General features: G+C 71.5%; 47 protein-coding genes and 1 tRNA gene. 17 read left to right on the top strand and 31 right to left on the bottom strand.

What is annotated here, in order from left to right:
- Window positions 1-355 precede the first annotated feature (355 nt).
- Together ACZ4LX_RS32945 and ACZ4LX_RS32940 are read left to right on the top strand one after the other, a co-directional pair.
- The gene (locus ACZ4LX_RS32945; RefSeq protein WP_467650541.1) at window positions 356-1,573 is read left to right on the top strand and encodes a helix-turn-helix domain-containing protein; all 1,218 of its coding nucleotides are present in this window, start codon (window positions 356-358) and stop codon (window positions 1,571-1,573) included.
- 561 nt (window positions 1,574-2,134) lie between these two features.
- A complete protein-coding gene (locus ACZ4LX_RS32940) occupies window positions 2,135-2,473 on the top strand; it encodes a hypothetical protein (protein ID WP_467650543.1) in 339 nt (112 codons plus the stop codon).
- A 907-nt stretch (window positions 2,474-3,380) separates the two neighbouring features.
- Here ACZ4LX_RS32940 and ACZ4LX_RS32935 read toward each other — a convergent pair.
- The 4 genes from ACZ4LX_RS32935 to ACZ4LX_RS32920 form a co-directional block, all read right to left on the bottom strand.
- Complete coding sequence (locus tag ACZ4LX_RS32935; protein WP_467650544.1) at window positions 3,381-4,616, bottom strand: NAD(P)/FAD-dependent oxidoreductase; 1,236 nt, start codon at window positions 4,614-4,616, stop codon at window positions 3,381-3,383.
- A gap of 93 nt (window positions 4,617-4,709) precedes the next feature.
- Complete coding sequence (locus ACZ4LX_RS32930) at window positions 4,710-5,654, bottom strand: RNA polymerase sigma-70 factor (protein WP_467650545.1); 945 nt, start codon at window positions 5,652-5,654, stop codon at window positions 4,710-4,712.
- A gap of 142 nt (window positions 5,655-5,796) precedes the next feature.
- A complete protein-coding gene (locus tag ACZ4LX_RS32925; RefSeq protein ID WP_467650546.1) occupies window positions 5,797-6,777 on the bottom strand; it encodes a tetratricopeptide repeat protein in 981 nt (326 codons plus the stop codon).
- A 50-nt stretch (window positions 6,778-6,827) separates the two neighbouring features.
- Window positions 6,828-8,225, bottom strand: a complete 1,398-nt coding sequence (locus ACZ4LX_RS32920) for an FAD-binding oxidoreductase (RefSeq protein WP_467650547.1) — start codon at window positions 8,223-8,225, stop codon at window positions 6,828-6,830.
- A 139-nt stretch (window positions 8,226-8,364) separates the two neighbouring features.
- On the opposite strand from ACZ4LX_RS32920, the gene ACZ4LX_RS32915 reads away from it, so the two are divergent.
- The 6 genes from ACZ4LX_RS32915 to ACZ4LX_RS32890 all read left to right on the top strand — a co-directional run bounded on the left by ACZ4LX_RS32915 (window position 8,365) and on the right by ACZ4LX_RS32890 (window position 16,384).
- Window positions 8,365-9,294 carry a DUF2797 domain-containing protein gene (locus tag ACZ4LX_RS32915; RefSeq protein ID WP_467650548.1) on the top strand — a complete coding sequence of 310 codons (930 nt, stop codon included), beginning with the start codon at window positions 8,365-8,367 and terminating at the stop codon, window positions 9,292-9,294.
- 33 nt (window positions 9,295-9,327) lie between these two features.
- Window positions 9,328-10,203 carry an amidohydrolase family protein gene (locus ACZ4LX_RS32910; protein WP_467650549.1) on the top strand — a complete coding sequence of 292 codons (876 nt, stop codon included), beginning with the start codon at window positions 9,328-9,330 and terminating at the stop codon, window positions 10,201-10,203.
- A 143-nt stretch (window positions 10,204-10,346) separates the two neighbouring features.
- On the top strand, window positions 10,347-11,087 hold the full coding sequence (locus ACZ4LX_RS32905) for a response regulator transcription factor (RefSeq protein ID WP_467650550.1): 741 nt from the start codon (window positions 10,347-10,349) through the stop codon (window positions 11,085-11,087).
- A 64-nt stretch (window positions 11,088-11,151) separates the two neighbouring features.
- A complete protein-coding gene (locus ACZ4LX_RS32900) occupies window positions 11,152-12,816 on the top strand; it encodes a HAMP domain-containing sensor histidine kinase (RefSeq protein ID WP_467650581.1) in 1,665 nt (554 codons plus the stop codon).
- Between the two features lie 26 nt (window positions 12,817-12,842).
- Window positions 12,843-14,189 carry a bifunctional glycosyltransferase family 2/GtrA family protein gene (locus tag ACZ4LX_RS32895; protein WP_467650551.1) on the top strand — a complete coding sequence of 449 codons (1,347 nt, stop codon included), beginning with the start codon at window positions 12,843-12,845 and terminating at the stop codon, window positions 14,187-14,189.
- Entirely contained in the window at window positions 14,186-16,384 is a 2,199-nt protein-coding gene (locus tag ACZ4LX_RS32890; RefSeq protein ID WP_467650552.1) for an ArnT family glycosyltransferase, read from the top strand. The genes ACZ4LX_RS32895 and ACZ4LX_RS32890 overlap by 4 nt, the downstream gene beginning before the upstream one ends.
- Before the next feature lie 113 nt (window positions 16,385-16,497).
- Here ACZ4LX_RS32890 and ACZ4LX_RS32885 read toward each other — a convergent pair whose 3' ends face one another.
- A complete protein-coding gene (locus tag ACZ4LX_RS32885; protein ID WP_467650553.1) occupies window positions 16,498-17,361 on the bottom strand; it encodes an endonuclease/exonuclease/phosphatase family protein in 864 nt (287 codons plus the stop codon).
- Between the two features lie 163 nt (window positions 17,362-17,524).
- Between ACZ4LX_RS32885 and ACZ4LX_RS32880 the strand changes: the two genes are divergently transcribed.
- A complete protein-coding gene (locus tag ACZ4LX_RS32880) occupies window positions 17,525-19,048 on the top strand; it encodes an MFS transporter (protein ID WP_467650554.1) in 1,524 nt (507 codons plus the stop codon).
- 98 nt (window positions 19,049-19,146) lie between these two features.
- Window positions 19,147-19,938: a TetR/AcrR family transcriptional regulator gene (locus ACZ4LX_RS32875; protein ID WP_467650555.1), complete on the top strand. Its 792-nt coding sequence runs from the start codon at window positions 19,147-19,149 to the stop codon at window positions 19,936-19,938.
- An 82-nt stretch (window positions 19,939-20,020) separates the two neighbouring features.
- Here the strand turns inward: ACZ4LX_RS32875 and ACZ4LX_RS32870 are convergent, their stop codons facing one another.
- The 5 genes from ACZ4LX_RS32870 to ACZ4LX_RS32850 form a co-directional block, all read right to left on the bottom strand.
- Complete coding sequence (locus ACZ4LX_RS32870; RefSeq protein ID WP_467650582.1) at window positions 20,021-20,941, bottom strand: NAD(P)-dependent oxidoreductase; 921 nt, start codon at window positions 20,939-20,941, stop codon at window positions 20,021-20,023.
- Between the two features lie 18 nt (window positions 20,942-20,959).
- Window positions 20,960-21,430 carry a PPOX class F420-dependent oxidoreductase gene (locus ACZ4LX_RS32865; protein WP_467650556.1) on the bottom strand — a complete coding sequence of 157 codons (471 nt, stop codon included), beginning with the start codon at window positions 21,428-21,430 and terminating at the stop codon, window positions 20,960-20,962.
- Between the two features lie 24 nt (window positions 21,431-21,454).
- On the bottom strand, window positions 21,455-22,273 hold the full coding sequence (locus ACZ4LX_RS32860; RefSeq protein WP_467650557.1) for a YceI family protein: 819 nt from the start codon (window positions 22,271-22,273) through the stop codon (window positions 21,455-21,457).
- Between the two features lie 213 nt (window positions 22,274-22,486).
- Entirely contained in the window at window positions 22,487-24,907 is a 2,421-nt protein-coding gene (locus ACZ4LX_RS32855) for an MFS transporter (RefSeq protein ID WP_467650583.1), read from the bottom strand.
- Between the two features lie 101 nt (window positions 24,908-25,008).
- A complete protein-coding gene (locus tag ACZ4LX_RS32850; protein WP_467650558.1) occupies window positions 25,009-25,530 on the bottom strand; it encodes a MarR family winged helix-turn-helix transcriptional regulator in 522 nt (173 codons plus the stop codon).
- Window positions 25,531-26,080: 550 nt separating this feature from the next.
- Between ACZ4LX_RS32850 and ACZ4LX_RS32845 the strand changes: the two genes are divergently transcribed.
- Window positions 26,081-26,293, top strand: coding sequence for a hypothetical protein (locus tag ACZ4LX_RS32845; protein WP_326737519.1), 213 nt, complete (start codon window positions 26,081-26,083; stop codon window positions 26,291-26,293).
- A 26-nt stretch (window positions 26,294-26,319) separates the two neighbouring features.
- On the opposite strand, the gene ACZ4LX_RS32840 is transcribed toward ACZ4LX_RS32845, so the two are convergent.
- From ACZ4LX_RS32840 to ACZ4LX_RS32820, 5 genes are all read right to left on the bottom strand, one after another.
- Window positions 26,320-27,204 (bottom strand): hypothetical protein, encoded by an 885-nt coding sequence (locus ACZ4LX_RS32840; protein WP_467650559.1) that lies wholly within the window; start codon window positions 27,202-27,204, stop codon window positions 26,320-26,322.
- Window positions 27,205-27,263: 59 nt separating this feature from the next.
- Window positions 27,264-28,130: an RNA polymerase sigma factor SigF gene (locus ACZ4LX_RS32835; protein WP_467650560.1), complete on the bottom strand. Its 867-nt coding sequence runs from the start codon at window positions 28,128-28,130 to the stop codon at window positions 27,264-27,266.
- A gap of 234 nt (window positions 28,131-28,364) precedes the next feature.
- The gene (locus ACZ4LX_RS32830; protein ID WP_467650561.1) at window positions 28,365-29,411 is read right to left on the bottom strand and encodes an RNA polymerase sigma factor SigF; all 1,047 of its coding nucleotides are present in this window, start codon (window positions 29,409-29,411) and stop codon (window positions 28,365-28,367) included.
- Between the two features lie 212 nt (window positions 29,412-29,623).
- Window positions 29,624-29,917: a Dabb family protein gene (locus ACZ4LX_RS32825; RefSeq protein WP_326737522.1), complete on the bottom strand. Its 294-nt coding sequence runs from the start codon at window positions 29,915-29,917 to the stop codon at window positions 29,624-29,626.
- Window positions 29,918-29,926: 9 nt separating this feature from the next.
- A complete protein-coding gene (locus tag ACZ4LX_RS32820; protein WP_467650562.1) occupies window positions 29,927-30,091 on the bottom strand; it encodes a hypothetical protein in 165 nt (54 codons plus the stop codon).
- Between the two features lie 567 nt (window positions 30,092-30,658).
- Here ACZ4LX_RS32820 and ACZ4LX_RS32815 point away from each other — a divergent pair.
- From ACZ4LX_RS32815 to ACZ4LX_RS32800, 4 genes are all read left to right on the top strand, one after another.
- Complete coding sequence (locus tag ACZ4LX_RS32815) at window positions 30,659-33,046, top strand: sensor histidine kinase (RefSeq protein ID WP_467650563.1); 2,388 nt, start codon at window positions 30,659-30,661, stop codon at window positions 33,044-33,046.
- The gene (locus ACZ4LX_RS32810) at window positions 33,043-33,699 is read left to right on the top strand and encodes a response regulator transcription factor (RefSeq protein WP_467650564.1); all 657 of its coding nucleotides are present in this window, start codon (window positions 33,043-33,045) and stop codon (window positions 33,697-33,699) included. The genes ACZ4LX_RS32815 and ACZ4LX_RS32810 overlap by 4 nt, the downstream gene beginning before the upstream one ends.
- Window positions 33,700-33,899: 200 nt before the next feature.
- A complete protein-coding gene (locus ACZ4LX_RS32805) occupies window positions 33,900-34,424 on the top strand; it encodes a hypothetical protein (protein ID WP_467650565.1) in 525 nt (174 codons plus the stop codon).
- 67 nt (window positions 34,425-34,491) lie between these two features.
- The gene (locus ACZ4LX_RS32800) at window positions 34,492-34,920 is read left to right on the top strand and encodes a hypothetical protein (protein WP_467650566.1); all 429 of its coding nucleotides are present in this window, start codon (window positions 34,492-34,494) and stop codon (window positions 34,918-34,920) included.
- A gap of 164 nt (window positions 34,921-35,084) precedes the next feature.
- Here the strand turns inward: ACZ4LX_RS32800 and ACZ4LX_RS32795 are convergent.
- The 4 genes from ACZ4LX_RS32795 to ACZ4LX_RS32780 form a co-directional block, all read right to left on the bottom strand.
- Window positions 35,085-35,169 (bottom strand) — tRNA-Ser (locus ACZ4LX_RS32795).
- A 78-nt stretch (window positions 35,170-35,247) separates the two neighbouring features.
- Complete coding sequence (gene tadA, locus ACZ4LX_RS32790) at window positions 35,248-35,760, bottom strand: tRNA adenosine(34) deaminase TadA (RefSeq protein ID WP_467650567.1); 513 nt, start codon at window positions 35,758-35,760, stop codon at window positions 35,248-35,250.
- Between the two features lie 9 nt (window positions 35,761-35,769).
- On the bottom strand, window positions 35,770-36,324 hold the full coding sequence (locus tag ACZ4LX_RS32785) for a tRNA adenosine deaminase-associated protein (RefSeq protein ID WP_467650568.1): 555 nt from the start codon (window positions 36,322-36,324) through the stop codon (window positions 35,770-35,772).
- Between the two features lie 247 nt (window positions 36,325-36,571).
- A complete protein-coding gene (locus ACZ4LX_RS32780) occupies window positions 36,572-36,787 on the bottom strand; it encodes a hypothetical protein (protein WP_467650569.1) in 216 nt (71 codons plus the stop codon).
- Window positions 36,788-36,890: 103 nt separating this feature from the next.
- Here ACZ4LX_RS32780 and upp point away from each other — a divergent pair, with 103 nt between their 5' ends.
- Window positions 36,891-37,526 (top strand): uracil phosphoribosyltransferase, encoded by a 636-nt coding sequence (upp, locus tag ACZ4LX_RS32775; protein ID WP_467650570.1) that lies wholly within the window; start codon window positions 36,891-36,893, stop codon window positions 37,524-37,526.
- A 188-nt stretch (window positions 37,527-37,714) separates the two neighbouring features.
- Here upp and ACZ4LX_RS32770 read toward each other — a convergent pair whose 3' ends face one another.
- The 7 genes from ACZ4LX_RS32770 to ACZ4LX_RS32740 all read right to left on the bottom strand — a co-directional run bounded on the left by ACZ4LX_RS32770 (window position 37,715) and on the right by ACZ4LX_RS32740 (window position 42,826).
- Window positions 37,715-38,311: a LytR C-terminal domain-containing protein gene (locus ACZ4LX_RS32770; RefSeq protein ID WP_467650584.1), complete on the bottom strand. Its 597-nt coding sequence runs from the start codon at window positions 38,309-38,311 to the stop codon at window positions 37,715-37,717.
- Between the two features lie 148 nt (window positions 38,312-38,459).
- Window positions 38,460-38,756, bottom strand: a complete 297-nt coding sequence (locus ACZ4LX_RS32765) for a type II toxin-antitoxin system VapB family antitoxin (RefSeq protein ID WP_073736427.1) — start codon at window positions 38,754-38,756, stop codon at window positions 38,460-38,462.
- A gap of 274 nt (window positions 38,757-39,030) precedes the next feature.
- Window positions 39,031-39,651 carry an HhH-GPD-type base excision DNA repair protein gene (locus ACZ4LX_RS32760; RefSeq protein WP_467650571.1) on the bottom strand — a complete coding sequence of 207 codons (621 nt, stop codon included), beginning with the start codon at window positions 39,649-39,651 and terminating at the stop codon, window positions 39,031-39,033.
- Window positions 39,652-39,851: 200 nt separating this feature from the next.
- Window positions 39,852-41,099 carry an RNA polymerase sigma factor gene (locus ACZ4LX_RS32755; RefSeq protein WP_467650572.1) on the bottom strand — a complete coding sequence of 416 codons (1,248 nt, stop codon included), beginning with the start codon at window positions 41,097-41,099 and terminating at the stop codon, window positions 39,852-39,854.
- On the bottom strand, window positions 41,096-41,509 hold the full coding sequence (locus ACZ4LX_RS32750) for a YciI family protein (protein ID WP_467650573.1): 414 nt from the start codon (window positions 41,507-41,509) through the stop codon (window positions 41,096-41,098). The genes ACZ4LX_RS32755 and ACZ4LX_RS32750 overlap by 4 nt, the downstream gene beginning before the upstream one ends.
- 157 nt (window positions 41,510-41,666) lie before the next feature.
- Window positions 41,667-41,963 (bottom strand): hypothetical protein, encoded by a 297-nt coding sequence (locus tag ACZ4LX_RS32745; RefSeq protein ID WP_467650574.1) that lies wholly within the window; start codon window positions 41,961-41,963, stop codon window positions 41,667-41,669.
- Between the two features lie 269 nt (window positions 41,964-42,232).
- Window positions 42,233-42,826, bottom strand: coding sequence for a TetR/AcrR family transcriptional regulator (locus ACZ4LX_RS32740; protein WP_467650575.1), 594 nt, complete (start codon window positions 42,824-42,826; stop codon window positions 42,233-42,235).
- Between the two features lie 276 nt (window positions 42,827-43,102).
- On the opposite strand from ACZ4LX_RS32740, the gene ACZ4LX_RS32735 reads away from it, so the two are divergent.
- A complete protein-coding gene (locus ACZ4LX_RS32735; RefSeq protein WP_467650585.1) occupies window positions 43,103-43,660 on the top strand; it encodes a hypothetical protein in 558 nt (185 codons plus the stop codon).
- Between the two features lie 106 nt (window positions 43,661-43,766).
- On the opposite strand, the gene ACZ4LX_RS32730 is transcribed toward ACZ4LX_RS32735, so the two are convergent.
- From ACZ4LX_RS32730 to ACZ4LX_RS32710, 5 genes are all read right to left on the bottom strand, one after another.
- Window positions 43,767-44,675 carry a hypothetical protein gene (locus ACZ4LX_RS32730; RefSeq protein ID WP_467650576.1) on the bottom strand — a complete coding sequence of 303 codons (909 nt, stop codon included), beginning with the start codon at window positions 44,673-44,675 and terminating at the stop codon, window positions 43,767-43,769.
- Window positions 44,672-46,732, bottom strand: coding sequence for a hypothetical protein (locus ACZ4LX_RS32725; RefSeq protein WP_467650577.1), 2,061 nt, complete (start codon window positions 46,730-46,732; stop codon window positions 44,672-44,674). Before ACZ4LX_RS32725 ends, ACZ4LX_RS32730 begins: the two co-directional genes overlap by 4 nt.
- Window positions 46,729-47,637 carry a hypothetical protein gene (locus ACZ4LX_RS32720; protein WP_467650578.1) on the bottom strand — a complete coding sequence of 303 codons (909 nt, stop codon included), beginning with the start codon at window positions 47,635-47,637 and terminating at the stop codon, window positions 46,729-46,731. Before ACZ4LX_RS32720 ends, ACZ4LX_RS32725 begins: the two co-directional genes overlap by 4 nt.
- A 135-nt stretch (window positions 47,638-47,772) precedes the next feature.
- The gene (locus ACZ4LX_RS32715; RefSeq protein WP_467650579.1) at window positions 47,773-48,459 is read right to left on the bottom strand and encodes a Crp/Fnr family transcriptional regulator; all 687 of its coding nucleotides are present in this window, start codon (window positions 48,457-48,459) and stop codon (window positions 47,773-47,775) included.
- Window positions 48,460-48,863: 404 nt separating this feature from the next.
- The gene (locus tag ACZ4LX_RS32710; protein ID WP_467650580.1) at window positions 48,864-49,274 is read right to left on the bottom strand and encodes a VOC family protein; all 411 of its coding nucleotides are present in this window, start codon (window positions 49,272-49,274) and stop codon (window positions 48,864-48,866) included.
- Between the last annotated feature and the right edge of the window lie 207 nt (window positions 49,275-49,481).

Genomic DNA, 49,481 nt, shown 5'->3' with positions numbered 1-49,481 from the left:
GCGGCTGGACAGTACAACCGGAAGACAGCCCAGCAGGGCGTCAGTCAGACCCAGAGCCACAGCCACCGGAACCTCAGTATCAGCATCAATGTCAGTCCCCATCCCTAGGATCACGGCATGCCTGACGCCTTCACTGTCCTGTGGACCCATGACACGTGCCGTGCACTGCGGAAGGCGGGCCGTGTCGGCGAGCGGCCGCCGGTCGCCTTCAGAACAAGGCCGGGCCCGGGTAGCGCCATCCGTCTGCCCGGTAACAAGTGATCACCTGCACCCCGTCATGGACGTCACCCGCTGTTGCGGGCGGTGCCGTCGGCGGGCCTGCCTCTCCTCGTTGTGCCGGGCGTACCGTGGCAGCGTGACAGACGAAGACCTGGGGCGAACCTTGCGCCGCTTGCGTCATCTGGCCTCTCTGACTCAGGAAGAGCTGGCTGAGCGGTCCGAGGTGTCCGTGGATGTGATCCGTCAGCTCGAACAGGGGCGGAAGCATTCGGCGCGCCTCCCCACGCTGCACGCGCTGGCGAAGGGGCTCGGTGTGGAGCTGACCACGCTTCTGGGAGACCCGCCCGCTGTGGCTTCCACGGGGGAGAACGACGGACCGCGCTTCGTAGCGGTGCGCCGTGCCATCATGCCTGCGCTCTGGGGACCGGAGCCGGAACTGCCGGGTCCCGACTTCTCGTTGGACCGCCTGCGGGAGCAGATCGCGGACGGCTGGACCCAGTACCACGCAGCCGAGTTCGACATGGTGATGAAGGCGCTGCCGGAGTTGATCTCGGATGCCCGCAGGGTCACAGCCTCGGACAACCACAAGGACGAAGATCGCCGGGCCGGGTTCGCGGCCCTTGGCAAGGCTCTTCAGCTCGCCGGGCACGTCGCCGTGCGGATGGGGAAGACGGACCTTGCTCTCATCAGCTTGGAGCGCGCGATGGACGCGGCGGGGCAGTCCTCCGATCCGCTGCTTCTTCCGATGATCGTCAACTCCACGGCGTGGACGTATCAGCGGCAAGGACGCCTGGAGGACGCGTTGGGCATCGCGCTCAGTACCGCCGATGACATGGCGAACGCAGGCCGTACGGGCACGGCCGACGGTCTGAAGGTGTGGGGTGCTCTGACCATGAGCGCCGCCACGTCCGCCGCACGGAGCGGCGACTACGAGCGAGCGGCGGCGATGATGGAGAGGGCGGAGAAAGAAGCCGCCCGCGTCGCGAAGTTGCCCGATGGCGGGGACAACCGCATGGTCAGCGTCTTCAGCCCGTCGTCGGTCCGCATCGAGCGCGTCCGGCTGGCCGTCCAGTACGGGCACCCGCAGGATGCCCTGACGCTGGCCGAAGGGATGCGGCTGAGCAGAGACACGCCGCCGTCCTGGCGGACATGGCTGCTGCTGGACGTGGCACGGGCCCACACGGACATCGGGGATGCGGCCGGCGCGGTGAAGACCCTGGAGTCCCTCCGCCGTGTGGGGCCGACGTGGATGCGGCACCACACGCTGGCCGTCGCCATCGTGCGTGACCTGTGGGCGCTACCCAACCACCCTCCCGGCCTGCGGTCGTTGGCGGAGTTCCTGGGGATCGATTGAGAGGACCGTGCCCCGTCGGCGGTACGACCGCCCCGGCGCGCGGTCGATCTGCCAGGTCGTGCGGGCGTACCGGGAGGGGTGCAGGTGAGCTCACTTGTCGCAGTTGATCGACATGGCCGCACGCCGCACGTCATCGGCACGCCTCCTCCTTCGGACAGGAGCGGCAGCTGCGCGGAAACCAGCGGACCACCGACCTGTGTGCCTCGGTCAGCTGCGGGCCGAGGTCGCGGACCGCTCCGGTGTGCAGGGCCGTGCCGCAGAAGACGCAGTGCACACACCTCGCTGTTGCTGGGCGGACAGCGTGACGACCGGAGGCAGCGCGACGAGCCGCCTGTCGGGTGGGGGTTCCGGGGTGGAAGGATGGTGCATGGTCGGTCTCCTGGTGATTTCAGGTTCTGACTGGCCCCGGCCGAGCGGAGGTGCGAACTCCGGTCCGGGGCCGTTCTGTTGCTACGGGACCGTTGGCCGGCCTCGCGAGGACGAAGTTAAACCCCGGGCTTGATTAACGTCAAGCCCGGGGTTTACAGTCGTGCCGGCCGCGCCGCAGGAGGGAGCGCGGGGATGGTGAACGACCCTGAGCAGATCCAGGAGGTGGAACGCCTGGTGGACGCCATCGCGGCATTCAGGGACATCGAGGACGACGAGGCTTGTGCTGTAGCCGTGTCGCGAGTGTTGGAGGACTGGCCCGGCTACCAGACGAAGCTCCGGCAACTGCGGCAGCAGCGTGTCAACGCCCTGAAGGAGCAAGGCAGGACATGGAAGGAAATCGGGCAGCTCCTCGGAGGCGTCTCCGCAGCCCGTGCCCAGCAGATCGGCAAGGGGCTGAGCGGAGCGCAGCGGCGCCGGGCGGACAAGGAAGCCCAAGGGCCTGCTGAAGAGAAGGATTCGCCCCGATCGTAGGTCCGGTACCCGCGTGGTGACCACTCCCACGCCCTGAGGTGTCCGGAAAAAGAAGCCCCTTCCGCGGCCCGCCCGGCCGCCCCTCACCCCACGGAATGTGATGCGCCATCCCACCGGCGCGGCTTCGTGCTGCGCTTCTCCGGCATGCCCGGATCCGGCCTGGATCCCTGTTCCCCGCCTCCTTCAGGAGCCCGGCACGACGGCTTCGCGGCGGGCCGGGCCGCGTGTGTGGCTGCGGGCGGTGGTGTGGCTCGTGGAGGCCGGGCCGCACCGGCGGGCGGGGCCGACGACGCTGGTCGTCGCGCGGGATCTGGCCGGGCGGATGGACTACCGGCTCGGCTACGTCCTGTACGACCTGGAGGGCACCGCCGCCCGGTGCGGGGTGTCGGTGGCGACCGTGAAACGGCATGTCCGGGTGTTACGGGAGCTGGGTGCGCTCGTGTGGCGGCGGCCCGGGACGAAACGGAATCTGCACCTGCCCGGCCGTCGGTACGCGGGTACGGCGACGGTCTACGCCGCGACGGTTCCGGCCGTGTACGACGCGGCGATGGGCCACCGCCTCGAAGGCGTCGGCTACGGGGCGCGGGTGTGCGGGGTGACGGACGCGGGGCGGGACCGCGCGGTGCGGGCGGCGCAGCCGAAGCCTCGGGGAAACCGCAGTTCAGGCGGGCGTGCGCCCCATTCTCCCGGGCCCCACCACGACGTACGCAAGCCGGTGCGGACAGCGAGAGGATCCGCACACCGTGACGACAGAGACGAGCAAGCGCCCGCTGTGTCCGACGGGCCCCGCACGGCCCAGTACACGCCCCCGCACGCCCCCGCACGCAGCCTCGCACCGCCCCCCGCACGGACCCGGCCGCGCCACCGTGGGTCCTTGGGTCAGGCCTCGGCGTGGGCAGTCGCGGCCTCAGGCCTCGGTGCGGGCGGTCGCGGCCTTCTGGGGCTGTTCCCCGGCTCCGACGATCGCTCGGCGCCGGGCCGGGACGCCCGGGATCGGGTGGGCGACGCCCCAGGCCGCGCCCTTGCAGACCAACTCCTTGTAGAACGCGGCGACGCGGCCGGTCAGGGCCGTGCTGACCGCGCGGTCGTCGGCGGTGACGTACTGGATGAGGCCATCCTTGCGGCCCAGCGAGATGCACTGGTTGAAGTAGCGGAGCGGGGTCTTCGGCAGCTTCGCGCCCGTCAGGCGCGCCGCGATCGCGTCGGCGGCCTGCCAGGCGGTGGGGACGCCCGAGGCGCACGACATCCGCAGCGGCTTGTCGCCGGGGCCCGCCGCCAGGGCCGCGTCGCCGATGGCGTAGACGTCCGGGTGCGAGAGCGAGCGCATGGTCGCGTCGACGACGATCCGGCCGGTGTCGGAGACCTCCAGGGTGGTGGCCGTCGCGATCGGGTGGACGGCGAATCCGGCGGTCCAGACGGTGACGGCGGCAGGGAGTGAGGTGCCGCCCGCCGTGATGACGTGGTCGGGGGCCACCTCGGTGACCTCCGTGTGCTCGTGCACCGTGATGCCGAGCCTGCCGAAGACCTTCCGCAGGTGTCCGCGGCCCTTGGGCGAGAGCGTGTCGCCGAGGCCGCCGTGCGCGGCGAGGGCGATGTCGAGGTCCGGGCGGGCCTCGGCGAACTCGGTCGCGGCCTCCAGGCCGGTGAGGCCGCCACCGATGACGAGTACCCGCGCGCCGGCTTCCAGGCGGGCGAGGCGTTCGCGCAGCCTGAGCGCGCCGGCGCGGCCGGAGATCTCGTGGGCGTGCTCGGCGGTACCGGGGACGCCCTGGCTGTTCCAGCCGCTGCCGAGGGCGTACACGAGGGTGTCGTACGGGAGTTCCTCCGCGCCGTCCACCTTCGCGTTCGTACCCGACTCCACGCTCGCGTTCACGACGGTGACGCGCTTGCGGTCGGCGTCGACGGCGGTGACCTTCGCGTACTTCAGTCCGACTCCGGTGCCCGCGAACATCTCGTCGAAGGGCCTGGGCGTCAGCTCCTGGCCGGCCGCGAGCTGATGCATCCGGACGCGCTCGACGAAGTCGGGTTCGGCGTTGACGAGAGTGATCGCGACGTCTTCGCGGCGCAGTCGCTTGGCAAGACGGCCGGCGGCGATGGCTCCCGAGTACCCGGCTCCGAGGACGATGACACGGTGCTGCTGCATATCCCTGCTCCTGTCTCGCGCGGTTTCCACCCCTGAACCGGGCAGCCCGCCGTTTCCTGACAGATGAGAGAAGTGATCCACGCCACAGTGGCGTCAGAACGCGTTGAACAGGGGTTCTCCGTGGTCGGACGCCGCCCAGCGCCGGGTGGCGCGTTCGAGTTTGTCGGGGTTGACCTGGTTACGGAACGCGGCGATGCCCTCGGCGGTGATCTCCGGGCACATGACGCCGATGATCCGGCCGTCGATGACGGCCAGGACGGCGGGGGCGCCGTTGGCCGTCGTGACGTGGACTTCCGGGGAGCCGCCCGTGAGGGCGCGCTTGGCCTTGCTGGGCTTGAACAGGCCGCGCATGAACTTCGCGACCGCGAGGGCGCCCTCGAACGCCGTGGCGCGGGCCGGGACCTTGCCGCCGCCGTCGCCGACCGCGACGGCGTCCTCGGTGAGCAGCCGCACGAGCGGCTCGGTCCGGCCGCTGGTGGCGGCCGCGAGGAACTCCTCGACGATCCGGCGCGCGGTCGCCCCGTCGATCTCGGTGCGGGTCCTGCCGTGCGCGATGTGCTTCCTGGCCCGGTGGAGGATCTGCTGGGCGGCGGCCTCGGTGAGATCGAGGATCGCGGCGATCTCACGGTGCGGGTAGCCGAACGCCTCGCGCAGTACGTACACCGCCCGTTCGTTCGGGGACAGACGCTCCATGAGGGTGAGGACGGCGTACGAGACCGAGTCGCGCTGTTCGGCGGTGTCGGCGGGGCCGAGCATCGGGTCCCCGGCGAGCAGCGGCTCGGGGAGCCACTGGCCCACGTAGGTCTCCCGCCGGGCGCGGGCCGAAGTGAGCTGGTTGAGGCACAGGTTGGTGAGGACCTTCGTCAGCCAGGCCTCGGGGACCTCGATCCGGTCCACATCGGTGGCCTGCCAGCGCAGGAACGTGTCCTGCACGGCGTCCTCGGCCTCGCTCGCCGAGCCGAGGAGACGGTAGGCGATGGCCTCCAGGCGGGGCCTGGAGGCCTCGAACCGTTCCACGTCCTGCACGGTCAGGGGCATGGCCCGGATCCTAGTGCGCGCGGGGTGCGTCCGGCCTCGCACCACTACGGTGCGGGCACGGCGCCCGAACCGTAGTGGTGTGGGCCCGCCGCGTCGCCGCGCGCGACCTCGGTGTGCACGCGCGGTCCTGTGCGGCGCGTGATCAGCCCCGGATGCGACGGACCTCGGCGACGAGGTCCGGGGGCAGCCCCGGTCCCGCGCACGCGTAGTCGATCAGCAGATTCCGGTAGGGGCTGTTCGTGAGTTCCGTTGCCAGGGCGGCCAGGGCGCGGAGGTCGTCGGACGAGCCGGACAGACGTGTGCGGTAGGCGGCGGCTGCCACGCGCAGGGAGATCTCCTGCGGTTCGTGTCGCAGGCCCTGTTCGGCCAGCGCCGCGGCGGCGGCGAAGTCGCCCTGTTCGGCACGTACGTCGCCGAGGTCCAGGTGGAGGGACCAGTTGCCGGGGTCCAGCATCAGGGCGTCCTCGAAGGCCGCGGCGGCCCGCTCCAGGTCGCCCGTGGCGCGCCAGGTGTTGGCTCGGGCCACCGCCGTCCACATGACCCGCTCGCGGTCGTCGGCGCGGTCGCACAGGGCGAGGGCGAGCCCGTAGCGGCCGCAGGCCCGCGGCAGCCGGGCCATCGCGGCCAGCGACTCGGGCACCGGACTGCGCCGGGAGACCCTGTCGATGGCGTGGAACCAGGGCACGAACCGCTCACGCATCTCGTCGCTGTCCAGGTCGTGGCCGTGGTCCAGGACCCGCAGACACGCCTCGGCCAGTGCCTCGGGGCTCACCGCGCCGAGAAGACCCGCATCGCCGAACCACGGAGCGGCGCCCCACGGCACGTCGGGCTTGGCGCCCGTGACCGAGCCCAGGGCCATCACCGCGTTGTCCATGTCCCCGTCGAGGAACAGGAAGTACGCCTGGGCCGGCACCGTGCCCAAGGAGCCGTCCTCTTCGAGGCCCGTCTTCAGCTCCGAGGCGCGGGTCCGCCGCAGACCGGCGAGGGCGGCGTACGGCTCCGGGGCGGAAGGCGCCGAGGCCATGGCGCCCACCAGCAACTTCACGGCGCCTACCGGATCTCCGCCGCAGTGGGCCATGACGCCGGCGAGGGTGACGCCCGTCGCCACTGACTGATTCGGCATGGCCCGAGAATATCCACGGCCGGCCGGACTGCCGGAGGCGCGTGGGTCCTTCAGGCCGCGGCAGGCGTGATGTTCTGGTTGGCGCGGAAGAAGTTGTCCGGGTCGTACGTGCGCTTGGCGGCGGCCAGGCGGTCGTACGTGCCTCGGTACGTGGCCCGGACGCGGTCCGGGGCCTCGGCCTCGCCGAGGAAGTTGACGTACGCGCCGCCCATCGAGTGGGGGTGCAGCTCCGTCCAGTAGTCGACGCACCACTGGCGGATCGTGTCGGCGTTCGCGGGGTCGGGGTCGATGCCGGCGACGATGCCGGACCACACGGCGTCCCGGTAGGCCCACGGGGTCTCGCCTGCGCCGACGCGGTGGGCCGCTCCGTCCACCGGGTACAGGTGCATGGTCGACAGGCCGGTCGGGAGAATGGCGCCGTACTTCGCGTGCACCTCGATCGCCGCGTCCGAGATCGCGTCGAAGAGGTCGCCGCGCCAGTACCACTGCAGTCCCTTGGGGATCAGGCCGTCGAACATGGTCTGGAGGGCGGGGTAGGGCATGGGGCTGGTGAAGTGGAAGGCCGGTGGCGCCGGGTCGTTGACCACCGAGAGGGTGTCCTCCAGCTTGCCGTCCGCCAGGTCGCCGGTGGAGCACCAGACCACGCCGCACATCTTCTGCCCGTGGATCTCCTCGGGGAACGGCGGTGCCGGCGGGACGGCCAGAAGGGCGAAGAAGCCGTACAGGTCGTCCGGCGCGGCGGGCAGGAAGTCGCGGTACCAGCGCAGCACCTCGGCCGTGCGTTCCACCGGCCAGACGGTCACCGCGACGCCGACCGTGTCCACCGGGTGCAGCCGGTACGTGAACGAGGTGACCACGCCGAAGTTGCCGCCGCCGCCCCGCAGCGCCCAGAACAGGCCGGGGTGCTCGGTGTCCGACGCGGTGACGAAGGTGCCGTCGGCCAGGACGACATCGGCCGAGACCAGGTTGTCGATGGTCAGGCCGTATGCCCGGGTCAGATAACCGTGCCCGCCGCCCAGCGTGAGGCCGCCCACGCCCGTCGTCGACATGATCCCGGCCGGTACGCCGAGGCCGAACGTGTGCGTCGCGTGGTCCAGGTCGCCCAGCTGGGCGCCCCCGCCCACCTGCGCCGTCCGTGCTCCGGGGTCGACGCGTACGCCGCGCATGGGGGACAGGTCGAGAGTCAGTCCGTCCTCGACCAGGCAGAGGCCCGGCCCGCTGTGACCGCCGCCGCGTACGGCCAGTTCGAGCCCCGCGTCCTGGGCGAAGGCGAGGGTGGTCCGTACGTCCGCCACGTCCGTGCACCGGGCGATGGCCGCGGGGCGCCGGTCGATCATGGCGTTGTAGAGGCTTCGGCTCTCGTCGTATTCCGCGTCCCCCGGCGCGACGACGGACCCCCGCAGGTTCGTGCGCAGGCCGTCGAGAGCGGTGCCGTCGATGCTGGTCATGGTGGAACACCTCTGAAGGATCCTTGGATCGAACCCGCCACCATCCAGTGTGACGCAGGTCACAACGTGGGGCCAGATATGGGAGCATGGCGGGTTCGTATCCGTCCGTATCCACGTCCAGGAGTCCGGGAGTTCACGCATGGGGTGGCAGTGCACCGGCCTCCGCTGGCCCGACGAGCGCGGCGGCCCCGTGCTCGGGTGGCGGAAGGGCCCGCAGGTGCGGGGGAGCGCTCCGGCGTACGGGACCGAGCTCGGATTCCGGGCCTCGGGGGAACGGACCTGCGTCGGGGCGCGCGGAAACGCCTGCCCGGTGGCGGCCCCGGTCTCCGGGCGGAGCACGGGTGCGCGCTGCCCGGAGTGCGGGCGGCTGGACCGGGCGCACTCGGTGGCCGCCGACACGATTCCCGACGACCCGCGCACGTACCGCGTGTATCTCGCCTGGTTCGGGGCCGGGATGGTGAAGGTCGGGATCACCGCCGAGGAGCGGGGGGCGGCCCGGCTGCGGGAGCAGGGGGCGGTGGTCTTCAGCTGGCTGGGGCGGGGACCGTTGATGGCGGCACGGCGGACCGAGGAGGTGCTGCGGGCCGCGCTCGGAGTGCCGGACCGGATTCCGTACGCGCGCAAGCGGGCGGTGCGCGGGGAGCTTCCGGGGCCGGCGGAGCGGGCCGGTGAGGTGGCGGATCTGTACGGGCGTGCGGTGGCACTCGACGGGGGCGGCGGGCCCGAGGCGCTGGAGCCGCTGCCGTTCGAGGCCGTCGACCACGCGGAGCTCTTCGGGATCGGCGGACCGGCCGTCGCGGTGGACGGGGGCACGGACGCGGACAGGGGAGTGAGGGGTGGCGGGGTGGTGCGTGCGGTGACCGGGCTCGTGGACGGGGGTGCGGTCGCCGGGCGGCTGGTCGCGGCGGCCGGACCCGATCTGCATCTGGACACCGGGGCCGGCGGGGTCGTCGTCGTGGACACCCGGCTGATGACCGGCTGGGCGCTGGCGGCGGCCGGGCCGGGGGACGGGGTGAGCGTGCCGACCGTCGTTTTGGGGGGTGGCCCCTCACAGGGCGGCCTGTTCTGACATTGTCGGAAGCTCCCGAAGAAGGAGCGCCGGATGAGTGACGATCGCGACGACGTGGTGCGGTTCTGGGAAGGGCTCGGGCTGCCCGGGCTCATCGACGTCCATACGCACTTCATGCCGGAGCGGGTGCTCCGCAAGGTCTGGGCGTTCTTCGACGCGGTCGGCCCGGCGACCGGGAAGGAGTGGCCGATCACCTACCGGCACGAGGAGGACGAGCGGCTGACGCTGCTCCGTTCGTTCGGCGTGCGCCGGTTCACCTCCATGCTCTACCCGCACAAGGCGGGCATGGGGGCCTGGCTGAACGGCTGGGCGGCCGAATTCGCCGGCCGGGTGCCCGACTGTCTGCACACCGCGACCTTCTTCCCGGAGGAGGGCGTCGAGAAGTACGTGGCGGAGGCCGTCGAGGGCGGCGCCCGGGTGTTCAAGTCGCACATCCAGGTCGGGGAGTACGACCCGAACGACCCGCTGCTCGAACCCGTCTGGGGGCTGCTCGCCGAGGCCGGCACACCGGTGGTCATGCACTGCGGCTCCGGGCCCGCGCCCGGCAGGTACACCGGTCCTGAACCCATCGGCCGGCTGCTCGCCCGGCACCCCCGGCTGAGGCTGATCGTGGCGCACATGGGAATGCCGGAGTACGCGGAGTTCCTGACGCTCGCCGAGACGTACCCGGAGGTGCGGCTCGACACGACGATGACGTTCACCGACTTCACGGAGGACGTCATCCCGTTCCCGGTGGCGGAGCGCGGGCGGCTCGCGGCGCTCGGGGACCGGATCCTGCTGGGAACGGACTTCCCGAACATCCCGTATCCGTACGCCCACCAGCTGCACGCCCTGGAACGGCTGGAGCTCGGGGACGACTGGCTGCGGGCGGTCTGCCACGACAACGCGCGGGCGCTGTTCGACTGCTGAGGCCGGGGCCGGGACGGGGCTGGGTCTGGGGCTGGGCCTGGGCTGAGGCCGGGGACGGGGCCGGCCGCCGCCTTCGGGTCTTTCTCAGGGAATTCACAGAATCGGGAAAGAACTCTCTCAGGGGCGTCTCAGAGGGTTGAGGCATGACGATGACGACCTCGCCCCAGGGGCGTACCGAAATGCTCAGGCCGGACCGGACCCCCGTCCGGGTCCTGGTGGTGGACGACGAGGCCCCGCTGGCCGAGCTGCTCTCCATGGCGCTTCGCTACGAGGGCTGGGAGGTCCGCAGCGCGGGCGACGGCGCCGGCGCCCTGCGTACGGCCCGGGACTTCCGGCCCGACGCGGTGGTCCTCGACGTGATGCTGCCCGACATGGACGGCCTCGCCGTGCTCGGCCGGCTGCGCCGGGAGCTCTCCGAGGTGCCCGTTCTCTTCCTGACCGCCCGGGACTCCGTGGAGGACCGGATCGCCGGGCTCACCGCGGGCGGCGACGACTACGTCACCAAGCCGTTCAGCCTGGAGGAGGTCGTCGCCCGGCTGCGCGGGCTGATCCGGCGGTCCGGCACGGCGGCGGTACGCAGCGAGTCGACGCTCGTCGTCGGCGACCTGATGCTGGACGAGGACAGCCACGAGGTGAGCAGGGGCGGCACCAACATCCACCTCACCGCGACCGAGTTCGAGCTGCTGCGGTTCCTGATGCGCAACCCGCGCCGGGTGCTGAGCAAGGCACAGATCCTGGACCGGGTCTGGAACTACGACTTCGGCGGACAGGCCAACGTCGTCGAGCTCTACATCTCGTACCTGCGCAAGAAGATCGACGCGGGCCGGACACCGATGATCCACACCCGGCGCGGGGCGGGATACCTCATCAAGCCCGGTGAGTAGCCGCGTGAAACGGCTGACGAAGAGGCCGTGGACGCTGCGGACCCGGCTGGCCGTCTCCTCGGTGATGCTGATCGCGGTCGTCGCCGCCGTGATCGGCACGGTCACCGCCATCGCCTTCCACACCTACATGTACGGAAAGCTGGACGGCCAGCTCCGGGACATCGCCGTACGGGCCGGCCGGATGCCGGGTACGCCCGCACCCGGCGGGCCCGGGGGCAAGGATCCGCTCGGCTTCATCGGCATGGGCGGCGGCCAGCCCCTCAAGACGTTCGGCGCGCTCACCACGGACGGGGACGTCACCGATTCCGCGGTCGCCAAGGGCGGCGGCTTCGAGGCCTCGGAGAACACCGAGCCGCTGACCGGTGCGCAGAGCGCCGCGCTGGAGGCCGCCCAGGTGCCGGCGGACGGCAAGGCGCACGACGTCCAGCTGCCCGGACTGGGCGGCTACCGGGTGCAGGCCGCGGCCCCCACGAGCGACGGCACGACGGTCCTGGTCGGCATCCCGACCTCGGAGGTGAGCGGCGCGCTCCGCACCCTGATCCTCGTCGAGGTCTGCGTCACCGGCGCCGGACTCATCGCCGCCGGGATCGCGGGCGCCGCCATGGTCACGGTCGCCCTGCGGCCGCTGCGGCGGGTCGCCGCCACCGCGACACGCGTCTCCGAACTCCCGCTGCACAGCGGCGAAGTCGCCCTCCTGGAGCGGGTCCCGGAGGCCGAGGCCGATCCGCGCACCGAGGTCGGCCAGGTCGGCGCGGCCCTCAACCGGATGCTGGGCCACGTCGGTTCGGCCCTGGACGCGCGGCAGAGGAGCGAGACACGGGTACGCCAGTTCGTCGCCGACGCCGGCCACGAACTGCGCACCCCGCTCGCCTCGATCTGCGGATACGCCGAACTCACCCGGCGCGGGCGGGAGAACACCGGCCCCGACACCCGCCACGCTCTGGGGCGGATCGAGTCCGAGGCGCAGCGCATGACGGGCATGGTGGAGGATCTGCTGCTGCTCGCCCGGCTGGACGCGGGACGGCCGCTCAGTTACGAGAGCACCGATCTCTCCCCGCTGGTCATCGACGCGGTCAGTGACGCACGCGTCGCGGGCCGGGCCGCCCCCACCACCGGGCCCGGTGGACTCGGTGAGCACGGTGAGTCCGGTGGTCCCGGCGGGTCCGGTGGTCCCGGGGCCGTCCATCACTGGCGGCTGGAGCTTCCCGAGGTCCCGGCGACCGTACGCGCCGACCCGACCAGGATCCAGCAGGTGCTGGTCAACCTGCTGGCCAACGCCCGTACGCACACCCCGCCCGGGACCACCGTCACGGCCAGGGTGCTCGCGGAGACGGGGAACCCGTGGGTGACCCTGGAGATCCGGGACAACGGGCCGGGCATCCCGCCCGAGCTGCTGCCGCACGTCTTCGAACGGTTCGCGCGCGGGGACGCGTCGCGTTCCCGGCACGCCGGGTCGACGGGGCTCGGGCTCGCCATCGTGCAGGCGGTCGTCGGCGCGCACGGCGGGGTCGTCGAGGTGCGTTCGGTGCCCGGGGACACGGTGTTCGCGGTCCACCTTCCGGCCGACACCCCGGCCTCCGCGCAGGCCTCCGCCACGGCCTCCGCGCAGGCCTCCGCCACGGCCTCCGCGCAGGCCTCCGCCACGGCCTCCGCGCAGGCCGACACCATGGCCGGTTCGCAGGCCGTGCCGCACTCACAGTCGGGCCACAGGCGCACCACACGGGTGTGACAGCGCGGTTGGCGAGTGTCGATGTCATGCGAACCGACACTCCTTGGAGCACCTTGCCGGCCCGGGACCACCTCCTGGCCGGCGCGGGCGATGCGGCAGGTGCCCCCGTACTCGATGTGGTGGTACCCGTCCACAACGAGGAGAAGGACCTCGAACCGTGCGTGCTGCGGCTGCACGACCATCTGGCGCGCACCTTCCCGTACGCCTTCCGGATCACCGTCGCGGACAACGCGAGCACCGACCGGACCCCCGAGGTGGCGCGGCGGCTGGCCCGCTCGCTGCCGGGGGTGCGCTCGTACCGGCTGGAGGAGAAGGGCCGGGGGCGGGCGCTGCGCACCGTCTGGTCGCACTCGGACGCCCCCGTCCTCGCCTACATGGACGTGGACCTGTCCACCGACCTCAACGCGCTGCTCCCGCTGGTCGCGCCGCTGATCTCCGGGCATTCGGACCTGGCCATCGGCTCGCGGCTGGCGCGCAGTTCACGGGTGGTGCGGGGCACGAAGCGGGAGTTCATCTCGCGGGCCTACAACATCATCCTGCGCTCGTCGCTGGCCGCCCGGTTCAGTGACGCGCAGTGCGGGTTCAAGGCGATCCGCGGCGATGTCGCCCAGCGGCTGCTGCCGATGGTCGAGGACACCGGCTGGTTCTTCGACACCGAGCTGCTGGTGCTCGCCGAGCGGGCCGGGCTGCGCATCCATGAGGTGCCGGTCGACTGGGTCGACGACCCGGACTCGACGGTCCACATCGTGCGGACCGCGACCGAGGACCTGAAGGGCGTGTGGCGGGTGGGGAGGGCCTTGGCCGTCGGCGCGCTGCCGCTGGACCGGCTGGCGCGGCCCTTCGGTGACGATCCGCGCGACCGGGGGATCGGCGGGGTGCCGGGCGGCCTGGCCCGGCAACTGGTCGGGTTCTGTGTCGTGGGCGCCCTGTCCACGCTCTTCTACCTGGTCCTGTACTCGCTCTTCCGGCTGGGCGTCGGCCCGCAGCTCGCCAACGGCGGCGCGCTGCTGGTGTCGGCCGTCGCCAACACGGCGGCGAACCGGAGGCTCACCTTCGGCGTACGCGGCCGGGGCGGAGCCGTACGCCACCAGGCACAGGGCCTGGTGGTCTTCGCGATCGGTCTGGCGCTGACCGCCGGTTCGCTGGCCGCGCTGGGCGCGGCCTCCGGGTCGCCCTCGCACGGCACCGAACTCGCCGTGCTGGTCGCGGCCAACCTCGCGGCGACGGTGCTGCGGTTCCTGCTCTTCCGCGCCTGGGTCTTCCCGGACCGCGACCGGGGCGGTGACGCGGCCCGCCGGCCCGACGCCCCGGAGCCCCGCCCGGCCGCCGTTACGGCCGACGACACCCACCACGAACTGAGGAACGTCCGATGACCACGCTCGACCATCTCCCGGCCCCGCCCCGGACGGCGGACTCGCCGGGCCACGGACGGAAGGCCGGATCGCTGCCGCACCGCGTGTGGCGCGGCAGGCCCGAGGACCCCAGCTGGGCACGCCCGGCCTTCCTCGCCCTGCTGCTCGTCATCACGCTGGCGTACCTGTGGAACCTCAGCGCCTCCGGCTACGCCAACTCCTTCTACTCCGCGGCCGTGCAGGCCGGCAGCCGGAGCTGGAAGGCGTTCTTCTTCGGCTCGCTGGACTCGGCGAACGCCATCACCGTCGACAAGCCCCCGGCCACCCTGTGGCCGATGGCGCTGTCGGTGCGGATCTTCGGTCTGCACTCATGGGCGATCCTGGCCCCGCAGGTGCTGATGGGTGCGGCGACGGCGGGGGTGCTCTACGCCTCCGTACGCCGCCGGTTCAGCGCCGCCGCCGGGCTGATCACCATGACGGTGTTCGCGCTCACGCCCGTCGCGGCCCTGATGTTCCGGTTCAACAACCCGGACGCGCTGCTCGCGCTGCTGATCACCGTCACCGTCTACTGCGTGCTGCGCGCGATGGAGCACGGCCGCACCAGGTGGCTGGTGTGGGCGGGCGTCGCGGTCGGTCTGGCGTTCCTGTCCAAGACCTTGCAGGCGTTTCTGATCCTGCCGCCGCTCGCGGTGCTGTACGCGGTGTTCGCGCCGGTCTCCGTACGCAGACGGTTCGGGCAGCTGGGCCTGGCCGCGCTGGCGATGGTGGTCGCGGGCGGCTGGTGGGTCGCGATCGTCGAACTGTGGCCCGCCTCCTCGCGTCCCTACATCGGAGGTTCGCAGAACAACTCGTTCCTGGAGCTGACCTTCGGCTACAACGGGCTCGGCCGGATCAACGGCGAGGAGACCGGCAGCGTCGGGGGCAGCGGGGGCGGCGGAGCCGGCGGGCAGTGGGGCGAGACCGGCATCGGCCGGATGTTCAACTCCGAGATCGGCGGCCAGATCTCCTGGCTGCTGCCTGCCGCGCTGATCGTGCTGGCCGCCGGTGTCTGGCTGACCTGGCGGGCGAAGCGGACGGACACGGCCCGCGCGGCCTTCCTGGCCTGGGGCGGCTCGCTGCTGATGACCGCGGTCGTGTTCAGCTTCATGGCCGGCATCTTCCACCAGTACTACACGGTGGCCCTGGCTCCCTACCTCGCGGCGCTGATCGGCATGGGCGCCACGGTCCTGTGGGAGGAGCGCTCCCGCTGGTGGGCGGGTGCCGCGCTCGGAGCCACGGTGGCTGTGACGGCCGTCTGGTCGTACGTGCTGCTGGGGCGGACCCCGGACTATCTGCCGTGGCTGCGCCAGGCGGTGCTCGTCGCCGGGATCACCGGCGCGCTGGGCCTGCTGCTCGTGTCCCGGCTGGGGCGTCAACTGGCGCTCGCCGCCGTGGGGCTGGGCTTCGCCGCGTCGCTGGCCGGGCCGGCCGCGTACACGGTGAGCACGCTGAACACCGGGCACCAGGGCTCGATCGTCACGGCCGGTCCGTCCTCCGGCGGGATGGGCGGACCCGGTGGCGGCGGTGGCGGCAGGGGCGGCCCCGGCGGCGGTGGCGGTATGCAGCCGCCCGGACAGGGCGGCCAGCAGGGAAATCAGCAAGGGAACCAGCAAGGGAATCAGCCGGGCGGTCAGCAGGGCGGCGGCATGGGGCAGCCCCCGACGGGCGGCCAGGGCGGGCAGCCCCCGACCGGCAGCGGGCAGGGGCAGGGGCAGGGCGGCACCGGCACGGCGCCGAACGGGCAGCAGCCCGGAGCCATGCCCGGCATGGGCGAGGGCACCCGGGGCGGCGGAGGCATGGGCGGACTGCTCAACGGCGCGTCCGTCGGCAGCGAGGCCAGGAAGCTCCTGGAGAAGGACGCCGACGACTACACCTGGGCCGCCGCGGCCATCGGCTCGCAGAACGCCGCCAGCTACCAACTGGCCACCGGTGACCCGGTGATGGCGATCGGCGGCTTCAACGGGAGCGACCCGTCCCCGACGCTCTCCCAGTTCAAGAAGTACGTCGAGGACGGCCGGATCCACTACTTCATCTCCAGCGGTACGGGAGGAGGCGGCGGTATGGGCGGCAGCAGCGGCACCTCGTCGCAGATCTCCGCCTGGGTGGAGAAGAACTTCACGAAGGTCACCGCAGGCAGTGCGACCTTCTACGACCTGAGCCGGCCGACGAGCGGCTGACGGCCGGACTCAGGAGGACAGTGCGCCGCAGCAACAGGCGCGGCACCCCGACAGGTTCAGCGCCACGGCATCAGGTGCGCCACCTCAGCAGGTTGAGCGGCACGGCGACAGGTTCAGCGCCGCAGCAACAGGTCGGTGACAACGGGGCGGTGGTCCGAGGCGAGTGTCTCGGCCACCGCCGCGTCGCGTACCCGCACGGTGTCCTTCGAGACCGCCACGTAGTCGATCCGCTGCACCGGGTTCAGCGCCGGGAAGGTGGGGCCACCGGGTTCCACATCGGTGAGCGTCTCCCACAGCGGGGCCAGCTCCGGCGCCGAGGGGGCCGCGTTGAAGTCGCCGAGCAGGATCTGGTGCACCGGCCGCCGCTCCGCCTCCTGGTCCTGCGCCATGATCCGGCGGGTGTCGGCCACCTGGGCGATCCGGACGGACGGGTCGCCCCGGTAGTCGAGATGCGTCGTGTACACGTGCACGGGCACCCCCTTCACGCGCAGCACCACTTCACCGAAGCCGGGCGCGGGCGCCGGGACCGGGTTCGGGTCCTGGGTGGAGAGCCGGGTGATCTCGTGGTTCTCCGCGCTCACGATCCGGTACCGGGACAGCACCGCGACGCCGAACTCGCGTCTGGGGGCGCCCTCCGTCACCGGATCGAAGCTGTAGATCGGGGCGAACGACACCTGCATGCCCAGCCGTTCGGCGAGCTCGGCGGCCAGGTCCCGGCCCTGGCTGCGGTCGCCCCAGTGGACGTCGACCTCCTGGAGCCCGATCACATCCGCGTCCAGTGCGCGGAGTTCGGCCACCTGCCGGTCGAGATCGAAGACATTGTCCATGCCGGCCCCCGCATGGATGTTGTACGTGGCGACGCGCAGGGGCACCAACTGCCCCGGACCGTGCCCCGCAGCCGCCGCGGGAGGCGCGAGCGCCGCTCCCAACAGGGCTGTGGCCAGCAGGACTTCCACCGTACGACGACGCAGTGACATACCACTCCAGTCCTTGTCGGATCAGCGACCGCACCGTATCGCGGGAAATCCGGTTGTAGGTGTCTCCTGCACGCCTATACGGTGTACAGCGATTTCCTGTACACCGTATAAGAGTCGTTTCCGAACCCCGCGCAAGTCCTGACCGAACGTCCCGGGAGTCCGTATGACGCCGACCGCCGCCGAGCAGCACCACCCCACTCCACCGAGCCATCCGCAGCGCTGGCTGATCCTCGGTGTCATCTGCCTCGCCCAGCTCACCGTGCTGCTCGACAACACCGTCCTCAACGTCGCGATCCCCTCCCTCACCCGGGAGCTGGACGCGTCCACCGCCGATGTGCAGTGGATGATCAACGCCTACTCGCTCGTCCAGTCGGGACTGCTGCTGACCGCCGGCAGCTCCGCCGACCGTTACGGCCGGAAGAAGATGCTGATCGCCGGGCTCGCCCTGTTCGGCATCGGTTCGCTGGTGGCCGGGCTCGCCCAGTCGTCCGCACAACTGATCGCCGCCCGTGCCGGCATGGGTGTCGGCGGGGCGCTGCTGATGACCACGACGCTGGCCGTGGTCGTCCAGATCTTCGACGACACCGAGCGGGTCAAGGCGATCGGCATCTGGTCGACCGTCAGCTCGCTCGGCTTCGCCGTCGGGCCGCTGATAGGCGGAGTCATGCTCGACCACTTCTGGTGGGGCGCGATCTTCCTGATCAACATTCCGGTCGCCCTGATCGGCCTGGTGGCCGTGGCGCGGCTGGTCCCGGAGTCGAAGAACCCGAGCGGGGAGCGCCCCGACCTGCTCGGCGCGCTGCTCTCCACCATCGGGATGGCCGCGGTCGTGTACGCGATCATCTCCGGCCCGGAACACGGCTGGACCTCCGGCAGGGTGCTGCTGACCGCCTTCACCGGGGTTGCCGTCCTCACCGGGTTCGCGCTGTGGGAGCTGCACATCCCGTACCCGATGCTGGACATGCGCTTCTTCCGCGACCAGCGGTTCACCGGCGCGGTGGCGGGCGCGATCCTGGTCGCGTTCGGGATGGGCGGCTCGCTGTTCCTGCTCACCCAGCAGCTCCAGTTCGTCCTCGGCTACGGTCCGCTGGAAGCGGGTCTGCGTACGGCCCCGCTGGCGCTGAGCGTCGTCGCGCTCAACCTCACCGGGCTGGGCGCACGGCTGGTGCCCAGGCTCGGCACGCCCCTCACCATCGCCTGCGGCATGGGGCTGCTGGCCGCGGGACTCGCGGCGATCGCCCTGCTGGGCGGGGACGGTTACGGCGGGACGCTGCTCGGTCTCCTCGTGATGGGCGCGGGCATCGCGCTCGCCATGCCCGCCATGGCCAACGCGATCATGAGCGCCATCCCGCCCGAGAAGGCGGGCGTCGGCGCCGGGGTCAACGGCACCCTCGCCGAGTGCGGCAACGGCCTCGGGGTCGCGGTGCTCGGCGCGGTGCTGAACTCCCGGTTCGCCGCCCTCGTTCCGTCGGCCGTGGGCGCGGCCTCACTGCCCGCCGCCCTGGCCGCCGCGAGCGGTGACGGGGAGCGGCAGCGGATCACGGACGCGTTCTCCTCGGGCCTGGAGGCCAGCATGCTGGTCGGGGCGGCGGCGGTGCTGGCCGGCGGACTGCTGGCCGCCGTCCTGCTGCGCCGGGCGGAGCGAGGAGAATCGGCTCGGGCGGACTCGGCCCCGGCAGCGGCATAGCATCGGTACGGAGCCTGCCGGACCGTACCGCTCCGCTTTCGGGGGCAGGCGGTGAACGCGTGTCCGGTGGCCCCGCCGGCAAGACGAGGGAGTGCGCCATGGTGTCCGCGGCCGATCGTGCGAAGGACCCTGCCCGGACCAGCGTCTGGCTGAACGGCCGGCTGCCCTCGCGCACCAGGAAACCGGACCAGCCCACCGGGCTCGACCGCGACCGGATCACTGCCGCGACGGTCAGGCTGCTGGACGCCGAGGGCCTCGCGAAGTTCTCCATGCGCCGGCTGGCCGCCGAGCTCGACGTCACGGCGATGTCCCTCTACTGGTACGTCGACACCAAGGACGACCTGCTGGAACTGGCCCTCGACTCGGTCTACGGCGAGATCGGCCCCCCGCGGGAGGACCCGTCCTGGAAGGTCCGGCTGCGCGCGCTGGCGACCGCGTACCGGGAGCTGCTGGTCCGGCACGTCTGGGTCTCGCCGCTCGTCGGGAAGTTCCTCAACATGGGCCCGTACGCGATGCTCATGGCGCACGCCATCCAGGACGTGGTCCGTGAGACCGGACTGCCGCGCGGGCAGCAGACCGGCGCGCTCTCCGCGGTCTTCCAGTTCGTCTACGGATTCGGCACCGTCGAGGGGCAGTTCGCCCAGCGCAGCGCCGAGGCGGGGCTCACCGAGGACGAGTACTACCAGCAGGCGATGTCGGCCATCCAGGACCAGCCGCAGTGGAGCCCGATCGTGGAGAACTCGCAGGAACTGATCGCCGCGCGGGGCGCCGACACCGTGCACGAGATGCACGAGCGGGACTTCGCGTTCGCGCTCGACCTGCTGATCGCGGGGATCGACGCGATGCGTGAGCGGTACGCGGACGCCGAGGAGACCCGGCCCCGTCCGTAACTCCGCGCCGGGCGACGGTCAGTGCGGGGGCGGCTCGTCCGTAACTCCGCGCCGGGCGACGGGCAGTGCGGGGGGCGGCCCGTCAGTAACCCCGAGCCGGGTCCACGGTCAGTGCGGGGGCCCGGCCCGCCAGGAGATCCCGCAGGACGGCCGTGAAGTCCGTGACGACGTCGTCGTCCGCCGTGACGCCCGCGGAGTGCGAAGTGATCACCGTACGCGGCAGCCGCCAGCAGGGATCCCCGGGCGCGGCCGGCTCGTCGGGCAGGACGTCGAGCACCGCGCGGCCCACGGTGCCCGCCTCCAGTGCCGCCTCCAGCGCCACCAGGTCCACGGTCGCGCCCCGGCCCACGTTGACGAAGGTGGCCCCGCCCATGGCCGCGAACCGGTCCGCCCCGAAGTACCCGGCCGTCGCCCCCGTCAGCGGAAGCGCGGAGATCACCCAGCGGGCGGCCACCGGCTCGTCCGGGCGGGCCGTCGCGTCGAAACCCGGCGGGACGGTGCGCGGGGTGCGGGCCACCCCCACCGTCCGGATGCCGCACGACCGCAGCAGCCCGGCGACGGCCGAGCCGATCCGGCCGGTGCCGTGCACCACAGCCGTCTGCCCGGCCACGAGCTCCGAGGGGAGACGGCGCCACTCGCCCCGGGCGTGCTGCGCGGCGAACTCCGGAACCGACTGGCATTCCGCCAGCACCCAGGCCAGCACGTACTGCGCGATCCGCTCGCCCATCCGGCCCACCGTCCGGGTGAGCAGCGCTCCGGCGGGCCACGTCCCGGCGTCCAGCAGCGCGTCCGTACCGGCGTTCACGCTGTGGAACCACACCAGGCCGTCCCCGCGCAGCGCGTCGGGCAGCGAGGCCCCCACGTACACCCAGGGGCCGTCACCGGACGGGAGACCGCGCCCGACGGGGCGGCCGGTGACGCGTTCCAGCGCCTCGACGACCGGGGAGCCGACCTCGGGCCCGGCCAGCAGCCGGGCTCGGGCCAGCAGTCCGGGGCCGGGCAGCGGCGGTACGGCCACCGGTCAGCTGCCCTCGGCCAGGTGCGCCGGGAAGCCGCCCGTGGCGACCGGGCTCCATCGCTCGGGGGTGATCCTGATGATCGACTTGCCCTGCTTCACCATGGCCGCCCGGTACTCGTCCCAGTCGGGGTGCTCCCCCGAGATGTTCCGGAAGTACTCGACGAGCGGCTCGACCGATTCCGGTGAGTCGATCACCTCGGCCGAGCCGTCGATCTGCACCCAGGGCCCGTTCCACTCGTCCGACAGGACGATCACGCTCACCCGCTCGTCCCGCTTCGCGTTGCGGGTCTTGGCCCGCTCGGGGTACGTCGAGACGACGATGCGGCCCGCGTCGTCGACTCCGCAGGTGAGCGGGGAGCCCTGGGGGCGGCCGTCGGACCGGGTGGTCAGCAGGATCGCCCGGTGCCGGGGCCGTACGAATGCCAGCAAGTCGTCGAGTTCCACAGCGGTGTTGGTCGCGATGTTCGATGCCATGGAACCGACCCTACGGCTCCTCGGTCAGGCAGTCGGCAGGGAATCGCCCTGTACGGCCTGGATGTCGAGCTCCACCCGCAGCGTCGTACCGATCGCCGAGATGCCCGCCTGGACCACCTGGTTGTAGTTCATGGCGAAGTCCTCGCGGCGCAGTTCGGCCGAGGCGCTGAACGCCGCGCGGACGCCGCCCCACGGGTCCGGGCCGGTGCCGAGGTAGCTCAGGTCCAGTTCGATGGGACGCTCCACGCCGTGCATCGACAGCTCGCCGTGCACGGTCCAGCGGTCCGGGCCGGCCGGGGTCAGCCCGCTGGAGCGGTAGGTGATCTCCGGGAACCGCTCGGTGTCGAGGAAGTCGGGCGAGCGCAGGTGCTTGTCCCGCATACCGTTGCCGGTGTCGATGCTCGCCGCGTCGATGACCGCCTCCACCCGGGAGAGCTGGAGGTCCTCGGCGATCTCGATCCGGCCGCCGAAATCGGTGAACCGGCCGTGCACGCTGGAGATCCCCAGGTGCTGTGCGACCGCGCCGACCGAGGAGTGCGCCGGATCCAGCGACCAGGCGCCCGGCGGCGGCAGCTCCACGCCGCCCTGGCGGGCCAGTACGACCGTGCCTGCCTCGACCCGGCCGCTCGCCGTGACGAGGGCGGTGGAGGCCGCGGGGGCGTATCCGACCGCCGTCACGATCACGGTGTACGCGCCGGCTGACAGCGGTGTGTCGGTGCGCACCGCACCGTCCTCGTCGGCGGCGGCCCGCAGCACCTGCGTACCGGTCATGTCGGTGACCGTCACGACCGCGTGCTGGAGAGCCCAGCCGTCCCGCGTGCGTACCTGTGCGCGAAGTCCCATCCCGTTTTCTCTCCTTGCCCGTTGCTCAATGGCTCGCCCGCTTCGACCGGGCGGGTCACTCAATGAGTCGGGCCCCGGGGCGGGGACGGCAGGCCGTCCCCTGCCTGCCGTCCCCACCGCCGGGGCCCATTTTTCCGCCGGCCGGGACAGACTCTCCGCTCGAAGTGCCGTCCCGCCAGGGGTCTTGCGTGTCCGGGACGATTCCCGGACGGGTTACTCGCCCGGGTGGGCGAGCTCGATGTCGTGGCCGTCGATCCCCTGACCGGTCACGGTCAGGCCGCCGGCCACCGGCGGGTAGCCGGTCGCGATGACCGAGTACTCGCCCGCGTCCAGGTCGGCGAAGGCGTACGCCCCGTCCTCCCCGGTCGTCGAGGTGGCGATCACGTTGCCGGCCGCGTCGACCAGCGTGACGCGGGCGTCGGACAGCGGCAGCCGGCCGGAACCGGCCCGCACCACGCCCTGGACCAGCGCACCGGACCGCAGTTCGGCGTCGACCCGGGTGACACCCTGGCCGCCGATCTCCACGGGCAGCGCCAGCGGACGGTAGCCGGCCGCGTTGACCGCGACGGTCACCGCTCCGGGGACCAGCTCACCGAAGGTGAACGTGCCCGCGTCGCCGGAGGCGCCGGTGGCCAGTACGTCGCCGCGCACATCGGTCACGATGACCATGGCGCCCTCGACGGGCGTACCGCTCTCGGCGGCCCGCACGGTTCCGGCCAGGCCGCTCGTACCGGTGAGCAGGATGTCGTAGGACAGCGGCTCGTCGCCGACGACCACGGTCGAGGCCTGCGGCTGGAAGCCGTCGGCGGACGCGATCAGTACGTACGAACCGGCGCCCGGGGCGTCCAGAGCGTAGGAGCCGTCGGCCTGCGCGGCCGAGATGCCCAGCTGCCGGCCGCCCAGCGAGATCAGCGTGACGGCGGCCCGGCCGACGGGTGCGCCCTCGGCGCCGCGCACCACACCGCGTACCGGGGTGCCCTGCGCCGTCGCCACCGCGGTGGCCACCGGTGCGTCCTCCTGGGTGTCGACGGCGGTGACGCCGGCGGCTGCCTCGGAGACCTGGACGGCCGTACCGGACGGGGCGTTGACGAGCTCCACGGCCTCGGCCTCGGCCGGGACCGGGGCGTCGTTGGCCGCGTTCGTCTTCAGCGCGACCTCCTTGATGAAGATCGTGATCAGGAAGGCGATGAGCGCGGCAGGAGCGGCGTACAGGAAGACGTCGCCGACGCCGTGCCCGTAGGCGGACTCCACGACCGTACGGAACGGTGCGGGCAGCGCGGCCAGGTCGGGGATGCCCCCGCCGCCGGTGCCGCCGTGACCCATGGCCGCGCCCTCGGGACCGAGGTCCGCCAGGCCGTCCTTCACGTAGTGCGTGACCCGGTTCGCCATGACGGCGCCCAGGGCCGAGACACCGATCGCTCCACCGAGCGAACGGAAGAAGGTGACGACGGAGCTGGCCGAACCGAGGTCCTTGGGGTCGACCTGGTTCTGGGTGGCGAGCACCAGGTTCTGCATCATCATGCCGACGCCGAGACCCATCACGAACATGAAGACCGCGATGTGCCAGTAGGCCGTGTCGTACCGGATGGTGCCCAGCAGGCCGAGGCCGGCCGTGACGAGGAAGCCACCGGTGACCAGCCAGGCCTTCCAGCGGCCCGTCTTGGTGATGATCTGGCCCGAAACGGTCGAGGACAGGAACAGACCCGCGATCATCGGAATGGTCATCACGCCGGACATCGTCGGCGACTTGCCGCGTGCCAGCTGGAAGTACTGGCTGAAGAAGACGGTGCCCGCGAACATCGCGATACCGACGAACAGTGAGGCGAGCGAGGCGAGCGTGATGGTCCGGTTACGGAACAGCCGCAGCGGGATGATCGGCTCACTGGCGCGGGACTCGGTGAAGACGAAGAGCAGCGCGAGGAGCACGGAGCCCGCGATCATCACGCCGGTCTGCCAGGACATCCAGTTGTACTTGTCGCCCGCGAAGGTCACCCAGAGGAGCAGCAGCGAGACGGCGGCGCTGATGAAGAACGCGCCGGTCCAGTCGACCTTGACCTGGCGCTTGACGACCGGGAGCTTCAGGGTCTTCTGGAGCACCACGAGGGCGATGGCCGCGAAGGGCACGCCGACGTAGAAGCACCAGCGCCAGCCCATCCAGCTGGTGTCGGTGATGACTCCGCCGAGCAGCGGACCGCCGACGGTCGCGACGGCGAAGACCGCGCCGAGGTAGCCGCTGTAGCGGCCGCGCTCGCGCGGGGAGATCATCGCGGCCATCACGATCTGGGCGAGGGCGGAGAGACCGCCGACGCCGATGCCCTGCACCACACGGCAGGCGATCAGCATGCCGCTGCTGGTCGAGAGACCCGCGACGACCGATCCGGCGACGTAGATGACGAGTGCTATCTGGACCAGCAGCTTCTTGCTGAACAGGTCGGCGAGCTTGCCCCACAGGGGGGTGGTCGCGGTCATGGCCAGCAGCGAGGCCGTGACGACCCAGGTGTAGGCGCTCTGGCCGCCGCCGAGGTCGGAGATGATCTCCGGCAGGGCGTTGGTGACGACGGTGGACGACAGAATCGCCACGAACATGCCGAGCATCAGCCCGGCCAGCGCTTCCATGATCTGCCGGTGTGTCATCGGCACACCGCTGGAGGGTTCGTTCCCTCCGTGCTTGGCGTGGCCGCCCCGCACACCGGTCGGTGTGGTCGTAGCCATTTAAATCCTTCTCTTTGCTTCTGTTACACGGGTGTACGGGTGTACGAGCCGTTGTGGCCGTCGGAGGACCGGGAGCGGCATTCGCCGCTGTGCTTTCCGGGGGCGCACCCGCCGGAGCCGCGACAGGAGAAGCTGTCGCGCAGCCGGGCCAGCAACGTGTTGAGCTGCCCGACCTCTTCGTCGGACCAATCCTGAAGGTTGTGGGCGAACATCTCGGTCGTACGGTCGTTCAGTCCGTCGAGCACGCTCTCGCCCTCGGGGGTCAGCCGCAGGATGCGGGAGCGCTTGTCCGCCGGGTCGGGGGACCGTTCGATCCAGCCGCGTTCTGCCACGTGAGCCACGTGTCGGCTGGTCACCGACATGTCGACTGCGAGGAGCTCGGCCAGTCTGCTGATCCTCATCTCCCCGTGCCGGTTCAGCAGAGCCAGTACGGCGGCCGAGCCGCCCGGGCACTCGGCGGGGAGGATGCGGGTGAGGCCCCGTTTCACGGCGCCGATCGCGCTGAGCTGCCGGGCCAGTTCTTCGTACTGACTCCGTGCGGCCACGGGACCCCCAGACATCTCACCGGTCATCTTGTTGCTTAGGGCAACCATAGAAGTCGTTGGTTGCCGAAGGCAAACGAAAAGGGGCTTGCATAAGTAAAGGAAGACAAAAGGCTGCGTAGGGTGCGGGTCAAACGCCCAGCGTGTGCGGTGTGCGCGTGACGGGTGTGTTCTGCGCCACTGTGGAGGCGCGTGGTGGGGGCGCTCGGGGGCGGTTCGGGCGCGGGGCCGGGGTGCGGGCCGGGAGACGGATCGGGTGCGCGCCCAGGGCCGTGCGGGGAGCGCGGGCCCTTGTCACCCATATATACGGGGGAGCGAGCGGGCCCGGCGAGGGTGCCGTGTCCAACTGAGGCTGTCCCGGCGGTGGTTGGCGAACACCGGCTGCGGCGGGTCCGTAACGGGGCGGCACGGGGCGGGCGGCTTCCCCGCTCGCCTCCCGGCTCGCCTCCCCGCCCCCTCCCCGCTGCTCCTTCACCGGTTCGCCGTTCATGGCCTCGTGCCTTCACCGCCCGGGGGTTGGGCGCTTCGGCGGAGTTCGCTAGGGTCCTGCGACATGGCACACAATCCCCACGCTCCGCAGGGTCCCGAGGGCAACAGCGACCCGGCAGGCAACACCCAGATGTTCCGCGCCTTCGTCGACGAGGGCGAGCCGCAGCGCCGTCAGCAGCCCGCCGCCGTGTCGTCCGGGCCGAGGACCGGGCTGATCGCCGCGGTCGTGGCGGTGATCGTCGTGCTCGGCGCGGTCGCCTGGCTCGCGCTCGGCTGACCCGGCCCGCCGGCCCCGCTCACCCGTCACTTCCAGACGGCGGTCACGTCCCGGGTCTCGACATGCATGCCCAGGGGTACCCGCCAGGCGTCCACACAGACGGTGTACGTCATCTTCCGCGCCGCTCCCGCGCCGACAGGCACGGGCAGCGGCGCTGTCGATTCCTGGGTCGCCCAGTCGATCCCCAGCCCGCCGATGATGTGCGTGGCGAAGGTGACGGTGCCCGAACGCGCCGGTGAGCCACCGGTATTGCGGAACTCCACGGTCACCTTCTCGCACCAGCGCTCGTCCGCCGCCGCGCGCACGGGGGTGCCGACCTTCAGTACGGCCGCCCCGGCGGGGGCGGTGGGGCCGGGTGAGGAAGGGGAGCCGGTGGAACCGCCCTCCGAACCGGATCCGCTCTCCGAACCCGAACCCCCCGACGAGCCGGAGCCGGAGCTGCCCGAGGGTGCGCCGCCCGTCGATCCGGTGGCGCCGGACGCTCCCGGGGTCCGCGCCGGGCCTCCGGACGCACCGGGCCGCGCGCTGTCCGGGCCGGAGCCGCCGGAGCCGCCCCTATCCCCCGTACCGCCGCCGTCCGCGCCGTCCGCCGTGTCCGGGGATCCTGGGGAGGGCGAGACCCCGGAGCGGTCCTTGCCGCTCCCGCCGCCGCTCCCGCCGCCGCTCCCGTTACCGCTCCGGTGATCGCTCCCGTCGCCGTCCAGCGGCACCAGCGTGACCTTCCCCGAGGGGGCCACCGCCCCCGAGGGCGTCTTCCCGGGCCCCGCGGCGGCGGCGCCGACCGCTGTGTAGCCGTTGCCGTCCGCCTGTCCGCCGCAGCCTGCCAGTGCCCCGCCCAGACACAGCGCGGCCGCCGAGGCGGCGATCACGGTGCCCCGGCGGCCGGGCCGGCCGAATGTCTGACGTCGCATTGCGGCAGTGTGTCTGACGGGTCGTCAAAGTGGAACCCCCACGGGATCGGAGTTCCGGGTCAGTCCGCGATGAGCCCCTCCCTGAGCTGCGCGAGCGTGCGGGTCAGCAGCCGCGAGACGTGCATCTGCGAGATGCCGACCTCCTCGCCGATCTGCGACTGGGTCATGTTGGCGAAGAACCGCAGCATGATGATCTGGCGTTCGCGCGGGGCGAGTCTGGCCAGCAGCGGCTTGAGCGACTCGCGGTACTCGACGCCCTCCAGGGCCGCGTCCTCGTACCCCAGCCGGTCGGCCAGTGAGCCCTCGCCGCCTTCGTCCTCGGGCGAGGGCGAGTCCAGCGAGGAGGCGGTGTAGGCGTTGCCGACGGCCAGGCCGTCGACCACATCCTCCTCGGAGACCCCGAGCGCCTTGGCCAGCTCCGGAACGGTCGGCGAGCGGTCGAGCTTCTGGGCGAGCTCGTCGCTGGTCTTGGTGAGGGCGAGCCGCAGCTCCTGGAGCCGGCGCGGCACCCGCACCGACCAGGAGGTGTCGCGGAAGAAGCGCTTGATCTCGCCGACGACGGTGGGCATCGCGAACGTGGGGAACTCCACGCCGCGTTCGCAGTCGAACCGGTCGATCGCCTTGATCAGGCCGATGGTGCCGACCTGGACGATGTCCTCCATCGGCTCGTTGCGGCTGCGGAACCGGGCCGCGGCATAGCGCACCAGCGGCAGGTTGAGCTCGATGAGCGTGTCCCGCACATAGGCGCGCTCGGGACTGTCCGTCCCGTCGGGACCCGGAGCGGGGCCCAGCGCGGCGAGCCGCAGGAACAGGGAGCGGGACAGCGTACGGGTGTCGATGGCTTCCGGCGAGCTGGTGAGCACAACGGGTGCGGGAACGCTCTTGGTGAGCGTGAGCACCTTCGAGCTGCCCTGTTCTGCGGACATGCCACCCCCTTGAGGTCGCGGACGGTCGCGGTGGCCACGACCATCGGAGGAACGCAGCCTCCACCTGAATACCGGAGGGGAGGCTGCGGCAAACGCGGTTCCCGCAGAATGTCACATGTCGGCAACACGCTGTAGTGACTTGTCGACAAGTCTTGATGGCGTCTGCGCAGTTAACAAGGGGTGTGAGGCTTTTGGCCCGCGAGGAACCCTTCGGGACCGGTCTACCCGATCCGGTTAGGCCTCGATCCTGTTTGCGGAACGAAGTCGGGCGAAGCTTCGGGCCAGGAGCCTTGACACATGCATCTGGGAGACTCCCAGTTCGGCGCTGATCTGGGACTGCGTCAGGTTGCCGTAGTAGCGGAGCATCAGGATCCGTTGCTCGCGTTCGGGCAGTTGTACGAGCAGATGGCGGACCAGATCGCGGTGTTCGACGCCGGCCAGGGCGGGGTCCTCGTAGCCGAGCCGGTCCAGCAGGCCGGGCAGCCCGTCGCCCTCCTGGGCGGCTTCGAGCGAGGTCGCGTGGTACGAGCGGCCGGCTTCGATGCAGGCGAGCACCTCGTCCTCGGAGATCTTCAGCCGTTCGGCGATCTCCCCGGTGGTGGGTGAGCGGCCATGAGCGGTCGTCAGATCCTCGGTGGCGCCGGTGACCTGGACCCAGAGCTCATGGAGCCGGCGCGGCACGTGGACGGTGCGCACGTTGTCGCGGAAGTACCGCTTGATCTCGCCGACGACGGTGGGCATCGCGAAGGTGGGGAACTGGACCCCGCGTTCGGGGTCGAACCGGTCGATCGCGTTGATCAGGCCGATGGTGCCGACCTGGACGACGTCCTCCATCGGCTCGTTGCGGCTGCGGAACCGCGCGGCGGCGTACCGCACGAGCGGCAGGTTCGCCTCGATGAGTGCGGCCCGGACCCGGCCGTGCTCCGCGGTGCCCGGCTCCAGCTCATGGAGCCGGCCGAAGAGCACTTGGGTGAGCGCCCTGGTGTCGGCACCCCGGGTCCTGCCGGGCGTCACGGTGTCGTCGGGCGTCTCGGTCTGGAGCGGCTGGACGGGCTGGACCGGCTGGTTTTGTTGGTTCGCCTCGGGCTGTTCGGGGCCGGTGGGTCCGACGGGCGCCTGGGGGGCGCCGGATGCCGGGTGTGCCTCGGGCGCCTCGGGTCCCTGGGACGTATGAGACCTCCCGGACCCCTGGGGCTCATGGCGTTCCTGCGATGTCTGGGGCGCGGGAGGCGTCTGTGCCGCCGGTGCCGTCCGGGCGGACTGGACGGTCTGGGGAGGCACTTGAGGCGCTGTACTGGCCGGCACGGTGACGCCACCCCTTTGCGGTCAACTTCGGTCAACTCATCCGTCAAAAGCGGTCATAGCATCACAAGACATGTCCACTATGCGCAAGCACCCCATAGCGCCGTGTTGACCTCGAATCGGTTTAAAACAAAGAAAGCCCCTCACTGTCGTGGTGAGGGGCTCGCAGGGCCGAAGGAGTCGGAAAGGAGTCAGAATGGGTAGTCGGCGATCACCCAGGTGGCGAATTCACGCCACTGCCCGGCGGCTGCCTGGTGGGCCGGATGCTCGATGTAGCTCTTCAGCGCCGCCTCGTCGGCGACCGCGGAGTTGATGGCGAAGTCGTACGCGATCGGCCGGTCGGTGATGTTCCAGGCGCACTCCCAGAACTCCAGCCCCGGCACCTTGTCCGCCAGTCCCCGGAAGGCCTCCGCACCTGCGACGACCCGTGGATCGTCCCGCTCGACGCCGTCGTTCAGCTTGAACAGGACCAGGTGGCGGATCATGGGGTACTCCTACTTCACCAGCTCGGACATGAAGTCGCCGACGCTCTTCGCGGCATCCGAAACGCCTTCGAACCCTACCTGGACGAGATCTGCGGCCCGGGCGGGGGACGTGATGATCGTGTAGAGCACGAAGACGACTATCACGTAGAGAGCGATCTTCTTCGCTTGCACCATCGGCCCCTGACTCCCCTTCGATCCCCTGTGCAGTCGGGCGAGTCTATCCGCACGTATGGCCGCATCGGCTTGCTGTTTCCGATCACTCATGCGGTCTTTAGGGACCAAGGACCCGGTGATCGAGGTCCTTTGCCTGCCTGCGCGGCGTCCGCGGCGCGGCAGGATGGAGAACGAGCCCCGGCGGATACGGCAGGAATCCGAGGGGCGAGGAACAGAACCTCTCTGTGGGGTTCTTGCCGCGGCCTTCCCCCCCTGATCGCGGCGAGGACTGGTAGGGACTGTTCTCATCGGGGGAAGCGGCTTGTCCCCCCGATGCCGCTTCCCCCGACCTGAACGCACGGATGGCCCCGGGCCCGACCGACATGCTGTCGTCGGCCCCGGGGCCATCCGTCATGCCCGCCCCACGCGTCTTTGCCATCCCTGCCGCACCCGTCGCCGGCGCGGAACAACCGCACCACCCGCCGGGGCGGAACAGGTCCGGACGAGCGGTGCCGGACGGGGGCTGCGGGCCTTGACGGTTTCCCGGGATCGGGCCTTCCGGGCTGACTATCCTGCCTTCCATGCGGCATGGGGGGGTACGAGGGGCGGGGCGGAGCCGCCGAGCCGGTGGAGGGCCCCGGATCCAGCGAGCGCCTGTTGGCCCTTGCCCTTGAGCGGTACGGGGTGTGGCTCTGCTCCAGCGTGGTGTGTCTGTGCGGTGCGCTGGGTCTCGTCCTGGCGGACGCGGCCGGGACTCCCCTGGCCGTGGCTCTGCTGGTGCCCGCCGTCCTGCTCTGCGGTGTGCGCCTCCACGCGCTGCGCGGCCCGCTCCCGTCCGCCCTGCTGTGGACGCTGGACGCGGCCGTGGTGGTGCTGATGGGGATGCTCCAGCCGGTGCTCGGCGGCGACGGTGCGGATGTGGTGGTGGAGGCCGTCGTCGGTATCTGTGTCGTCGCCTTCCAGTACGCGTGGGCGACGCGCCCCGTGGCCGGGGTCGGCCTGGCCGCGCTGGGGGTGGCCGTCTGCGTGCTGGGTGACGTCCTCGCCTCTCCCGGGCAGAGCCCCGACGTCGTGCCCCTGGTGCGCATGCTGGTCCAGGTGAGCCTGTCGACGGGTGCGTACCGGGTGCTCAGGGCGCGGGCCAGGGCGGCAGACCGGGCTGCCGCGGCCAGGGCGGCGGCGCGCCGGGAGGCCGCTGTCACCGCCGCGCGCAGGGCGACCGAGCGCGCGTACCTGGCAACCCTGCACGACACGGCGAGCGCGACGCTGCTGATGGTCTCCCAGGGAGACGGCCGGGACTGGTCGTGGCTGCCGCGCCGGGCCAGACAGGATCTGGAGGCGCTGTCCGCCATGCCCGGGTTCGAGACGGGAAGCGTCGACCTCGGGGTGCTCCTCGGCTGCGTGCCGGAGGGCGAGGGGCCGTCCAGGGTGCGGCTCAGGACGCGCGTGGACGGCCCGTTGGTGATTCCGTCCGGACCCGGGCTCGCGATATTCAACGGCGTCCGGGAGGGCGTCACCAACGTGGCGCGCCATGCCGGAGTGGGGGAGGCGGAGCTCAGGGCATGGGCGGACGGTAACGGCGTGGTCGTCGAACTGACGGACGCGGGACGGGGCTTCGACCCGCAGTCCGTCCCCGCGAGGCGCCGGGGCATCTCCGGTTCCATCATCGGCAGGATGCGCGCGGTCGGCGGTTCGGCCTCCGTGATCTCCCGTCCCGACACCGGAACCCGCGTGACGTGGCGTTGGCACGGCCCGGACCGGGAGCCGCAGGCGGCGGACGGAACACGGACGACGGGCCGTGCTTCCCGTCCGCCCCGCGTCCCGGCACAGCACGCCGCTGCCGTACGCCTCATCCGGGGGCACCTCCTCCACGGGGCCCAACTGGCCGTGCTGCTGATCAGTCTGGTGTGGCAGTTCACCGTCTCGCTGCGCCGGCTCACGGTCTACCAGGACGTGTACCGCCCCGCGTGGGCACAGACAGCCGCCTTCGTCTGCCTGGCCGCCGTCGCGGTGGCCGGGGGCTCCCCTCTGCTGCGCGGCAGGCGGATACCGCCGGGGGTGCGCGCGGGTGGCCTGGTCTCGTTGCTGGCCGTCTCGGCGGTGTGCGCGTTCACGCTCCCGCCGGAGCTGTCGACAGGGCCGGCGGACTGGGCGTTCGGAGTGGTCGGCTGGCATGCGCTGTTCCTGCTGGCCGACCTGCGGCTCGGGGTGTTCGCGGCGTTCCTCGGGGCCCACATGGGGCTGAACGCGACCGCCGTGTTCCTGTCGGGGACCCCCACCGTCGCCGAGGCGGCCCTCCTGGGGATCTCCACGATTTCTGCTTGCGGCTTCCAGTTCTCCGTCGGTGTACTGGTGACGAGTCTGCTCCGCGGCATGGCGCCGGCCGCGGGCTCCGAGGCCGCACGGGAGGAAGAACTGCGCACCCGGGAACGCATCCACGAGGACATGCAGCGTGATCACAAGGAGCGCTACCGCGCCCTGACGGCGACGACGGTGCCGCTGCTCGTGGGGCTCGGCCACGGTGCGCTGAGTCCGCACGACGAGGAGGTCAGACTGCGATGCGGCGTGGAGGGCGCCCGTATGCGCCGGCTGTTCGCGGAGGGCGACGCAGTCTCCGACCCCTTGCTGAACGAATTACGGGCGTGCGTGGAAGTGGCCGAGCACCAGGGGGCGACGGTGAGCCTGGCGGTACGAGGCCGGCAGGGTGAGGTGCCGGTGGAGGTGCGCAGGGCGCTGGTCGACCCGGTGGCGGTGATTCTGGGCCGTACCCGCTCGACCGCGCGGGTGACCGTGGTGTGGACACCCGGCGAGGTGCGCGTGAGCGTGGTCGGCGACGGCGGCACACAGGGGGCCGCCCACGCGCACGGTCCGGCCACGAACGCGAAGGTGACCGTCGTCAGAACCGCGCGTGGCGGACGGGTGTGGGTGGAGTCCGGCTGGCAACGGTCGGCGGTCCGCGGAGCAGGTCCGGCATGAGCGACAACGCGCCGGTGGGCGTCGTCGTGGTCGACGACCATCCCGCCATCCTCGCGGGAGTGGAGGCGTGGTTCGCCGCATCGCGGCGGCCCATCACCGTGGTCGCGGCCGGCGGCTCCGTACGCGAGGCATGGACCGAGCCGGGCAGCACGGCCGATGTCGTCGTCCTGGATCTGCAACTGGGCGAGAGCGGGCCCGCCTTCGGTGACCTTCGACGACTCGTCGACGCCGGGCGGCAGGTGGTCGTCTACACGATGCGGGACGACGAGAAGACAGCTCTCAATTGCCTCGACCTGGGCGCCGCGACCTTTCTGGCCAAGAGCGAGGGCCGGGAGCACCTGGTCGAGGCCACGCTGGCAGCAGCCGATGAGCGGCCCTACATGCCGCCCGCGCTGGCCGGCGCACTGGGAACGAACGCCCGCGCCGACCGCCCCCAGCTCTCCACGCGCGAGGAGAACGTGCTCATCGAGTGGTTCCAGTCGGAGTCGAAGGAACTGGTCGCGCAGCGCCTCGGCATCTCCGTGCGGACCGTCAACTCGTACCTCGACCGTGTACGGATCAAGTACGCGAACGTCGGCCGCCCCGCGCGGACCAAGGCAAGCCTGGTCGCCCGCGCCATCCAGGACGGTCTGGTCGACGTGGCCGACCTCTGAGAGGGCAAGGACCTCCGGCACGCGCTCCGGGGTGCGAGACGGCCGTCTTCTGTGGGGCGAACGACCGGCACACCCCACCCTCGGGCGTGGCTAGTGTCTGCGCCGCAGGGGGTCGGCACAGGGCGGGACAGGCTCGCCTGGTCCTGACCGCGACTGCTGTCGCGCCGGCCCCGGAAGAATGAACGCGAGATGGGGGAACGATGCTTTCCAGGAAAATTCCGGTGGCGCTGGCGGGGGCTCTGGCCGTGACCGTCCTGTCGACAGGGGTCGCTGTGGCCGCGGACGCCGTCCCGATGTCGGAGTACTGCAGGCCGGGCACCAGGGCCATCGTCTCGAAGAACATCGCCAACACCCGGGACGTGAAGTACCGCACCTCGGTCACGAACAGTACGAGTCGCGCGAAGTCGTTCAAGTTCACGTCGAAGCGGGGCGGGACGACCAAGTTCGGCGTCTCCATCACCATGACCGCCTCCCTCAAGGCAGGAGTCTTCGCGAGCATCGAGGGCTCGATCAACGGCAGTGTGGAGAAGTCCATGACTGCCGAGGTCGGCGAGGAGGTCTCCGGCAAGGTCAAGGCGCACTCCACCATCAAGGGCGACTTCGGCAACTTGAAGGAGAACGTGTCGGGGTACACCGCCTACCAGTACAGCAACTGCACGTACGGCAGGAAGACGAGCTTCAAGGCCTCGGCTCCGTACCGGACCAACTGGCGGGTGTACTACTGATGCCGGAGCGACGCCCCGTGCTCGGCCGGCGCCCCGCAGCGGGCACCCGGTGACAGCGAGGAAGGCGATGCGCGCAAGAACGGTATCCGCGCTCAGCGTCCTCCTGGCGGCTCTTGCCGCCACGGGGTGTCAGGCGTCTCCCCCGGGTGAGGGGAGCCCCGGGGGAGCGACGCGGTCCGCCGGGCCGACGGCGTCGCAGTCCCTGAAGCTGGAACAGCTTTCGGGGAAGAAACTCCTCGTCCCGGAAACCGGTGGCGCGGTGGGCGTGGAGCTGCCCGAGTTCACGCCGCCCCATGCGTCCTACACCGTCCACTTCGTCTGCTCGGGCAGCGGCCAGGTCACCTTGCGGGCCAACGGCAAGAAGTGGATCAGTTACCCCTGCGACGGTGTGGAGAACGTCGCCGAACAGATCACGGACAGGACCCCGCAGGCCGTCTCCCTCACCCTGTCAGGCAAGGCCCGCTGGAGAGCGGCCGTTGCCGACGGATCCCTCTGACAGGGCCGGGGACGGGCAGGACCGTCACGAACCCCCCCCGGGCGCCCATGAGGTACCCCTCAGGGCGCCCGGGGGCCGGATGCCACGCGTGCGCAGCGGCTCTGCCGCAGCGCACGCAAAACACCCCCCTGACCGTGTTTCCACTGATCAGGAGGGTGTGAGAGCGGTAGCGGAGGGATTTGAACCCTCGGTGAGTTTCCCCACACTCGCTTTCGAGGCGAGCTCCTTCGGCCGCTCGGACACGCTACCGAGAGAGAGCTTAGACCATCTCGGCCGTCCGCCGAAATCCGATTCCCGGCAAGCCCGCGTGAGCGCGGGGGACGCAGGTCAGCGGTCGCGGAAGAAGGCGGTCAGGAGGGCCGCACAGTCGGTCTCCAGGACGCCGTGGATCACCTCGGGGCGGTGGTTGAGCCGGCGGTCCCGTACGACGTCCCAGAGCGAGCCGGCCGCTCCGGCCTTCTCGTCCCGGGCGCCGTAGACGACCCGGCCCACGCGGGACTGCACCAGGGCGCCCGCGCACATGGTGCAGGGCTCCAGGGTGACGACGAGCGTGCATCCGGACAGCCGCCACTCGCCGAGGACGGCAGCGGCCCGGCGCAGCGCGAGGACCTCGGCGTGCGCGGTCGGATCGCCGGTCGCCTCGCGTTCGTTGTGGCCCGTGGCGAGCGGGGTGCCGTCCGGGGCGAGGACGACGGCACCGACCGGCACATCGCCGGCCGCCGCCGCCAGGGCGGCCTCGTCCAGGGCGCGGCGCATGGGCGCCCGCCACGGGTCTCGTACGGGATCGTGCGGGGGGTGCTGCGCTGGGGACGGGTGGTGCGGGTGTGGTGCTTCGGTCACCCGCGGACCCTAACGGACGGTCTCCAGGACCTCGGCCGCTCCCAGCGCGTCCGCGATCTCGGCCAGTGCGTCCGTCCGCAGCATCAGCAGCTCCGCCTCGGGAAGCCCGAGGTCGGACAGCACCCCGGTCTCACCGAGCGGACCCGCCGGTACGGCGTCGGGGTCCGGCCCGTCGTCATCGTCGGTGTGGTTGGAGTTGTCGGGGGAATGCGGCTCGCCGTCCTCCGTACCGTCGAGGCCGACGAGCTCTTCGAGGGCGGCAATCGAGTCCTCGGCCCCGGGTTCGCGGCCGAGCAGTTCATCGGTGAGCAGGATCTCCCCGTACGAGGAGCGGGCGGCGGCGGAGGCGTTGGAGACGTAGATACGCGGGTCCTCCTCACCGTCCACCCGGACGACGCCGAACCAGGCGTCCTCCTGCTCGATGAAGACAAGCACCGTGTCCTCGTCCACCGAGGCCCCACGGGCCAGATCCGTCAGATCGGACAGGGTCTCCACATCGTCGAGATCCGTGTCGCTCGCTTCCCACCCGTCTTCGGTGCGCGCGAGCAGTGCGGCGAAATACACCGTGACTCTCCCACTGGTCTTGGAGCCCTCGTTCGGATCAGGGCGGAACAGGAAGCGGGATCCGATCCCAACGAGAGACCCTGGATGTGCCGGTCCGGCGGGAGGCCAGCCGGTGGTCCGGCTGCCCTGCGTCCCGCCCATCGGAATCGTGGCAGAAACGAGGGCTCCGCGAGAGCAGTTCCGACGTTGCGTCGGCCATCACTTCTCTCCGGCGCCGCCACCCGGGGGCCCTCCACCGGCCGGACGGCTACCAGCGAAACGTCCGCATCCGCATGGCCTGGCGCATTCTGGCGGCCTTGACCCGGCGCGGCTGGACCCGGTCACGGAGCGCCTTGGCCTCGTGAAGCTCGCGGAGGAACTGGGCGCGCCGCCTGCGGCGCTGCGCGTCGGTCTCCGGCGCGTCCCGCGTGTCCTGCGGGTCCGGTCCGTCCGGTCCGTCCGGCTCCGGCTTCGCGTCCGGCATTGGCTCGTCACCCCCAGGCTGGGTCCGTATGCCCCCACCTTCCCCCCGAACGTGCGGTTGATGCCAGCGCACAGGTACGGGAGGCGCGGTTACTGTTGACGGCATGCGGATCCACGTCGTCGACCACCCGCTGGTCGCGCACAAACTCACCACCCTGCGCGACAAGCGCACCGACTCCCCGACCTTCCGGCGCCTCGCCGACGAGCTGGTCACCCTGCTCGCGTACGAGGCCACCCGCGATGTGCGCACCGAACAGGTCGACATCGAGACCCCGGTGACACCCACCACCGGAGTGAAGCTGTCGTACCCACGGCCTCTGGTCGTGCCGATCCTGCGGGCCGGCCTCGGCATGCTCGACGGCATGGTGCGGCTGCTGCCGACCGCCGAGGTGGGCTTCCTGGGCATGATCCGCGACGAGGAGACGCTTCAGGCGTCCACGTACGCGACCCGCATGCCGGATGACCTCTCGGGCCGCCAGGTGTACGTCCTGGACCCGATGCTCGCCACCGGCGGCACCCTGGTCGCGGCCATCCAGGAGCTGATCAAACGCGGCGCGGACGACGTCACCGCGGTCGTGCTGCTTGCCGCGCCGGAGGGCGTCGAGGTGATGGAGCGCGAGCTGGCGGGGACGCCGGTCACCGTGGTCACCGCCTCGGTCGACGAGCGGCTCAACGAGCACGGCTACATCGTCCCGGGCCTCGGCGACGCCGGGGACCGGATGTACGGCACCGTCGGCTAAGGGTGTCCCGGGCCCGTCCGCGGGCGAGGGACCGGCCCGGTCCGGGGCCGGAGTCCGGCACCGGACCCCGCGGGCCCCGCATGAAACGAACCGGACGAGCGGCCCTGGGGCCATGCCCGGACGCAAAACGGCCGGGGCGGCGCTCTTCGCGCGCCCCGGCCGCTGTGCTGTGCCCGCCTCGTCAGCCCTCAGCAGGAGGACGGCGCCGGTGCCGGCTTCGTCAGGGCGGTCAGCGCCCCGGCCGCCGCCTGCGGCGTGCTGAACGCCTTGAACTTCGTCCCGATGATCAGGTCGACGTCCGTGCCACGGCGGGCATCGGTCTTCGTCGCCGCGCCGGGAAGCTGCGTGCCGAGCACCGGGAACGTTCCGTTGACCGAGGTCGGAGCGCCCAGCAGTATGCCGGCCCCGGGCACCTTCTTGTCGTACGCGGCGGTGGCATTGCCCACCTTGCCGATGGTGAACCCGCGCTTCTTCAGCTCGTCGGCCGCCGCCTTGGCCAGTCCGCCACGCGGTGTCGCGTTGTAGACGTTGACCGTGATCTTCGCGGGCTTCGGCAGGACCTTCGCGGGCGCGGACGGCTCGGCGGTCGGGCAGTCCGCCTTGCGGTCGGCGGCGCTGGCCTGTTTGTCGCCGCCCGTGAAGACATCGATGAGCTGCAACGTGCCCCATCCGGCCAGCCCGAGGGCGGCCACGGAGGCGATGGCCGTGAGGACCAGTCTGCTGCGGCGGCGGGAACGCCTCATGCGTGGGTACTTGTCACCCGTGATGCGGTACTTTCCGCCCATGCCGGGGGGAGTGAGCATGCTCATGGGCGCAGCGTAGTGCGACCCGGGGATGATGACTATTTGATGATCGGCGCCTCGCACCCGTCCGAGTGCGAAAGTGCACTCGAACGAACCCTGACGGGTAGTCGAACGGGGCGGTGAGGGTGGGTCAGCCGAGTTCGAGCACGCGGGCGTGCAGCACCTGGCGCTGCTGGAGCGCGGCGCGGACCGCGCGGTGCAGCCCGTCCTCCAGATAGAGGTCGCCCTGCCACTTCACGACGTGCGCGAAGAGGTCGCCGTAGAACGTCGAGTCCTCGGCGAGGAGCGTTTCGAGGTCCAGCTGGCCCTTGGTGGTCACGAGCTGGTCGAGGCGGACCGGGCGCGGCGCGACATCCGCCCACTGCCGGGTGCTTTCCCGGCCGTGGTCGGGATAGGGCTGCCCATTTCCGATGCGCTTGAAGATCACACGGAAAGCCTACCGGTCAAGGGCCTCCGGGCGCAGCCATGGGAGGGGACTGCGGTGCCGTCCGCGGAGACATATAGGCGTTCATTCCGGAATTGAGGCTGTGATGAACGGGGCGACCGTGCGGGCGGTGTGGCGTGGGAGGGGGCGCACCTGGGAGTGCGGAGGGTGGTGCGCGCGGTGGCATGGCCCGATGGGGACACGCCTGATGCGGGCGGCGACCGATGGGGGAGGGGGCTGGTGGGGGAGGAGGCCGGGCCGGCCGGTCCGGAGCAGGTCACCTGCCCTTGGCCGCCGCCTTCGCCGCCTTCGCGGCCTGTTTGGCCTCCTGCTTGAAGGCGCGGACCTCGGCGAGCGACTCGGGGCCGGTGATGTCGGCGACCGAGCGGTGCGAGCCTGGCTCCCCGTACGGTCCGGCCGCCTCCTGCCAGCCCGGCGGCCGGACACCGAACTGCTTGCCCAACAACGCCAGGAAGATCTGCGCCTTCTGGGTGCCGAACCCGGGCAGGGCGTTGAGCCGTCTCCGCAGCTCCGCCCCGGTCGCGGCCCCGGTCCACACCGCGCTCGCCTCGCCGTCGTACTGCGCCACCAGGAACTGGCACAGCTGCTGCACCCGCTTGGCCATCGAGCCCGGATAGCGGTGCAACGCGGGTTTGGCGGTGAAGAGTTCGGTGAACGCCTCGGGGTCGTACGCGGCGATCTCATGGGCGTCCAGATCGTCCCCGCCCATGCGCTGTGCCAGTGCGTACGGTCCGGAGAACGCCCACTCCATCGGCACCTGCTGGTCCAGCAGCATGCCCACGAGGGCGGCGAGCGGGCTGCGCGCGAGAAGCTCGTCCGCCTCCGGCTGCTGAGCGATCCGGAGGGTGATGTCTCGGCCCTTGTCGCTGTTGGTCATGGACCCGATGATTGCCAGCCGGGGATGCGACGGCCAGTGAAACCACCGCCAGTGCGACGGTTTGAAGCCGTTTGCCGCTATTTTGTATCTTTTGCATTTATTCTGCCGCTTCAACGAGCCATGACTTATGACCTATGACCCATGACCCACGACTCACGAGTCATCGCTCAGGGCGACGATGCCGTCGGCCGAAGCCCGGATCAGTCGTCGAGGCGGTCGGCCCGGCCGTACAGGTAGCGGGCTTCCGGGAGGCTCAGGGTCCCGGAAGCCGCCGAGCGGTAGGCGGCGCGGGCCCCCTCCGTGTCACCGGCGCGTTCCAGCAGATGGGCGCGGACGGCGTCCAGGCGGTGGTGGCCCGCGAGCCGGTCCGCGAGGGCGTCGGCCTCGGCCAGTCCGGCCCGGGGCCCGTGGACCATGGCGACGGCGACGGCCCGGCTCAGCTCGGCCATCGGCTCGGGGGCGATACGTACGAGGATGTCGTACAGCGCCAGGATCTGCGGCCAGTCGGTGTCATCGGCAAGGGCGGCCTCGTCGTGCAGCGCCGCGATGGCCGCCTGCACCTGATAGGGCCCGGCCGACCCCTCGCGCAAGGCCTCCTCGACCAGAGCGGTGCCCTCGGCGACGGCTGCCGTGTCCCATCGGGTGCGGTCCTGCTCGTCGAGGGGGATCAGTTCGTCGTGCGGTCCGGTGCGGGCGGCGCTGCGGGCATCGGTGAGCAGCATCAGCGCGAGAAGCCCGGCCACCGCGCCGTCCCCCGGCAGCAGCCGACGGACCGAACGGGTCAGCCGGATCGCCTCCCGGGCCAGGCCGGCACGGTGCAGGGAACGTCCCGAGGTCGCCGTGTAACCCTCGTTGAAGATCAGGTAGAGCACCTGGAGCACGGCCGCGAGCCGTGCGTCCCGCTCGGCGGGAACCGGCTGGACGAAGGCGGCGCCCCGGACCTTCCGCTTTGCCCGGCTGATCCGCTGGGCCATCGTCGCCTCGGGCACCAGATGCGCACGGGCGATCTCGGCCGTGGTCAGCCCGCCGACGGCCCGCAGGGTCAGGGCGACCTGCGCGGCCGGGACCAGATCCGGATGGCAGCACAGGAAGAGCAGCGTGAGGGTGTCGTCCTCGGACGGCGCCCGGCTGCCGCCCGCCACGGGTTCATCGGGCGCCGGCGCGACGAAGGCGTCCCGGGGCGTGAGTGCGGCCGCCGCCTCCTCACGCGCGCGCCGGGCGTCGTCGCTGCGGAGCCGGTCCACGAGCCGCCGGGACGCCACCCTGATCAGCCAGCCACGCGGATTGTCCGGTACCCCCTGCTCGGGCCACTGCCGGGCGGCGGCGATCAGGGCCTCCTGCACCGCGTCCTCGGACGCGTCGAAGTGCCCGTACCGGCGGACCAGCGCGCCGAGGACCTGCGGGGCGTGCAGCCGCAGCAGGTCCTCGACCTCGGTCGTACGTTTCACACATCGCCCCCGCCGCTGTCGATGGCCCGGACGACCACCGGACGGACGGGCGCCCCGGCGGGTGCCGGGCACTGCGTGACACGTGCGGCGATCTCGGTGACCCGTTCCAGGCTCTCGCATTCGAGTACCCAGTACCCGGCGAGCACTTCCTTCGTCTCCCCGTAGGGGCCATCGGTGATCACCGGGCGGCCGTCGTCACCGGCGGTGACGAACCGGGTCTTCGCGGGTTCGACGAGTCCTTGGGCGTCGATGAGCTCACCGCTCTCGGCGAGGTCGTCGTTGACCGCGCCCATGAACGTGAACATGGCCTGCACGTCCTTCTCGCCCCAGGCCGGATTGCCGGCGGACGCGTTTCCGCGCATCGCCTCGTAGTCGGCCTGCGAGCCCTGCACCATCACCAGGTACTTCATGATCCGCTCCCTCTGCGTCCCGGCCGCCCCTCGCGGGCGGCTCTCACAGGGGACGTCGGAGCGGGGCGACGGTTCTCGACACCGCGCCGGAGAGTTTCCCGGGAAACGCCGAGAATTCCCGGAACGGCCCAGGCCCGTTCCGGGCGGATTGCGTGGCTCAGCCCTGCCGCAGTGCGGCGAGGCCCTTCTGCATGTCCTCGGTGTTCATGACCGGCTGGATCTCGATGGTCGCGCCGAGCCCTTCGAAGAGCGGCTCGGCGATGGAGGGCAGCACGGAGCTGTCCTGCATGTCGAAGACGAAGGTGCAGCAGCGCTTGCCCTCGCTGGGACCGAAGTAGGCCGCCTCCGGCTTCAGGCGTTCCGCGAGCGACTGCATGATCGTCGGCAGGGTGCCGTTCTTGACCGCTTCGCCGGCGAGCCGGGTGTCCAGTTGCGCCCGCAGCATGACCCTCATGGTGTGACTCCTTCCGTCCGCGTCACGCCGGGACCGTCGCGGATCCGTCCGCGCTCTGCCGAACCCCGGCGACATCCCGCTCAGCGTCACCGCGAGGGGCCGGGGCAGCCAACATCTCGTCGACCGTTCGGGCTGGACAGCGGCGCCGGGCCGGCCGGCCGGTGACTTCGGGAGCGGCTGGCGGGGGGCGAGGTGGGGGGAGGCGAGGTGGGGCGAGGTGAGGGGAGGTGGATGAGGTGAGGCGGATGAGGTGAGCGTGAAGCAGCGGCTCAGGCGCCGCGTGCCCGCAGAATTCCCTCGACGCCCAGGAGGAAGGTCTCGGAGACCAGTTCCGGGTCGGTGAGGCAGCCGGCGGCCATGGCGCCGTCGCGGAGCATGACGAGGTGCCGGCCGGCCTCGTCCGCGGGATCGTCGCCGACCTGCGCCAGCAGCCCGGTGACCGTTTCCAGGAACCACTGGCGGTGGGCCAGGACGGCTTGGTGGATGGGGTGGGCGGGGTCGGGATACTCGGCTACCGCGTTGAGGAACGCGCAGCCGCGGAATCCGGGGCCCTGGATGCCTCCGGTGATGAACCGGCCGATCGCCCGGACCGTGTCGGCCGCCGACTGCCCGTCCGTCCGGGCTGCCTCGATCCCTGCCCGGATCCCCCGGTCGGCCTGGTCGAGATAGGCGAGGACCAGATCGTCCTTGCCGGTGAAGTGCCGGTACAGCGTGGCACGGGTGACCTGCGCCTCCGCGATGATCCGGTCGACGCCGACGGAGTGGATCCCCTCCGCGTAGAAGATCTTGGTTGCCGTGCTGAGCAGCCGCGCGCGTGCCGCTGACGTGCCGCCGCCCCCTGTGCCCCCTGTGCCCTCACTCATGCGGTCAGCGTACTTCACCCGTGAGGGAGAACGTTCGTTCTTGACAACGGTCGAATCCGGCCTTTGACTGTGGGTGATTCGAAGAGACCGAACGTTCTCCCTCACGATGAGTGGTGCCGTCATGGCTCTCCTCCGCGAACAACCCGCCGTCACCTTGCCGTGCTGCTGCCCGCCGCCGGGTGCCGCTGCTGCCCGCGTTGCGGCCTTCGTCCTGAACGGGAGCACCCGATGACCCGACAGACCGATACCGGCACGCGCCCGCCGAAGGGCACTTCCATGGACATCCGCGTCGGGACCGCCCCCGCCGGAGTCCCGGCAGCCCTGCGCAAGCTGTACTTCCTGCGCTTCGCCTTCCCCGCCGTATGGGCCGTTCTGCTGTTCATGACCGCCGGGCCACTGGGCGCGCTCACGGCCACGCTGCTGGTGATCTACCCGCTGTTCGACGTGGCGTGCGCGGTCGCCGACCTCAGGTCCGCCCGCAGGAACAGCCGGCCGTTGCGCGCCCTCCACGTGAACATCGCGCTCAGCGCCCTCACCGCCATCGCCCTGGCCGTCGCGGCCACCTCCGGCGTCCCGGCCGTCCTCCGGGTCTGGGGCGCCTGGGCCGTCACCGCGGGCATCGTCCAGCTCGTCGTGGGCGCCGTCCGGCGCCGGCTCGGGGGCCAGTGGGCCATGATCGCCAGCGGCACCATCTCCACCCTCGCCGGCGCCTCGTTCGTCGCCCAGGCGGACAAGACCGGCGCCTCCCTGGACAACCTGGCCGGCTACGCCTTCCTCGGCGGCGTCTTCTTCCTCGTCTCGGCCCTCCGCCTGGGACGCGCCCGTACGGACTGAGCCCCGTGGTTCCCGCGCCGACGGCCACCGCCGGAGCCCGCGACCACCGACGTGGAATGCCCCGGCAGCGCGGACGCACGAGGTCCGGTGGCGGCGCGGGCAGCGGTCACCGGGGCTCCTCGTACAAGCCGTTCCCCTCCCTCGCCGCATCGGTGTGGCCGATCCTGCGCAGCACCTCGTCGCCCTGCGGGACCCCGACATCGCTCAGGACCCGTGCCATGTTGGCACCGACGAAGCTCCGGTCCTCCGGTGTCAACGACTGGAGCGCGGCCGCGAGGGTGTGTTCCCAGTCGTTCCGGTCGGCGAGCAGACCCCGATGGGCCACCGTCCAGTCGAGCACGTCCTTCGCCTCTTCCGGCCGGTGCAGCAGCCAGAGGGCCGCAAGGCCGACCGGGCCGCCGGCGACGACCTCCCGGTAGAAGCGGTAGGCCTCACGGTGGGCCTCGCCGAAGCCCGACGGAAGAGTGGGGGCCGCGCCGGTGCCGGGAGTGGGCAGGAGCGCGGCCGGCGGATCGAGGAACCAGTAGGTGAGACCGGAACCGTCGATCACCCTCGGCCGGCCGGGAGGCTCCACCTCGGTCGTACCGAAGTGGGACGGCGGCGTCCGCAACGGGTCGGGGACACCGGGCAACGTGGCGTTCCCGCTGATGTGGTCGACGACCAGTTGCCGGGCCCGCTGCTCGGTGAGCCGTTCCCTCGCCGCGACGACCGGATTGCTGACCTTCCAGACGACTCCGTAACGGGCCGGGGCCTTCGGCGGCCGCCGCGGGATGTCGACCGACATCCGGCGCTCCGCGAGCGAGACCCACACGATGTCGAAGAACTCCCCCTCACGCACCTCGCGCCGGGTGGGCCGTGGATAACCCCAGTAGTCACCGTCCCGGGGCGGCACCAACGCGTCCTCCCCGCCGTCCGCGAGGAACACCAGGGCCCGGCCCTCGGGGCCCCCGAACCGGAGACGGAACAACTGCCAGGCCGCGGAGGAGTCCAGCGGCGAGATGAGCGGGCCGGTCATGAGGCGGGCCTTTCCGTCGAAGCCGTACGGGAACGGTGGTGACGCAGGACGAAGCGCAGGACGCCCCGGTGAGTCCGGGCCGTCGCGGCGAGATCGGCGAGAAGGCGCGGGAAGGCGGTCCGCCGCCGCGACTCCGGATCGCGCTCGATCAGGATCAGGGCCGCCGCCACCGCTTCGTGGGTGGCGGGGTCGTCCAGGGCCGCGGCCACGAGGCCGCGGGCCCGCTCGGGGTGGACCGCGAGCAGGTCGGCGAGACGCACCCGCCGAACGCCCGGCGCCCCGGGCATGGGGAAGGAGTCCTTGCTCATCGATTCGACGGCGTGAACGGCCAGACCATGACGTGGCGTACCGGGGCCGGATCCCTGCCACCCCCGCAGGAGGTCGAGGACGGGGGCGTGGTTGGCGTCCTCCGAGAGGAGGGTGCTGAGAGCGAAGGACACGGCGGTGCGCAGGGGCACCTCCAGAGTCTCGCCCGTTCTGTCGAGCACGCTGTCCAGGAGCTTCAGGGAGGCGGCGGGGCGGGTCAGGCCGTAGCTGCCACCGCAGGTCTCGGCCACGGTGCAGCGGAGAGCTACGGGCGCGGCCCGGCTCCACTGCCGCAACTGGTCCCGTACCACTCCGGTGAGGGCGGGGTGCTGGACCATCTCCCCGAGGGTGTTGGCCACCAGGCGGCGGCGCCAGCGCTTGTCCGACGCTGCGAAGGGGTACAGCTGGCGCAGGGTGTCCGGTCCGGTCGCGTGGGCCAGCACCTTCCCGATGGCCTCGCCCGTCGCCAGTTCGGCGCCGAGGTGAGGGGGAGCCTCGTCCAGGCTCTTCCACAGCAGCTCCGCCATACCTTCGTACTCCAGCCAGAGCGACCGGAGCAGGGCGTCCGACCGGTGCCGTCCGGAGAAGCCGACCGGCTGGACCGGATAACGCTGAGCCGTTCCGTACCGGCGCGGCAGCAGGCGTGCTCCGACCGCCGCCAGCCGGTCCTCGAAGGCCGGCCCGAGCAGGTCGTGCCGGGCTGCCGCCCCTTCCTCGCGCCGAGGTTCCCCGGTGATGGCCGGTGCCGGGCCGCCGCGGCCGTCGATGTGGGAGCGCAGAATCGCGCCGAACCGTTCGACGACCGTGCGGTCCTGGCCGGGAAGCAGCGAGATGGCCGCCATCAGCGAGATCCGGTCGGCCCGGTCGCGTGCTTTCGCGAGCGCTTCGCGCGCCGCCGCGGGGCTGCCGGTCCGCAGGTCGGCGAGTACGGATGTGGCCGGCCTCCCCGCCACGACCAGATCGCACAGCCCCTTCGCCACCGCGACACCGTCCCCCGGCAGCGGGTGGGCGTCCAGATGGGCTGCGAAGTCCGGTGCGGCGAGATGCCGCAGAGCGTCGGCCTCCTGCGCGGTGGTGAGTTCACCCGCTTCGGCCATGGTGCTCAGGTACCTCACGGCCACCTCGGCGGGTGGCGGCGGGTGGTGCTCGACCTGCCAGGGCAGCGTGTCTGCCGGCAGCGCCGTCTCCATCCGTACGGTGACGACCAGATGAGCGCCCGAGCGGCTCAGCAGCGAGTCCAGCGCGGTGAGTCCGACTTCGCCGAGCGCGTCGGCGGCCTTCGGGGACAGACCCTGGAGCAGATAGCCGCGTGGCTCCTTGGGGCGCCACCGGGACAGGTCGTCGAGCGGGTCCAGGCCGGTGATGCCGTCCGCCCCGTACCGCTCCGCCAGCAGCGCGAACGCGGACGTGCCCGCCCCCGCGCCACTCCCGGCCCTCAGAATCAGGAGGTGGCGGTCCAGCACCTTCCGGCACCGGGCGTGGGTCGGTGGTTCGACGAACCCGCGCAGCCGGTCGCGCACTTCGTCCGCAGGGTACGCGCCCTCCCGGAGACGGGGCCTGCCGATGCGCTCACTGACGTCCTCGTCGGGCGGGACGCCGATGAACACGTTGGCGTCCCCCGAGATCGTGCCCATGAACGCCATTCCGTGGTCTACCCGTTGCTGGTTGCCGCGGTAGGAGCCTTCGGGGCCGGGACCTCCTTCGGGATCCTCGCCGTCCCGGCCGGGGGAAGGGTCCGCACCGTCGCTCACCGGGGGTCCCCGGCGCCGCCGACCCGCTTGTCGCCCGAAACGTTGTCGCCGCCGCCCCAGTGCTGGTTGGTGCCGTGGTACGTGGTGGATTCACCGGTGTACGTGAGGTCCCGCCCGACGCTCCCCATCACCGCGGCACCCTTGCCCACGTGCTGCGAGTTGCCGCTGTAACGCGTACCGGGTGTGGTGGCCGGGTCCTGGTCCCGGTCGGTGGAGGTGCCGGCCGGCGCCACGGACTCCTCACGCGGTCGCACACCGGCCTGAAGGAGGTTCCCGGACGGCGACGGGACATACAGCCAGGCCCGCTGCGAGAAGTTCTTCCCCTCGACCGTGGCCGGGACCTCCACACAGCGGTCGGGGTGCAGTCCGGTGTACCCGCCGAGCACGACGTCCTCGTAGACCCGCTGGGAGACGACCGCCGCCAGGTGGGTGATCTGCTCGCTCGCGGCGGTCAGGATGGCCTTGACCGGACGGGAGTCCAGCAGCCGGTGGGTGTCGTTGCGGGCGGTGCCGTTGCCGTCGCCGGGACGGTCCTCGTCCGGCAGCGGTCCGACGTGGACGCTGGCCCGGAGGCGGATGCGGGGGCCCACGCACTGCTTGTTGTAGGCGCCGAGGGTGTCGTCGAGTACATCCAGGAACGGCCAGAGGACGAAGGGCAGCAACGCCGGATCGAAGCCGAACACCACGCCGTCCCCGGTGTTGGCCGGAAACCTCTTGGCCTCGCGCAGTTCGTGGAGCCCGGCCCGGTTCAGCGACTGGTCGACGAGCTCGGGGATCAACTGGCTCACCGGACCGTGCTGCACGGCGGGAAGGCCGGTGAAGTCCTTTGCGTCGACGGCGAACAGGGCGCGGTAGGGAGGCAGTGGACGGCTCTCGCTGTACGGAGCGGGGACGGGGCTGGACATGCGTGGTCTCCTCGTGGAGGGCGGGACGGATACGAAGGCCGGTGGCCGGCTGATTCGAGGTTCCGTCGGTTCCGTCCACCCGACTGCACAGCGCAGGGCGGTTCGCGGGTGTCCCACGTCACAGCGTGGACGTGCTCACCGAGCCGGGGGTGGCGAGAAGGACGGCACGGGCGTGGTTCCCGAGCCGGTCATCGCCCAGCCGCGCAGGGCGTCCATGTCCTTGATGACGATCGTTCTGCGGGCTGTCTCCACCGCCCCGGACTCGCGCAGCCGTTGCAGTCCGGTGATGACCGCGTTGCGCGTGACCCCGGTTGCCTGGGCGATCTCCTCCTGGCTCAGTCCGGTCAGCCGTACGGCCTCCGATTCCCTTCCGGGTGCGGTGAGTTCGGCCAGTCTCAGGAGCGCCCGCGCCAGCCGGGCGACCAGCGGAAGGGTCAGCAGTTCGGTGCGGTGTGCGTCGGACTCCCGTAGCCGGGAGAGAGCCTGGCGCATCAAGTCCATGACGAGCCCGCGCTGTTCGATGAACCGGCGGAACCGCGCGGCTTCCAGCACGACGGCCGTGCAGGGGGTGAGCGCGACCACTTCGGCCGTACGCGTGGTGCCGTGGAAGACGGACACCTCGCCCAGCAGGTCGCCCGGCCCCCGGAAGGCGAGCCAGGTGACGGCCCCGCCCGGCTCCCGGCACACGACCTTGGCGAGCCCGTGGGTGAGAGCGAGCAGGTGTGTCCCCGCGGACCCCTGCCTCAGCATCACGCTGCGCTCACGGAAGGTGCGGGTCGCCCCTTGGCCCCGTAGCTCGCGCCAAGTCTCGTCCGACAGCACCCGCGCCGCCTTCCCCGTACGCCCCGCACACTCCCCAGGCGGCCCCGCTGCCCCTACGCGACGTGAGCCGCCCGCCTCCCATGAGTTCTACGCCGCCCTCGACCGCTTCTCCCGCTGTTCGGGCGACTTTGTCCGATAACGGCTGCCGCCCGAGCGCGGGAAGGCGGGAGGGACGAGCGCGTCCTGGAAGCGGGGTGCGGGGTGCGGGGTGCCGCGGCAGACCTGCCCGCCGTGCCGGGTCCCGTGGCACGCCGGGAACGGACCCGTGCCCGGCCGGCGGCCTGTGTTCTTCCTCGTGTTGCCCGGGTGGAGTCCCGAGGGGGTGGGCGCAGCGCCACATAACACCTGCCCAGGTCTCGAAGCGGACCGATTCTTCGAGACCTGGAGCCGGGCCGGGACAGCCCTCAGCCGCGCTCGGGCCAGACCGGGGCCTGATCGACCCAGACGACACCCTTGTTGCGACAGAGGCAGAAGGGGTGGCCGACCGGGTCCGTGTAGACCTGCCAGCCGTAGCCCTCGGGACCGATGAAGTCCTGCTTCAGAGTCGCGCCGAGGCCCACGACGCGGCGCTGCTCGGACTCGATCTCGTCCACTTCGAAGTCGAGGTGGAACTGCTTGGGGTGCTCGCTGTCGGGCCACTGCGGAGCGCGGAAGTCGTCCACCCGGATGAACGCCAGCTCGATCTCGCCGAACCGGATGCCGGCCCATTCCTCCGAGCTGTCCTCCTTGACCGGGCGGCCCGTCACCTCGGAGTAGAAGGAAGCCAGCTTCATCGTGTCCGGACAGTCGATGATGAAATCGGTCAGTCGTAGCATCCCGCGATCTTGGCACAAGCTCCTCGTCACGGTGGCCGTCGGCGTACGGGGTGCCCCGGCGCTCCTGGGGCGGGCATCTTTCCGGGTATCTCACTCCGTGGGTCGAGCGCAGCAGTGAGCCTTTTTCAACGTGGCTGTGGCGGTGAGGTGTTGGAGGTTGCCGGCTGTACGGAACGACGAAGCTCCTGGTAGACGGGTTCTCGACCA

It is taken from the genome of Streptomyces sp. NPDC026062, from assembly GCF_055568375.1.
This window is presented reverse-complemented; position numbering and strand designations above follow the sequence as displayed.

What these genes read in the sequence shown, in the direction of transcription:
- ACZ4LX_RS32940 (WP_467650543.1), top strand. Translation starts at nt 2,135, where the DNA reads ATGGTGAACGACCCTGAGCAGATCCAGGAGGTGGAACGCCTGGTGGAC.
- ACZ4LX_RS32935 (WP_467650544.1), bottom strand. Translation starts at nt 4,616, where the DNA reads ATGCAGCAGCACCGTGTCATCGTCCTCGGAGCCGGGTACTCGGGAGCC.
- ACZ4LX_RS32930 (WP_467650545.1), bottom strand. Translation starts at nt 5,654, where the DNA reads ATGCCCCTGACCGTGCAGGACGTGGAACGGTTCGAGGCCTCCAGGCCC.
- ACZ4LX_RS32925 (WP_467650546.1), bottom strand. Translation starts at nt 6,777, where the DNA reads ATGCCGAATCAGTCAGTGGCGACGGGCGTCACCCTCGCCGGCGTCATG.
- ACZ4LX_RS32920 (WP_467650547.1), bottom strand. Translation starts at nt 8,225, where the DNA reads ATGACCAGCATCGACGGCACCGCTCTCGACGGCCTGCGCACGAACCTG.
- ACZ4LX_RS32915 (WP_467650548.1), top strand. Translation starts at nt 8,365, where the DNA reads ATGGGGTGGCAGTGCACCGGCCTCCGCTGGCCCGACGAGCGCGGCGGC.
- ACZ4LX_RS32910 (WP_467650549.1), top strand. Translation starts at nt 9,328, where the DNA reads ATGAGTGACGATCGCGACGACGTGGTGCGGTTCTGGGAAGGGCTCGGG.
- ACZ4LX_RS32905 (WP_467650550.1), top strand. Translation starts at nt 10,347, where the DNA reads ATGACGATGACGACCTCGCCCCAGGGGCGTACCGAAATGCTCAGGCCG.
- ACZ4LX_RS32900 (WP_467650581.1), top strand. Translation starts at nt 11,152, where the DNA reads ATGCTGATCGCGGTCGTCGCCGCCGTGATCGGCACGGTCACCGCCATC.
- ACZ4LX_RS32895 (WP_467650551.1), top strand. Translation starts at nt 12,843, where the DNA reads ATGCGAACCGACACTCCTTGGAGCACCTTGCCGGCCCGGGACCACCTC.
- ACZ4LX_RS32890 (WP_467650552.1), top strand. Translation starts at nt 14,186, where the DNA reads ATGACCACGCTCGACCATCTCCCGGCCCCGCCCCGGACGGCGGACTCG.
- ACZ4LX_RS32885 (WP_467650553.1), bottom strand. Translation starts at nt 17,361, where the DNA reads ATGTCACTGCGTCGTCGTACGGTGGAAGTCCTGCTGGCCACAGCCCTG.
- ACZ4LX_RS32880 (WP_467650554.1), top strand. Translation starts at nt 17,525, where the DNA reads ATGACGCCGACCGCCGCCGAGCAGCACCACCCCACTCCACCGAGCCAT.
- ACZ4LX_RS32875 (WP_467650555.1), top strand. Translation starts at nt 19,147, where the DNA reads ATGGTGTCCGCGGCCGATCGTGCGAAGGACCCTGCCCGGACCAGCGTC.
- ACZ4LX_RS32865 (WP_467650556.1), bottom strand. Translation starts at nt 21,430, where the DNA reads ATGGCATCGAACATCGCGACCAACACCGCTGTGGAACTCGACGACTTG.
- ACZ4LX_RS32860 (WP_467650557.1), bottom strand. Translation starts at nt 22,273, where the DNA reads ATGGGACTTCGCGCACAGGTACGCACGCGGGACGGCTGGGCTCTCCAG.
- ACZ4LX_RS32855 (WP_467650583.1), bottom strand. Translation starts at nt 24,907, where the DNA reads ATGACACACCGGCAGATCATGGAAGCGCTGGCCGGGCTGATGCTCGGC.
- ACZ4LX_RS32845 (WP_326737519.1), top strand. Translation starts at nt 26,081, where the DNA reads ATGGCACACAATCCCCACGCTCCGCAGGGTCCCGAGGGCAACAGCGAC.
- ACZ4LX_RS32840 (WP_467650559.1), bottom strand. Translation starts at nt 27,204, where the DNA reads ATGCGACGTCAGACATTCGGCCGGCCCGGCCGCCGGGGCACCGTGATC.
- ACZ4LX_RS32835 (WP_467650560.1), bottom strand. Translation starts at nt 28,130, where the DNA reads ATGTCCGCAGAACAGGGCAGCTCGAAGGTGCTCACGCTCACCAAGAGC.
- ACZ4LX_RS32825 (WP_326737522.1), bottom strand. Translation starts at nt 29,917, where the DNA reads ATGATCCGCCACCTGGTCCTGTTCAAGCTGAACGACGGCGTCGAGCGG.
- ACZ4LX_RS32820 (WP_467650562.1), bottom strand. Translation starts at nt 30,091, where the DNA reads ATGGTGCAAGCGAAGAAGATCGCTCTCTACGTGATAGTCGTCTTCGTG.
- ACZ4LX_RS32815 (WP_467650563.1), top strand. Translation starts at nt 30,659, where the DNA reads ATGGGGGGGTACGAGGGGCGGGGCGGAGCCGCCGAGCCGGTGGAGGGC.
- ACZ4LX_RS32810 (WP_467650564.1), top strand. Translation starts at nt 33,043, where the DNA reads ATGAGCGACAACGCGCCGGTGGGCGTCGTCGTGGTCGACGACCATCCC.
- ACZ4LX_RS32805 (WP_467650565.1), top strand. Translation starts at nt 33,900, where the DNA reads ATGCTTTCCAGGAAAATTCCGGTGGCGCTGGCGGGGGCTCTGGCCGTG.
- ACZ4LX_RS32800 (WP_467650566.1), top strand. Translation starts at nt 34,492, where the DNA reads ATGCGCGCAAGAACGGTATCCGCGCTCAGCGTCCTCCTGGCGGCTCTT.
- ACZ4LX_RS32780 (WP_467650569.1), bottom strand. Translation starts at nt 36,787, where the DNA reads ATGCCGGACGCGAAGCCGGAGCCGGACGGACCGGACGGACCGGACCCG.
- upp (WP_467650570.1), top strand. Translation starts at nt 36,891, where the DNA reads ATGCGGATCCACGTCGTCGACCACCCGCTGGTCGCGCACAAACTCACC.
- ACZ4LX_RS32770 (WP_467650584.1), bottom strand. Translation starts at nt 38,311, where the DNA reads ATGGGCGGAAAGTACCGCATCACGGGTGACAAGTACCCACGCATGAGG.
- ACZ4LX_RS32760 (WP_467650571.1), bottom strand. Translation starts at nt 39,651, where the DNA reads ATGACCAACAGCGACAAGGGCCGAGACATCACCCTCCGGATCGCTCAG.
- ACZ4LX_RS32750 (WP_467650573.1), bottom strand. Translation starts at nt 41,509, where the DNA reads ATGAAGTACCTGGTGATGGTGCAGGGCTCGCAGGCCGACTACGAGGCG.
- ACZ4LX_RS32745 (WP_467650574.1), bottom strand. Translation starts at nt 41,963, where the DNA reads ATGAGGGTCATGCTGCGGGCGCAACTGGACACCCGGCTCGCCGGCGAA.
- ACZ4LX_RS32740 (WP_467650575.1), bottom strand. Translation starts at nt 42,826, where the DNA reads ATGAGTGAGGGCACAGGGGGCACAGGGGGCGGCGGCACGTCAGCGGCA.
- ACZ4LX_RS32735 (WP_467650585.1), top strand. Translation starts at nt 43,103, where the DNA reads ATGGACATCCGCGTCGGGACCGCCCCCGCCGGAGTCCCGGCAGCCCTG.
- ACZ4LX_RS32730 (WP_467650576.1), bottom strand. Translation starts at nt 44,675, where the DNA reads ATGACCGGCCCGCTCATCTCGCCGCTGGACTCCTCCGCGGCCTGGCAG.
- ACZ4LX_RS32720 (WP_467650578.1), bottom strand. Translation starts at nt 47,637, where the DNA reads ATGTCCAGCCCCGTCCCCGCTCCGTACAGCGAGAGCCGTCCACTGCCT.
- ACZ4LX_RS32710 (WP_467650580.1), bottom strand. Translation starts at nt 49,274, where the DNA reads ATGCTACGACTGACCGATTTCATCATCGACTGTCCGGACACGATGAAG.